Genomic DNA, 55197 nt, shown 5'->3' with positions numbered 1-55197 from the left:
CGGCAGTGTCTGGCGCAAGCCCAAGCTGCGCATCGGCTACATGCCGCAAAAACTGCACGTCGATCCGACCTTGCCGCTCTCGGTGCTGCGTTTCCTGCGCCTGGTACCGGGCGTGGACCGCACTCGCGCCCAGGCTGCGCTCAAGGAAGTGGGTGCCGAGCAGGTCATCGACAGCCCGGTCCAAAGCATCTCCGGCGGCGAAATGCAGCGCGTGCTGCTGGCCCGCGCCCTGCTGCGCGAACCCGAATTGCTGGTGCTCGATGAACCGGTGCAGGGCGTCGACGTCGCCGGCCAGGCCGAGCTCTACAGCCTGATCACCCGCCTGCGCGACCGGCATGGCTGCGGCGTGCTGATGGTGTCCCATGACCTGCACCTAGTGATGAGCACCACCGACCAGGTGGTCTGCCTCAATCGCCACGTCTGCTGCTCCGGCCACCCGGAGCAGGTCAGCGGCGACCCGGCCTTCGTCGAGCTGTTCGGCAAAAACGCCCAGAGCCTGGCGATCTACCACCACCGTCACGACCATGCCCACGACCTACATGGCGCCGTGGTCGCCGATCCGACTGCCCCTCATACCCACGTCCACGGAGATGGCTGCAAGCATGGCTGATTTTCTGCTCTACGCCCTGCTTGCAGGCTTGGCTCTGGCGCTGGTGGCGGGCCCATTGGGTTCGTTCGTGGTCTGGCGACGCATGGCCTACTTTGGCGACACCTTGTCCCACGCTGCCTTGCTCGGCGTGGCCCTGGGCTTTTTGCTGGACGTCAGCCCGACCATTGCCGTGACCGTCGGCTGCCTGCTGCTGGCGGTGCTGCTGGTGACCCTGCAACAGCGCCAGCCACTGGCCTCGGACACGCTGCTGGGGATCCTTGCGCCGAGCACCCTGTCCCTGGGCCTGGTGGTGCTGAGCTTTATGCATGAAGTGCGGATCGACCTGATGGCCTATCTGTTCGGCGACCTGCTGGCCATCAGCCCCACGGACCTCGCCTGGATTCTCGGCGGCAGCGCTGCGGTGCTGATTCTGCTGGTAGCCCTGTGGCGACCGCTGCTGGCAATTACCGTCCACGAACAGCTGGCCACTGTCGAAGGCCTGCCCGTACCAGCGCTGCGCATGACCCTGATGTTGCTGATCGCGGTGGTGATTGCTGTCGCAATGAAGATAGTCGGCGTATTGTTGATCACGTCGCTATTGATCATCCCCGCCGCCGCCGCCCAGCGTCATGCACGCTCGCCGGAACAGATGGCGGTTGGCGCCAGTTTGCTGGGGATGCTTGCCGTGTGTGGTGGCCTGGCACTGTCCTGGTTCAAGGACACCCCGGCCGGGCCGTCGATTGTGGTCACGGCCGCCGCACTGTTTCTGCTGAGTTTTGTCCTGCCCCGTCGAGGGGTGTAGACTTGCTCGCTTTTTGCGCAATTAGAGAGTCGCAGGAATGAAGCCGTTCACCTCCCGTTATCTGCTCCTTGCCGCATTTTCCCTGCTGCTGGGCGCCTGCCAAAGCACCCCGCCCGTCGCCCCCGAGGTGCCGGATGCGCGCGCGGTGGCCATTGCACAGCTGGAACAAAACCTGGCCAGCAGTGAGCTGGCCACCGCCGAGGACCAACTCGCCGCGTTGCAGGCCCAATCGCCCGACGACCCGGCACTCGAGCCGTATCAGCGCCAACTGGCCGAGGCCTATTTGCAGCGCAGCCAGATCGTCCTGCAAAAAGGCGATGTCAACGCCGCCGCTACGGCCTTGAGCCGCGCCCGGGCGTTGATGCCCAAGGCTCCCGCGCTGACCGGTGGGGTCAACAATGCCATCGCCCACGCGCGCAAAGCCGAGCTGGATAAAGCCGAAGCCGCCCTGAAAGCTGCCGAAGCCAAGCCGCCAGCCAAGGTCATCGACCCCACCGCCGAAAGCACCACGGTGGCGCTGAACCTCACGGATATCCAGGAATTGCGCCATCAACTGGATGCCATCGCCACCGATGTGGTGAATTACCAGTGTGATGTGAGCATCCAGGTGCCGCGCACCGAGGATTACCCGTGGCTGAACACGCTGCTGACTAAACGGGTGAAGCGGATTGATTCAGGGTACGACCTGAAGATTCATCGGCAGATCCTCAGGCATATTCCGGCGCAGGTTGTGTTGATTCCGCGTAAAGCCGACTGAAGCCAGTCGCGGGCAGTGCGACGATTCGACTTGCCCGCGATGGCGCCCTATCAAACTACCAATGACTTAAGCCGGAACCGCCTTGGCCCTAGGCTCGCGTTCCCAGACCCGATGCTGGGCAATCGCCGCAATAAACGCCTTCAACGCCTTGGCATCCCCGCCGACAATCAGTCCCGCATCCGCCTCCAGCTTGAGCACCTGCAGCAACTGCTTCGCCTCACCCGCCAAGGCAATCGCCTTCAAATGCTTGTACGCCTCCAGCAGGTAATGCAACGCCACACCGTCGCCGCTCAACGCCTGGATCGACTTCGCCCCACCCGGCACAAACACCGCATCGAACGCGACTGACGGCAGGCCTTCCATCGAGGCATCCACCGCCAGGCTCTTGCCATCGGCGGTGGTCACCGGCGCCGAGGTCGGCCCAAGCAACTTGGCATGGGCGCCTTCTGCGGCCAGCGCCTTTTTCAGCGCGGCAATCGCGGCACCATCCACACCATTGGCCGCCAGGATCGCCACCTTGCGCGTCTTGATATCCCCCGACAGCAGGTTGGCCTGGCTCAAGGCCGGCGAACGCTCCGGTGCGGTCTTGCGCACCGGCACGGTGCCTTTTTTCGGCGCCGGCAGGCCCAGGTTCTCGGCCACGCGCTTGGCCAGGCCCAGGTCGATATTGGCCAGGATCTCATTGACCTGACGCGCGCGGATAAACTCACGCTCGACCTTGCCCAGCTCAAAGCTGTAGGCCGCGATGATGTGCTCCTGCTCGTGCGTGCTCATGCTGTTGAAGAACAGGCGCGCCTGGGAGAAATGGTCGCTGAACGATTCACTGCGCTCACGGATCTTGTGCGCGTCGATGCGCTCCGGGTACGACTCGAAACCGCCGTCCTGTGCTGCCGGCGGGGTTTCTTTCGGCCAGCCGCCATCAATAGAGTTCGGCTCATAGGACGCGCGGCCTTTATCGACGGTGCTGCGGTGCATGGCATCGCGCTGGTTGTTATGCAGGGGCGTCAGCGGCTGGTTGATCGGCAACTGGTGAAAGTTCGGGCCACCTAGACGGCTGATCTGTGTGTCGGTGTAGGAAAACAACCGACCTTGCAGCAGCGGGTCATTGGAGAAGTCGATACCCGGCACGATATGGCCTGGGCAGAACGCGACCTGTTCAACTTCAGCGAAGAAGTTGTCCGGGTTGCGATTGAGCACCATCTTGCCCAGCGGGGTGATGGGCACCAACTCTTCCGGAATCAACTTGGTCGGGTCGAGGATATCGAAATCGAACGCGTGCTCCTTATCTTCCGGAATCACCTGTACGCCCAATTCCCACTCCGGGTAATCGCCCATCTCGATCGCATCCCACAGATCGCGACGGTGGTAGTCGGTATCTTTACCGGCCAACTTTTGCGCTTCGTCCCACACCAGGGAGCAGGTACCCGCTGTCGGGCGCCAGTGGAATTTGACGAAGTTGGATTGACCCTCGGCATTCACCAGACGGAACGTGTGCACCCCAAAACCCTGCATGCTGCGCAGGCTTTTTGGAATGGCGCGGTCGGACATCGCCCAGATCACCATGTGCGCCGATTCCGGCTGCAGCGAGACAAAATCCCAGAACGTGTCGTGAGCCGAGCCGCCGGTAGGAATTTCGTTGTGCGGCTCAGGCTTTACCGCATGCACGAAGTCAGGAAACTTGATCGCGTCCTGAATGAAAAATACCGGCATGTTGTTGCCCACCAGGTCGAAGTTGCCTTCGTCGGTGAAGAACTTCACGGCAAAGCCGCGCACGTCACGCACCGTATCGCCTGAACCACGCGGGCCCTGCACTGTGGAAAAACGCGTGAACACCGGGGTTTTACGGCCTGGGTCACGCAGGAAACCCGCCTTGGTCAGCGCCGAATGGTTTTCATAGGTCTGGAAGTAGCCATGGGCGCCAGTGCCGCGGGCGTGCACGATGCGCTCCGGGATACGTTCATGGTCAAAGTGCGTGATTTTTTCACGCATGATGAAATCTTCCAGCAGCGAAGGCCCCCGGGCGCCGGCTTTCAGGGTGTTCTGGTTATCGGAGATTTTCACCCCCTGGTTGGTGCGCAGCGCCTGGCCAGTGGCGTCGGAACGGAATTTTTCCAGGCTTTGCAGCTTGGCATTGGTGTTGCCACGGTCCAGGGTATCGGTGCCTGCAAGCTCGCTCTTGGGCGGCGTAGCGGGTTTTTTGGTACTCATCAGACAAAACTCCTCGTTTGCGTAGGCCAGAGCGGTCCCTGGCTCGTGTGAGCAAAACCCCGGGCACGGCACCCGGGAAATCGAGTTGCTTAAGTAGTGACTGACGGGATTTTTTACCGTTCCTTTTTTATGACCTTTGATCGCGTTATTGCCAAATCGCTGGTTGAATACGAAATAAATGCTAAGAAACGCTATACGGACAGGCTAAAATGCGCGCCCGGCTAACCGCTGATCCCTTTTCAATGCGCCCCACAAGGTTCGCTACGTGATCGAGTTTCATAACGTCCATAAAACCTACCGGGTCGCCGGCAAGGATATTCCCGCACTGCACCCCACCAGCCTGCGCGTCGAGAACGGCCAGGTGTTTGGCCTCATCGGCCATTCCGGCGCGGGAAAAAGTACCCTGCTGCGCCTGATCAATCGTCTGGAAGAGCCTTCGGGCGGCCAGATCAAGGTCGATGACGAAGAAGTCACCGCCCTGGATGCCAACGGCCTGCGCCGTTTCCGGCAGCAGGTCGGGATGATCTTCCAGCACTTCAACCTGCTGGCCTCCAAGACCGTCGCCGACAACGTCGCGCTGCCACTGACCCTGGCGGGCGAACTGTCGCGCCGCGAGATTGATGCGCGCGTGGCCGAGCTGCTGGACCGGGTCGGCCTCGCCGACCATGCCAAGAAGTACCCGGCGCAGTTGTCCGGCGGCCAGAAGCAGCGCGTCGGTATCGCCCGCGCCCTGGCCACCAAACCGAAAATCCTGCTGTGCGACGAAGCCACCAGTGCCCTCGACCCGCAGACCACCGCCTCGGTCCTGCAACTGCTGGCCGAGATCAACCGCGAGTTAAAGCTGACCATCGTGTTGATCACCCATGAAATGGACGTGATCCGCCGTGTCTGCGACCAGGTCGCCGTGATGGACGCCGGGGTGATTGTCGAGCAAGGCCCGGTGGCCGACGTGTTCCTGCACCCCAAGCACCCGACCACCAAGCGTTTTGTGCAGGAAGCCGAGCAGGTCGATGAAGGCGAGCAGCGTGATGTGTTCGCCCATGTGCCAGGCCGCATCGTGCGCCTGACGTTCCAGGGCGAAGCGACCTACGCGCCACTGCTGGGTACCGTCGCCCGCGAAACGGGTGTGGACTACAGCATCCTCGCCGGTCGTATCGACCACATCAAAGATACCCCTTACGGGCAACTGACCCTGGCCATCACCGGCGGTGACATGGAAGCGGCGTTCGCGCGCTTTACCGCAGCCGATGTGCATATGGAGGTCCTGCGTTAATGGACGTGCTACTGCATTACTTCGACAACGTCGACTGGGCTGATATCTGGGTTGCCACCAGCGACACCATGCTGATGCTCAGCACCTCGCTGTTTTTCACCGTCCTGGTCGGCCTGCCACTGGGCATCCTGCTGTTTCTTTTCAGCCCACGGCAGTTGCTGGAGCAGAAAACCACTTATGCCGCCCTGGCATTCGTGGTCAACGCCATCCGCTCTCTGCCGTTTATCATTCTGTTGATCGTGATGATCCCCACCACGGTGTTCCTCACCGGCACTTCGCTGGGCGTGGCCGGTGCGATTCCACCGCTGGTGGTAGGCGCTTCGACGTTCTTCGCACGGCTGGTGGAAACCGCCCTGCGCGAGGTCGATCGCGGCATCATCGAGGCGACCCAGGCCATGGGCGCCACCACACGGCAGATCATCACCAAGGCGCTGCTGCCCGAGGCAAAGCCGGGCATCATTGCTGCAATCACCGTGACCGCCATTGCCCTGGTGGGCTACACCGCCATGGCGGGTGTGGTGGGGGCCGGCGGCCTGGGCGACCTGGCGATCCGTTATGGCTACCAGCGCTTCCAGGATGACGTCATGGTCGTGACCGTGGTGATGTTGATTGTGCTGGTGCAGATTCTGCAAACCATCGGCGATAAGCTGGTGACACACTACTCTCGAAAATAAAGGCGATTGCCGGCCCCCGCCGGCAGATGCCCGAACAAGGAGCTTGTTGGATGAAAAAACTACTGGTTGCTTTCGCCGCGGTTGCCGCGTTTTCCGCCCACGCCGCCGAAACCCTGACGGTCGCCGCCACACCGGTGCCGCACGCGGAAATCCTTGAATTCGTGAAGCCGGCCCTGGCCGCGCAAGGCGTGGACCTGAAGGTCAAGGTGTTCACCGACTACGTGCAGCCGAACGTACAGGTGGCCGAGAAGCGCCTGGACGCCAACTTCTTCCAGCACCAGCCGTACCTGGATGAGTTCAACAAAGCCAAGGGCACCCACCTGGTCAGCGTCGCCGGCGTGCACCTGGAGCCACTGGGCGCGTACTCCAGCAAGTACAAGACCCTGGCCGAGCTGCCGAACGGTGCCAATGTAGTGATCCCTAACGACGCCACCAACGGCGGCCGCGCGCTGTTGCTGCTGGCCAACCAGGGCCTGATCACCTTGAAGAACCCGACCGATATCCTGTCGACCATCAAGGACATCACCGGCAACGAAAAAGGTCTGAAATTCCGCGAACTGGAAGCCGCCACCCTGCCGCGCGTGCTGACCCAGGTCGACCTGGCGCTGATCAACACCAACTACGCCCTGGAAGCCAAGCTGGACCCTTCCAAGGATGCCCTGGCGATCGAAGGCAACGACTCGCCTTACGTCAACATCCTGGTGACCCGCGAGGACAACAAGGATTCGGACGCGGTGCAGAAGCTGGTCAAAGCCCTGAAGACCCCGGAAGTGAAGAAATTCATCAACGAGAAGTACAAAGGGGCGATCCTGCCGGCGTTCTGATCGGGCTCCAACACACCGCAGTTCAGAATGTGGGAGCAGCTTTATGTGGGAGCGGGTTTGCTCGCGATGCAGGCGCCGCGGTGTATCAGTTACACCGCGGTGATGCTATCGCGAGCAAGCCCGCTCCCACATTTGTTTTGTATGGTCAGCAAAATAGCCGTTCGGCTCAGTTGCGCTGCAACAACCCCGGCAACTGCGCCACCAGCTTCTGGTTGTTCAACGGCGCACGAATAAACCCGCGCTGGGTGCCGTCCGGGCCGATCAACGCCAAGTTACCGCTATGGTCGACGGTGTAGTTCGGCTTGCTGGTATCCGCCGGAATAAACGGAATGCTCACGGCATTCGAGACCTTCTGCACCTCTTCCACATTCGCCCCGGTCAGGCCTGCAAATTGCGGATCGAAGTAGCTCAGGTATTGCTTGAGCTGAGTCGGCGTGTCGCGATGCGGGTCAACGCTGACCAGGATCACTTGCAGCTTATCCACCACGTCCTTGGGCAGCTCGCTCTTGATCTGCCGCAACTGGGCGAGGGTGGTCGGGCAAATGTCCGGGCAGAAGGTGTAGCCAAAGAACAGCACGCTCCACTTGCCCTTCAACTCATTGACCAGTACCGGCTGGCCGTCCTGGTTGGTCATGGTCACAGGCGGCAGCTGGCGGCTTTGCGGCAGCAGGATAATGCCCGCGTCGATCAATGCCGTGGGGTCGCCCTGGCCCTTGCCAGACAGCACTTTGTTGACGGTCAGGCCCATGATCAACGCCACCAGGGCCACCAGGATAAAGACAGTTTTTTGAGTTCGAGTCATAGGTTCAACAATAAGTAGTGGTCTACGAGCAGGGCGATAAATAGCAAAAACAGGTACCAGATAGAGTACTTGAAGGTATTGATCGCCGCGTGCGGCCGACTGCCACGGTACAGCACCCAGGCCCATTGCAGAAAGCGCGCGCCCAGAACCAGCGCACACCCCAGGTACAACAGCCCGCTCATATGGATCACATAGGGCATCAGGCTCACCGCCAGCAGCGCGAAGGTGTAGAGCAGGATATGCACCTTGGTGTAGTGCTCGCCGTGGGTCACCGGCAGCATCGGGATATCGGCCTTGGCGTACTCCTCCTTGCGATGGATGGCCAGGGCCCAGAAGTGCGGCGGGGTCCAGGCGAAGATAATCAGCACCAGCAACAACGGCTCGGCACTCACATGCCCGGTGACCGCCACCCAACCGAGCAACGGCGGCGCCGCGCCGGCCAGGCCGCCGATCACGATGTTCTGTGGCGTCGCCCGCTTGAGAAAACCGGTGTAGATCACCGCATAGCCCAGCAGTGAGGCCAAGGTCAGCCAGGCCGCCAGTGGGTTGGTAAACGCCAGTAACAAGCCCAGCCCGGCCACCGCCAGCGCCAGGGCAAATGTCAGCGCGGCGGCCGGCGACACCCGGCCTTCCGCCAGCGGCCGCTTATGGGTGCGCGCCATCAGCGCGTCGATGCGCCGGTCCACCACATGGTTGACCGCCGCTGCGCCGCCGGCACACAGGGCAATCCCCAGGTTGCCGAAGATCAGCACCGTCCACGGCACCCCGGCGCGGGTGGCGAGAAACATACCCACCAGCGAGGTGATCAACATCAGCACCACCACCTTGGGCTTGGTCAGCTCCAGGTAGTCGCGCCAGATCGCCTGGCTGTGACGCTCGCCAATCAAGGTCGCCATGGCATCTCTCCTTTAAGGGTAATCAGACCCGACACGTGCTTGCGCGGGCTGAAGCGCCAACCGAACGGCACTTGATGGCGGACCCGCACCAGGCTGGTACGGGCGTGGTAATTGACCAGCACCAGGGTCAGCAGCAACGCTGCACCGCCGGCGTTATGGGCGACCGCCACCGGCAGCGGCAAATGAAAGTACACATTGCTCAGGCCCAGGCCGATCTGCACGGCCAGGGCGACCAGCAGCAGGCCCGCCAGGCGGGTCATGCCCACCGCCTTGAGCTGCCAGGCCAGGCCCAGCAGCGCCACAGTCACCACCAGCGCGCCCAGGCGATGGGTCAGGTGAATCGCCGTACGCGCATCACTGTCCAGTTGCCCGCCCAGGTAGTTGGGGCCGATATGCTGGGTCAGGTGAAAGCCATTGGCAAAATCCGCCGCCGGCCACCACTCGCCATGGCAGGTCGGCAAGTCGATACAGGCCACCGCCGCATAGTTGGAACTGACCCAGCCGCCGAGGGCGATCTGCCCGATCACCAGCACCAGGCCGGCGGTGGCCCAATACTGCAAACGCCGGGGCACGATCAGCGCCGGCAACACCCCGGACAGACGCAGGGTCAACAGAAACAACAGGCTTAACGTCGCGAAGCCACCCAGCAAATGCCCAGTGACCACCTGCGGCCAGAGCTTGAGCGTCACCGTCCACATGCCAAAGGCTGCCTGGGCAAACACCACAACCAGCAGGAACAGCGGCAGCTTCAACGGCTGCCCCGGATGCCGGCGATGGGTCCAGGCGCGGGTGGCCAACAGCGCGATCAACAACCCCAGGGTGCCCGCCGCATAGCGATGGACCATCTCGTTCCAGCCTTTGTCGGCCTCCACCGGCGTGTCCGGGAAGTGCAACTCGGCATGGGCCAACTGGGCCTCGCTTTTCGGCACGCTGATAAAGCCATAGCAACCCGGCCAGTCCGGGCAACCGAGGCCGGCATGGGTCAGGCGCGTGTAGGCGCCCAGCAGCACCACAATCAGCGCCAGCAGGGTGGCAAACAGCGCGAGGCGAAATCCAGGTTTGGCCATGACGATGCCCTTATCCGATATTCGACAGTTTCAGCAGGTGGCGCAGGTCGTTCAGCAGATCCTTGCCCTTGACCCGCGCGTCATAGCGCAGCACCAGGTTGCCGTGAGGGTCAACGATCCACAGTTGCGCATCGCCCGGCGCGGCGGCGTTTTGCTTGAAGGTCGGCAGGTCCAGGGGCAAGCGCCGCAATTGCGGGTATTCGGCTTTGAGCTTGGCCTCGTACGCGGCGCTGACCGGCTGCGCACTGGCCAGGGCATGGCTGGCACGGAACGCATCACGCCCCAGGCCGATCTGCAGTTGGCGCGCGAGGTAGACCAACTGCTGGCATTCGGCGGCGCAGGCCGCGGGTGCGGTCACCAGCAATTGCCAGCGCTCCTCGTCAGCCTGTACGCCGATATCGGCGCGGGTCTGGCCGTTGCCGATCATCTCGCCATGATCACTGCGGTTATCCGGCACCCAGAACTGCCACTTGTACATCAGGGTCGCCAGCACCATCGGGCCGATCACCATCAGCAGGATCAGGATCAGTTGCCAGCGCCCCTTGCTGCGATTGGGCGCCGCTGGCGTGTCAGACATGTTGAGTGGATTCATGGCCGCTCCCATGGTGCTTCTCCCTTGCGTTGTGCCAGCCGAGGTAGAGGTAAAGGCCCAGCAGCGCCAGCGCCATGGCGAACCACTGCACGGCATACCCCACGTGTTTTTCCGGCCCCATGGCCACCACCGGCCATTGGGTTTCATAGGTCGCCGGGCCCGCTTCGGCCCGTAGTTCAAAGGCAAACCCGCTGCGCTCCAACTCGGCCCACAGCGCCTGCGGGTGCAGCGCCGTCAGCAGGCGCGGCCATTGCGCGGCTGCCGGGTCGGCGTGTAGCTGGAACGTCTCGCCGGGGGCGACATACACCCAGGCGTTGATATTCAAAGGCTGGTCGGGGGTGGTGAAAGCTGGCGGCGTGCGCCGATCCGGCCACGGCAGCCAGCCGCGATTGAGCAACAGCCACTGGCCGCTGGCCTGGTCATGAAAGGGTTGCAGCAACTCGACGCCGGCCTTGCCGTCGCGCATGCGGTTATCCAGCAGCACGCTGTGCCCGGCATCGAACTCCCCGCGCAACTGCACCCGGCGAAAGGCCGGATCAGCCACCGCCGCCAGTTGCACAACGCTGATAGGCTGCGCCGCCCGGCGCTCAGCGTAACTCTGGAGCAGCGCCTGTTTTTCCTGGCCACGGGACAACTGCCAAAAACCCAGGAACACCATCAACGGCAGCAACACCAGCACCACCAGGGTCGGTGCAATCCCGGGGCGAAAGCGTTTCATGGCGTTACCGCGAAGGTCGATGCTGCGCTGGCTATACTGAATCTCATTGCCCGCCCCTCAAAATAAAGAGCCCTGGAGCCTGACCATGCTCAAAGCCGCTATTGCCCTGATGCTGATCGCTACTGTAGTGAGCCTGTTCAGTGGCTTGTTCTTTCTGGTCAAGGACGAAGGCCACTCCAATCGCCTCGTCACCGCCTTGACCGTGCGTGTGGTGCTGGCCGTGATCACCCTGGCGCTGATCACCTGGGGGTTCTTCAGCGGCCAGCTGGTTTCCCACGCCCCCTGGTAAGTCGCTACAGCACGTAGACGAAGAAAAACAACCCGATCCACACCACGTCGACAAAGTGCCAATACCAACTGGCCGCTTCGAAACCGAACTGGTGCTCGGCATTGAAATGCCCCTTGAGGATGCGCATCAGCATCACGAACAAAATGATCGTGCCGATGGTCACGTGGGCGCCGTGAAAGCCGGTGAGCATGAAGAACGTCGCGCCATACACCCCGGACCCCAGCGTCAGGCCCAGCTCTTTATAGGCGTGGATGTATTCCTCAGCCTGGAAGCCGAGGAACGCCACCCCCAACAACACGGTAATCGCCAGCCAGATCTTCAGCGCGCCGCGATGGCCCTTGCGCAGGGCGTGGTGGGCGATGGTGATGGTCACGCTGGAGCTCACCAGCAAGATGGTGTTGACCAACGGCAGGCCCCACGGGCTGATGGTGCCTTCCGGCGCCGGGAACAGCTTGGGATCCGGGTTGTTGAGCAGCGGCCAGGCGAACTCGAAGTTGGGCCACAGCATATGGGCAATGCCCTTGGAGCCCTCACCGGCGAGCCACGGCGCCGACATATGCCGCACATAGAACAGCGCGCCAAAGAACGCGATGAAAAACATCACCTCGGAGAAGATGAACCAGGTCATGCCCCAGCGGAACGAGCGGTCCATCTGCGCGCTGTACAAGCCGGCGCGGCTTTCTTTGATCACCGCGCCAAACCAGCCAAACATCATGTAGGCCAGCAGCAGGCTGCCAACGAAAAAGATCAGCGGACCGTGGGATTCCGGGCGGGCCGCCTTAAGGTCGTTGAACCACACACCCAGGCCATACACGGTGATCAACAGCCCAAACGTGGCAATTATTGGCCATTTGCTTTGCGCTGGTACGTAGTACGTATCATGAGTCGACATGTATCCGTTCTCCTAATCGAGCCCGCAGGCACGCCTAGCCGCCGGTATGGACAGCCACGGGCGGTTGGCGCGCAGTGATATCGAACAGCGTGTACGCCAGGGTCAAATGCTTCACATCCTTGGGCATGTCGCGATCGACAATGAAGCGCACCGGCATCTCGATGCGCTCTCCCGGCTGCAGCACTTGCTGGGTGAAGCAAAAACACTCGGTCTTGTGGAAGTACATCGCCGCTTCGGCCGGGGAAATACTCGGGATCGCCTGGGCTGTCATCGGCTTGTCGGTGGGGTTGAAGGCCACGAACACCATCTCGTTGACCGCACCGGGATGGACCACGATTTCGTCGGCCCTGGAGTGGAATTCCCAGACCATATCGATGGCATTGGTCGACAGGAACTGCACCCGTATCTGGCGCGAGGGGTCGACCACCTGCGAGCCCTCGTACTGCCCGGCGGTCTTGCCGTTGATGCCAAACGCTTTGCACATCACGTCGTAGATCGGCACCAGGGCAAAGCCGAAGGCGAACATCGCCAGCACCAGGATAAGCAGGCGCGTGACCAGGCGGTTGAGAGGTACGGAGTCAGCCATGACGCCCACCTGGGCGAGCTGGCTTCGCGATGAGGCCCTCAAGCTCTGCAGGGGTCTTGAGGCCGCCATCGCGGGCAAGCCCGCTCCCACAGGGGATCGGGAGTGTTTTCATGACCGGGTTCATTTGACCTCCGGCGGCGTGGTAAAGGTGTGGTAGGGCGCCGGTGAAGGAATGCTCCACTCCAGCCCTTCGGCGCCATCCCACGGCTTGGCCGGTGCCGGCTGGCCGCCACGGATGCACTTGATCACGATAAACAGGAAGAAGATCTGCGTAGCACCGAACATAAAGGCGCCAATCGACGACACCATGTTGAAGTCGGCGAACTGCAGGTTGTAGTCCGGCACCCGCCGCGGCATGCCGGCCAGCCCCACGAAGTGCATGGGGAAGAACGCCATGTTCATCCCCACGAACGACAGCCAGAAGTGCAGCTTGCCCAGGGTTTCGTCGTACATATGGCCGGTCCATTTCGGCAGCCAGTAGTAGGCCGAGGCGAAGATCCCGAAGATTGCGCCGGGCACCAGTACGTAATGGAAATGCGCCACCACAAAGTAGGTGTCGTGGTACTGGAAGTCCGCCGGGGCAATGGCCAGCATCAACCCGGAAAAGCCGCCAATGGTGAACAGGATCACAAAGGCCACGGCAAACAGCATCGGCGTCTCAAAGGTCAGCGAGCCTTGCCACATGGTGCTGACCCAGTTGAACACCTTGACCCCGGTGGGCACCGCGATCAGCAGGGTGGCGTACATGAAGAACAACTCGCCCACCAACGGAATGCCCACCACGAACATATGGTGCGCCCACACGATAAACGACAGGAACGCGATGCTCGCCGTGGCGTAGACCATTGAGGTGTAGCCAAACAGCGGCTTGCGCGAGAAGGTCGGGATGATCGAGCTGACGGCACCGAAGGCCGGCAGGATCATGATGTACACCTCGGGATGGCCGAAGAACCAGAACACATGCTGGAACAGCACCGGGTCACCGCCGCCAGCGGCGCTGAAGAAGCTGGTGCCGAAGTGGATATCCATCAGCATCATGGTCACGCAACCGGCCAGTACCGGCATCACTGCAATCAGCAAGAAGGCGGTGATCAGCCAGGTCCAGACAAACAGCGGCATCTTCATCAGCGTCATGCCGGGTGCGCGCAGGTTGAGGATGGTCGCGACCACGTTGATCGCGCCCATGATCGAGCTGATGCCCATCAGGTGGATGGCAAAGATAAAGAACGTCACGCTTTCCGGGGCGTAAGTGGTAGAGAGCGGGGCGTAGAAGGTCCAGCCAAAGTTCGGCCCACCGCCCGGGCTGAACAACGTCGAGACCAGCAGCAGGAACGCCGCCGGCAGCAGCCAGAAGCTGAAGTTGTTCATGCGCGGCAGGGCCATGTCCGGTGCGCCGATCATCAGCGGGATCATCCAGTTGGCCAGGCCGACAAACGCCGGCATCACCGCGCCAAACACCATGATCAGGCCATGCATGGTGGTCATCTGGTTGAAGAACGCCGGCTCGACGATCTGCAGGCCCGGCTGGAACAGCTCGGCGCGGATCACCATGGCGAACGAACCACCCAGCAGGAACATGGCGAAGCTGAACCACAGGTACATGGTCCCGATATCTTTGTGGTTGGTGGTCAGCACCCAGCGCATCAAGCCCTTGGCGGGACCGTGGGCGTGGTCAGCGGCATGACCGTGGTCATCAATCACAGTGCTCATGACCGTTCTCCTGCAAGCAGATGGGCGGGGCGGTTCAGGGCATACGCAATGAAGAGGTTCATTTGCTTTCCGCCTGTTTGATGGCCAGCACGTCTTTAGGCGTGACCATGTCGCCTTTGTTGTTACCCCAGGCGTTACGCTCGTAAGTCACGACCGCTGCAATATCGACTTCCGACAGTTGCTTGCCGAAGGCCGCCATCGCTGTACCGGGCTTGCCGTGGTAGACGATGCTCAGGTGGTCTGCCGCCGGTCCAGTGGCGATCTTCGAGCCTTTGAGCGCCGGGAACATCGGCGGCAGGCCCTGGCCTTCGGCCTGGTGACAGGCTACGCAGGCGGTGTGGTAGACCTTGTCGCCACGGGCCACCAGCTCTTCGAGTGTCCACTCTTTGGAGGTCAGCTCCTTGAGCTTGGCAGCTTCCTCCTTGCGCTCGCCGAGCCAGGTGGCGTAGTCGGCCTTGGACTTGACCTCGACCACGATGGGCATGAAACCGTGGTCTTTGCCGCACAGCTCCGCGCACTGGCCACGGTAGATGCCGGGCTTCTCGACCCGGGTCCAGGCCTCGTTGACGAAGCCGGGGATGGCATCGCGCTTGACCGCAAACGCCGGCACCCACCAGGAGTGGATCACGTCGGCGGCAGTCACCAAGAAGCGCACCTTGGCGCCCACCGGCAGCACCAGCGGCTGGTCGACTTCCAGCAGGTAGTGTTCGCCCTTGGTGGCCTGGTTATGGATCTGCTCGGCGGGGGTGGCCAGGTTGCTGAAGAACTCGACGTCCTGGCCCAGGTATTTGTAGTGCCACTTCCACTGATAGCCGGTGACCTGGATATCGATATCCGACTCACTGCTGTCGTAGATGTTGATCAGGGTCTTGGTCGCCGGAATGGCCATGGCGACGAGGATCAGCAAGGGCACCACGGTCCAGAGAATTTCCACCGTCGTACTTTCGTGGAACTTGGCCGCCACCTGGCCCGTGGAACGTCGATGCATAATCATCGACCAGAACATGGCGCCAAACACGATGATGCCGATCACCACACAGATCCAGAAGATGGTCATGTGCAGGTCGAATACGGCGTGACTGACTTCCGTGGCCCCTGGTGCCATATTCACCGTCCAGGCGGCCTGCGCCTGGCTGAATACTGACCACAAGAGTAAGCCCATCCAAACATGTGGATGTCGCGTCATTGCGGGTTCCCCTTATCGTTCTTGTTATCCCGCCGGTTTGCACCTGCGGCCAAGGGGGCGGCTTCCAAACTGCTTACATCCGCCAAGCCTTGCCTGCCTAATGCAGTCGGGCGTCATCAGCTAATTGCGTACATCCCCGAGTATAGACAGCGACTGCGACCCCGCAATGTGAGGGGGCAAATCAGTGAAAAGAGACGAACGGCGCTGGCCAGCCCGCAGATTGAAGGCCTATCCGACGAACGATGGCGATTCGATATAACAGCGATGCATAACCATGAAATAATTATGACAAATGCATCTTAGGGGCTCGTATAAACGAGCTACCTTATGCAATCCCCTTTCCTACGCCCGTATTACTGGAGCTTTCATGAACACCGCCGCATTGCGCGAGCAGATTTCCCGTGCCCATCAACACGAAGCATCCACCGGCCTGTTGGCTAAACAACTGGACGCACAGTTACCGCACCTGCACTCGGCCATTTCCCTGGCCGAGGGTGATCGTAACGCGGTGATGACACGTTTCGTCAGCGCCTACATCGCCCAGGTCCCGGACCTGCTGGATGCCGCCAACGACGTGGCCCGGGAAGCCGGAATTGAAAGCCAGATCAAGCCGGTGCTGAAAATTGCCGAGCACTTCTTTCTGCAGCCACCCGCGATCCTGGCCGCCCATGAAGGCCTGAACGGCCTGCTGGACGAGGCCTACCTGGCCCATCGGCTGGTGGAAGAAGTCAACGATCTGTATATCAAGCATTTCGGCCAGCCCTTGATTCCGGCGGACACCACCGTTGCCAATGTGATTGCCCACCAGTTGATCGGCGAAGATTTCGCCAATCAGCTGGACGAAGCCGTGCACCTGGCGGTGGATGAAATGCTCAATGAAGAGAGTTTCGCCCTGGAGTCCGTCGAGGCCTATCGCGAGCAGCTCAAGAGCCCGGCAACGGAAGCCGCGTGGAAACGCTGGCCGTGCCTGTCGCGCCAGTTGGGTGTGGAGTTGGAGCTGGATCAGCCGGCCTGAGTTTTCCTGCCAGGCATAGAACAAATGTGGGAGCGGGCAAGTCGAATCGTCGCACCGCCGCGCCCACATTTTTTTATCCGGTTTCGTCAGCCCACTGACGGGGCCGAACCAATCCGCGTCGTGGTACGTATCCGCCCTTCCAATCGACGCTTCAACCCCCGCGCCTCGATCACCAACTTCGAACCCTTCGCCGCATTGGCCCGCCCCCATTCCTCCAGCAACTCCAGACACGAATGGTCCACGTAGCTCAGGTTATTGAGCGGCACATGCACGGTGGTCCCCGCCGGCACGATCGCCAGCACCTGGGTCAATGCAGGCACCTTGAGAAAGGTCGCCGCCCCCACCAGTCGCAACTCCATTTCACCGTCCTCGGGCAGGTCGACCAGGCTGACTTTCAAGCGTGATGCCTTCCACGCCAGTTTCACCAGGGTCAGGCCGAAGCCCACCAGCACGCCCGTCAGCAAGTCGGTAAAGATGATCGCCAGGGCCGTGGCCGCGTAGGTGAACATCGGCATCCGGCCATAGCGCCCCAGGCCACGGAAAGCCTTGAGATCCACCAGCTTGATCCCGGTGTACACCAGCACACCCGCCAGGCTCGCCACCGGAATGCTCTGCAGCAAGCTCGACAGCAGCAACACAAAGGCCAGCAGCCAGAGACCGTGGAACATCGCCGACAAACGCGTGGTCGCTCCCGCCTGGACGTTGGCCGAGCTGCGCACAATCACACCGGTCATGGGCAATGCGCCTACCAGACCGCACAGCATGTTGCCTACACCCTGGGCGGATAATTCCTTGTCGAAGTCCGAGCGTTGGCCGTTATGCATGCGGTCCACTGCTGCCGCCGAGAGCAGAGTTTCGGCACTGGCAATAAAGGCCACCGCGAAGGCCGCGATCAACAGGTTGGGGTCGGCCAGGTTCAACAGGTCGCTGGGGCGCAGCCAATCAATTGCGTCGGCAAGGTTTTCTGGCACCTCAACGCGCTTGACCTGCAGGGCCAGCGCCAGGCTGGTCGCGGTCGCCAGGCCCACGCCGAGCAATGCCCCCGGCACAAAACGCAGTTTTTGCGGGCGAAACCGGTCCCACAACCACATCACCAGCATGGTCGCCAGGCCCAGCAGACCGGCTTGCCAACCGAGCCCGCCACCCAGGCTGGGAATGGCCTGGGCCACTGCGGCGGGAAAGCCGGCGAGGTTATCCAGCCCGGAGGGTTTGGGCGCCCCATCGAGCATCACGTGGACCTGCGACAGGACAATCAACACTCCGATCCCCGCCAGCATGCCGTAGACCACCGCCGGCGCCGTCACCCGGAACCAGCAGCCCAGGCGCAGGCGCCCGGCCACCAGTTGCAGGAAGCCGGCCAACAACAGGATCGGCCCGAGCATCAGCATGCCGTGCTGGCGCACCAGTTCGAACACCAACACCGCCAAGCCGGCCGCCGGCCCGCTGACTTGCAGGGGCGAGCCGGCCAGCCAGCCCACCACCAGGCCACCAATGATCCCGGTAAGCAGGCCCTTGGCCGGGGGCATGCCCGAGGCAATGGCGATCCCCATGCACAAGGGCAAGGCCACCAGAAACACCACCACCGAAGCCAACAGCTCCCGTGGCAGCACTGTTTTTAATTGAGCTGCACGCATGATGACTCTCCCGAGGCATTCGCCGGGCGTGGCAAGGCCTGGCTGCATCCATGGCAGCCATCGCATTACCCGGCAGGGGATTGTTTTAGAAGCGCGCTTTGGGCGTCGCCGAAGGGATCGGTCCGGAACCGCTCAACGGCCGGAATGTGGCCTGATCCGCGTCGTAGGCTTTGATTTCACTGGTCTCGATGTTGTAGATCCAGCCATGGATAAACAAATGACCGTTGGCCATGCGCGAAGCCACGGAGGGGTGGGTGCGCAAGTGTTGCAACTGGGCGATGACGTTTTCTTCGGTCAGCACCTGCATGCTTTCGCCTTCGTTGGCGCAATCACAGTTGTCCTGGACCATGGTCTTGGCGACCTCGGCGTGGCGCAGCCAGGCTTTGACCGTGGGCATTTTTTCCAGGCTCTGGGGGTTGAGCACTGCCCGCATGGCGCCACAATCGGAGTGGCCGCAGACAATAATGTGCTGCACGCCAAGCGCCAGCACCGCGTACTCGATGGCCGTGGACACACCGCCGTTCATCTGCCCATAGGGCGGCACGACGTTACCTACGTTACGGGTCACGAACAGATCGCCCGGGGAGCTCTGGGTGATCAGTTCCGGAACAATGCGCGAGTCGGCACAGGTGATAAACATCGCCCGTGGGCTCTGGGCCGTGGCGAGCTTCTTGAAGAGCTCTTCCTGCTGGGGGAAGACCTCATTATGGAAATGCAAAAAACCATCAACAATGTGCTGCAGCGCTGCATCGGCGGACTCCGCCTCGTGAGGGGCTGAAGCCGACGCAGCCAACGGCTGTTTATCCTTGTCACTCATGATTCATCCTCGTGGTTGGGGCAGGAGAGTCTTCTAGTTCAGGTCGACGCGCGATCACCGGGAAACAACACATGGAAACCACCCAGCCAGTGCCGCCGACCCACCAGTCACTTGATGAACAAGGTACCTGCCGAAACTTAACTCAAACTGAATCAACCGCTCTATCTCGCGGGTTTCAGTGATATCAAAACGCGACCACCCTGGCCGGGCAACACGCGCTTTTGTATCAGTCTACAACAAAGCCAGCTGCCTGCCGGGCGGACAGAATGCACTGCAATCAAGATTGAACCCTTCCCGACGATTGAGCCCCAAGCGCTTGATCGCCTTGGCAAATCGTTGCGCCAGCAAATCGGCAAACGGCCCCTCACCGCGCATGCGCACACCGAAGCGGCTGTCATAGACTTCCCCGCCACGTACCTGGCGGACCAGGCTCATCACATGGGCCGCTCGCTGCGGATAATGGGCCGCCAGCCATTCCTCGAACAGCGGCGCTACTTCAAGGGGCAGGCGCAGCATCATATAGGCCGCACTCTGCGCCCCGGCGGCATGGGCTTCGGCCAGCAGGCTTTCCAGTTCACTGTCGTTGATCATCGGAATCATTGGCGAACACAGCACACCCACCGGGATACCCGCCTCGCGCATTACCCGGATCGCCCGCAGCCGCGCCTTGGGCGCCGCCGCGCGGGGCTCGAGGATGCGCTTGAGTTCATCGTCCAGGCTGGTGAGGCTGATCATCACCGCCACCAGCCGCTGGCGGGCCAGCTCCGTGAGCAGGTCAAGGTCACGCAGGATCAACGACCCCTTGGTCACGATAGTCACCGGGTGGCGATAGCGCAGCAGCACCTCCAGGGTTTGCCGGGTGATCTGGTATTCACGTTCGATCGGTTGATACGGGTCCGTATTGGAGCCCAAATTGATCGGCGCGCACACATAGCCGGGCTTGGACAATTGTTGCTCCAGCACCTGGGCGGCGTTGCTCTTGGCGATCAGCTTGGTTTCAAAGTCCAGGCCCGGGGACATGTCCCAATAGGCATGGCTGGGCCGCGCATAACAATAGATACAACCGTGCTCACACCCCCTGTAAGGGTTGATGGAGCGGTCGAACGGCAGGTCCGGCGAGGTGTTGCGGGTGATGATGGTCTTCGCCGTCTCGATGCGCACTTCGGTGCCCTGGGTCGGCGGTACTTCCTGATACCAACCGTCGTCCTCGGCCACACTGACCGTGGGCGCAAAGCGATTGTGCAGGTTGGTGGCGGTGCCTCGCCCGCGCGGCGGCAGAGGAGTGGACATACAAGCGCCTCGATACTGTTTTTATATACAGTATCGAGGCGCAGCGTCTCTGACCAGTGCCGTTGGGCGGCAAAGGCTGAATCAGTGACTCGTCACTTGCCCCAGATCGTCGCCCGAGGTGGTGTGTTTATCGCTTTTGCGCAGGTCGGCCACGTCGCCAGCCTTCACCGGCGCCCCCTGGTTACCCCAGCTGCCACGGATAAAACTCACCACATCCGCCACTTCCTGATCCGACAGACGCCAGGCAAAGGCTGGCATGGTGAAGGTGGAAGGCGCGGCGTGAGTGGCCGGCAGGGTTCCGCCATTCAACACAATGTTGATCAACGATGTGGCATCCGCCGTCTGCAACACCGGATTGCCCGCCAGCGCCGGGAACACCCGGGTATAGCCATGACCATCGGTACGATGGCAGGCCGCGCAGTTGTCGATGTACACCGCCGCGCCCGGCTGGCTGTCATCGCCCTTCCACAGCGCCTCGGCCACCTGCTTGTCGTATTGGTGCGGCTGATCCTTGGGGTCGACTGCCGGCAGGCTCTTGAGGTAACGGGCGATAGCGGTCAGGTCGTCTTCAGACATGTACTGCATGCTGTGGACTACAACGTCGCTCATGCCGCCAAACACCGCACTGCGATCACTGCGGCCGGTCTTGAGAAACTGCACCAGCTGTTCTTCGCTCCAACTGCCCAGGCCATCCTTGTGGTCACCGCGCAGGCTTTTGGCGATCCAGCCTTCCAGCGGCGCACTGCCCGACAGGAACGCAGAACCTTCAGACGCGCTCAGGGCCTTTTCCTGCATGGTCAGAGCGCGCGGGGTGTGGCAGGCGCCACAGTGGCCGAGACCTTCCACCAGGTAGGCGCCACGGCTGATTACCGGGTCGGCATCGGCCGGGGCCTGGTAGTCCGCCACCTCGGGCGCGAACATCCAGCGCCACGCGGCCAGGGGCCAGCGCATGCTCAAGGGCCAGGGAATGTCGCTGTCCTGGTTCGGCTGGGCGACCGGCTCCACCCCTTTCATGAAGTACGCATACAGCGCCTGCATATCGGTTTCGCTGACGCGAGCGTAAGACGGGTAGGGCATCGCCGGGTAAAGGGTACTACCGCTTTTGGCGACGCCATGGCGCACGGCCTTGTCGAAGTCTTCAAAGCTGTAGTCCCCCAGGCCGGTTTTGTCCGGGGTGATGTTGGTGGAGTAGATCACGCCGATCGGGGTTTCCATCGGCAGGCCACCGGCAAACGGCTTGCCGCCCTTGGCGGTGTGGCAGGCCACGCAGTCACCGGCGCGGGCCAGGTATTCGCCTTGTTTGATCAGATCAGTTTCAGCCGCGCTCACCGAGCAACTGCTGAACAGGGCCAGGGTCGCGATAACAAATGCTTTCATGGTCGTCGCTCCTTATGCCTGAACCAGCGGGCCGGGGTTTTTCAGGTACTGCTCGCGAATCGCCCGGGCCGACCAATAGGTCAGCGCCGCCACCAGGCCCGTAGGGTTGTAGCCCAGGCCTTGTGGGAAAGCAGATGCACCTGGGACAAACACGTTGTGCACATCCCAGCACTGCAGGTAGCGGTTCAACGCGCTGGTCTTCGGGTCGGTCCCCATGATCGCGCCACCGTTGAGGTGGGTGGTCTGGTAGGACGCGGTGTTGAAGTGATCGCCGACCTTCTTGCCGAGCACGGCAATCGCCTTGGGGTTCATCGCTTCGGCGATCTTGCCCATTTTTTCGACCATGAAGCGGTTCATCTTGATGTCATTTTCCTGCCAGTCGAAGGTCATGCGCAGCAGCGGCAGGCCGTAGGCATCACGGTAAACCGGGTCCAGATCGAGGTAGTTGCCCCGGTAGGATTGATGGGCGCCGTGGGCGTCCATCGACACCTGGTGGGTGTAGTAATCGGCGGTGGCGCGCTTCCACGCACTGCCCCAGGCCGGCGTGCCCGGCGGGTTGGAGGTGCCGGCAATCGGCCGGCTGCCCGCCTGGTTGACCCACATCGGCGAGCCGCCGACAAAGCCATGGGGACCATGGTCGAAGTTATCGGCGTTGAAATCGTCCACCGCCACGCCATTGCCGCCAGCGCCGATGAAGTTGTTGGTATGCACGTCTTTGTCGAAGTAGGCCTTGATGGTGGCCATGTTCTGGTAGGCGAAGTTCTTGCCCACCACCCCTTCGCCCGTGATCGGGTCGTAGGGCTTGCCGATGCCCGAGAGCAGCATCAGGCGCACGTTATGGAACTGGAAGGCGCCAAGAATCACCAGGTCCGCCGGTTGCTCGATCTCCCGGCCCTGGGCGTCGATATAGGTCACGCCAGTGGCTTTGCGCTTGGTGCTGTCGAGATTGACCTTGAGCACGTGGGAATTTGGCCGCAGCTCAAAGTTCGGCACCTGGCGCAGGGCCGGCAGGATGTTCACGTTGGGCGATGCCTTGGAGTACATGTAGCAGACATACCCGCTGCAAAAACCACAGAAGTTGCACGGCCCCATCTGCGCGCCATAGGGGTTGGTGTAGGGCCCCGAGGTATTGGCCGAAGGTAGGTTGTAGGGCTTATAGCCCACATCGGCGGCAGCTTTCTGGAACAGCTGCGCCGAGTAGGTGTTTTTCTGCGACTCCAGTGGGAAATGGCTGGAGCGATCCGGCGCATAAGGGTTGCCGCCCTTGCCTTCACCCACCAGTTGGCCTTTGACGGTCCAGGCCTGGCCGGAGGTGCCGAAGACTTTTTCGGCGTAGTCAAAGAACGGTTCCAGCTCTTCGTAGCTGACGCCGAAGTCCTGGATGGTCATGTCCTTGGGGATGAAATTTTTGCCGTAGCGCTCTTCGTAGTGGCTGCGCATGCGCAATTCGATGGGGTCCACCCGGAAATGCACACCCGACCAGTGCAGGCCCGCGCCGCCTACGCCGTTACCCGGCAGGAAGGCGCCCAACTGACGGTTGGGCAGGGCAATGTCATTCACGCTATGGCGAATGGTCACGGTTTCCTTGGAGATGTCCTGGAACAGCTTTTTGCGCACGCTGTAGGTCAGTTCGTCGATCACCTGTGGGTAATTACCGTCCGGGTAGGTGTCCTGCATCGGGCCGCGCTCCAGCGCTACCACGTGCAAGCCGGCTTCGGTCAGTTCCTTGGCCATGATCGCGCCTGTCCAGCCGAAGCCGACGATAACCGCATCCACTTTCTTCATGATGGTCGCCACGTTTATGCCCTCTCGCCGCGGATGGAAACAGCCGGGAAGGGGTATTGCTCGTTGCGTTCAACCCAATCCATGAAATCGGCGCGGGCGCCGGGGAAGCCGATCATGGTCCAGCCGACCATGCCTTTGTTGCCGCCGTGGATCGGGTCGCAGAAGAACCCTTCCTTGGTGTTTTGCAGCAACAAATTGAAGAAAATCTTCGGCGGGACCGCCGCGAAATGCTCGCCGGTTTCGGCACCGCCCGCCTCCAGGCGACGCAGCAAATCATCCTGGGTAGCGCTGTCTTGCCCAGCAAATGTTTTACCGTTGAACGCTTTCGACCAGGAATCCGTGGCGGCAATACCCAGGCGATAGATCTCCCTGGGCACCAGTTTGCTCTGCCAGCCCATCTCGGGCGGGGCGTCGGCATTGAACGGGCCTTGCATAAACCACAGGGCGCCACTGGCGTAGGGGGTGTTCATCTGCCGGTCGATATATTCCGGCGCGCCGGCTTCCAAAGCGCCTGGGCCTTGGGCATCAGCAGGGATCAAACGCGCGACGGCGGCGTTGATAAAGGCCCACTCCTCAGCGGTGAAGTAGCTCGGCTCGTAGGCCTTTTCGCTGGCGGGCGCACTGGCCGGGCTGGCCTGGGCAGGTTCGGGCGTGGCCATCAGCATCGAGCCGCCAAGGCCAGTGCTGGCAACCGTGACCACCGGGATCAAGGTCAAGGATTTGCGCAAAAAGTCACGCCGGGGGTTGTCTCGATCTTGATCAGACATGGTGGCACCTCATCATGTGGTCACGGGTTTGAGCAGTCGCTTCATGGAGCGGCTTGTCGTTTTGAATGTAATCAATGGTTACAAATGATAGCAGGCTAAGGAATGAGAGAACCGTTTCAGCCAGGAAAATCGAGAAATGCGCGCAAAAAAATGTGGGAGCTGGCTCATGTAGGAGCTGGCTTGCCTGCGATGCAGACGCCTCGGTGTATCAGTGACACCGAGGTGATGCTATCGCAGGCAAGCCAGCTCCTACACAAGCCTGTTCCCACAGGTTGGACGGAGTAAGGCCCGTCAGTCTTTTTTCAGCTTCGGATTAGGGAAGAACTGCACCGCCTGCACCTTGGGGTCCGCCGGCGCTTTCAACGCCGAGGTATTGACCCGCGTGCCCAATTCCTTGGGCACCGACAAACCCTGGTCGTTGAGCGTGTCGGTATAGCCGCAGGCCACGCATTCGCGATGGGGCACGTTGTCTTCGGTCCACATCTTCAACTTGTCCGGCTCGCTGCACGCCGGGCACACGGCCCCGGCGATAAATTGCTTTTTGGTGATCACAGGCCCGTCACTCATGCTGCTGCGTCCTCACTCAGGCCGCTGTGGCGCAAGAGTGCGTCAATCGACGGTGCGCGTCCGCGGAAGTCGACGAACAACACCATCGGCGCCTGGGAACCGCCACGGGCCAGGATCGCCTCGCGGAACGCCCGGCCAGTCTCGGCATTGAGCACGCCGTCTTCTTCGAACTTGGAGAAGGCATCCGCCGACAACACTTCGGCCCACTTGTAGCTGTAGTACCCCGCCGCGTAACCGCCGGCGAAGATATGCGCGAAGCTGTTGGGGAAGCGGTTGTAGGCCGGAGGACGCATCACCGACACTTCGTCGCGCACGCCTTCGAGCACCTGCGCCACGCTGCGGCCATCGCCGTGGGTAGCGTGCAGCTCAAAGTCGAACAGCGAGAATTCCAGTTGGCGCACCATCATCAGGCCGGACTGGAAGTTCTTCGCCGCGAGCATTTTTTGCAGCAGGTCCTGGGGCAATGCTTCGCCACTTTCATAGTGACCGGAAATCAGCGCCAGGCCTTCCGGCTCCCAGCACCAGTTCTCCATAAACTGGCTCGGCAACTCCACCGCATCCCAGGCCACACCGTTGATACCGGACACGCCCGCGTGTTCGACGCGGGTCAGCAGGTGGTGCAGGCCGTGACCGAATTCGTGGAACAGGGTGGTGACTTCATCGTGGGTCAGCAGGGCAGGCTTGCCGCTGTCGGCCGGGGTGAAGTTGCACACCAGGTTGGCCACCGGGCTTTGCAGCGCACCCTCGGCGGTACGCCGACGATCACGGGCGCCGTCCATCCAGGCACCGCCACGCTTGTTGGCGCGGGCATACAGATCGAAGAAGAAGCGGCCGACGTGCTGGCCGTTTTCCTTGATTTCGAACAGGCGGACATCCGGGTGCCAGGTATCGAAGCCTTTTTGCTCGGCGATCTCGATGCCGTACAGGCGCTGGACGATGGCAAACAGCCCGCCCAGCACTTTGTCGATCGGGAAGTAGGCACGCAGGGCTTCCTGGGACACGCTGTAGCGCTGTTCACGCAGTTTTTCACCGTAGAAACCGCTGTCCCAGCTTTGCAGGTCGGCGCAGCCTTGTTCGGCAGCGTAGGCCTTGAGCTGCTGCAGGTCCTGGGTGGCAAATGGCTTGCTGCGCTTGGCCAGGTCACGCAGGAAACTCAGTACCTGGTCGCTGGATTCGGCCATTTTGGTGGCCAGGCTCAGTTCGGAGAAAGAGGCGAAGCCAAGCAGTTGGGCCAATTCCTGACGCAGGTCGAGGATCTGTTCCATCACCGGGCCGTTATCGTTCTGACCGGCATTCGGGCCCTGGTCCGACGCGCGGGTGCAGTAGGCCGCGTAGATTTCTTCACGTAGGGCGCGGTCGTGGGCGTAGGTCATCACCGCGTAGTAGCTGGGGAATTCCAGGCTGATCAGCCAGCCGTCGAGGCCTTTGGCCTGGGCCGCAGCAGCCATTTGCGCTTTGGCTGAGTCGGTCAGGCCGGCCAGGGTGGCTTCGTCGGTGACGTGCTTGGTCCAGGCCTGGGTGGCGTCGAGCAATTGGTTGGAGAACTTGCTGCCCAGTTCGGAGAGTTTGCTCTGCACCTCGGCATAGCGCTTCTGCTGCTCAGGCGGCAGGTCGATACCCGACAGGCGGAAGTCGCGCAGCGCGTGCTCCAGAATGGTTTTTTGCGCCACGTCGAAACCGGCCGCTTCCGGGCTGTTGGCCAGGGCTTCGAAGGCCTGGAACAGCTCGCGGTTCTGGCCCATCTCGGTGGAATAGGCGCTCAATGCCGGCAGGCAGGCCTCATAGGCTTCGCGCAGTTCGGCGCTGTTGCACACGGCATTGAGGTGGCTGACCGGGCTCCAGGCCGCGCCCAGGCGGTCGTTGAGTTCATCCATGGCCAGGACCAGGCCAGCCCAGGTCGGATTTTTTCCCTGGCTTTGCAGGATGCCTTCGATGGCGACGCGGTTGTCGGCCAGGATCTGTTCGATGGCCGGTTGGACGTGCTCGGCACGGATCGCCGAGAACGGCGGCAGGTCGTAGGACTGCAAAAGAGGGTTGTTCGCGCTCACGGTTGGCACCTTGGCTGAAGAAACAGGTAAGACAAAGATGGGGCCATCTTAATTACAATCAACGTCCACCGCAGCTATCAACCAAACAGAGAGAGGCTATCGTGACCCTTCGCACCTATCAGAATCACACGCCAACCCTCGGCGCCGGGGCTTTCGTCGATGCTTCGGCGGTGGTGATCGGCGATGTCGAAATCGGCGCCGGCAGCTCGGTCTGGCCGCTGACGGTGATTCGCGGCGACATGCACCGTATCCGCATCGGCGCGCGCACCAGCGTGCAGGATGGCTGCGTGCTGCACATTACCCACGCCGGGCCGTTCAATCCTGACGGTTTCCCGCTGCTGATCGGTGACGACGTGACCATCGCCCACAAGGTCATGCTGCATGGCTGCACCGTCGGCAGTCGCATCCTGATCGGCATGGGCAGCATTGTGATGGACGGCGCGGTGGTTGAAGACGATGTGATCATCGGTGCCGGCAGCCTGGTGCCGCCGGGCAAGAAACTTGAAAGCGGTTTTTTGTATGTGGGCAGCCCGGTTAAACAAATTCGCGCGCTTTCTGACAAGGAACGCGCCTTTTTCACCTATAGCGCCGCGAACTACGTGAAGCTCAAGGACCTGCACCTGGCAGAGGGATTCGACCAATGACCCTGGATTACCAGACGGTTCTATTTGACCTGGACGGCACCCTGACCGACCCACGGGAAGGCATCACCCGCTCGATCCAATACGCCTTGGCCAAGCTGGGCATTGATGAGCCGGACCTGACCAAGCTCGAACACTTTATCGGCCCGCCGTTGCTGCAGGCCTTTATGCAGTTCTACGATTTCGACGAGGCCCGGGCGTGGCAGGCGGTGAATTTCTATCGCGAACGCTTCAAGGTCACCGGGCTCTATGAAAACCGGGTGTTCGACGGGGTCATGCCATTGCTGGAAACGTTGAATGGCCAGGGGCGCCAGCTGTATGTGGCCACCTCCAAGCCGTGGGAATTTGCCCGGGAGATCGCCCGGCATTTCGATTTCGCCAAGCACTTCAAGGTGATCTACGGCAGTGAGCTGGACGGCACGCGCACCAACAAGGTCGAACTGATCGCCCACTTGATGCACGAGGAAGGGCTGGACCCGGCCAGTACCTTGATGATCGGCGACCGTAAGCACGACCTGATCGGCGCACGTAGCAATGGCCTGGATGCAGCGGCGGTGGGGTATGGGTTTGGCAGTTTTGCAGAATTGAGTGCCGAAGCGCCGCGCTGGCATTTTGAGACGCTGGACGAGATGCATCAGGCATTTTTGCGGCGGGATTGAGACCGCTATCGCGGGCAAGCCCGCTCCCACATTGGCGGTGTTCACACATCAACATGTGGCAGCTGGCTTGCCTGCGATGGGGCCCTAAAGGTCACGCCCCTCCAACTGCCGCAACGCCAATTTGCGCTGCTCCACCGGCAAGCGCCCCAACTGCTCCACGGCACCGTAGAACCTCAGCCAATCCCCACCCTCGCGGCGGAACAACGCCGCAAACGCCGGCACCCACTGGTCATACAGCCCAAACGGCAACAACCGCGCATTGTTCATCGGCTGATTGATCCAGGCGTCATAACGCTTGTCGCCGCCCCACTGGCTGTCGCGCATCTGCCGATAATCACTGCGCAAGCGCTCGAACTCGGCGGCCTTGGCCTGGCGCATGGCATCGGCGGCCAACGGCTGCGCATACAGGCGCTCCAGGCGGCTGCGGGTGTCGAGGATCAACTGGATAAACTGGTCGCGCTGCTTCAAGGTCGATTCGCTCGCAGGCGCCAGGCCACGGGCCGCGCGCCATTGCCGGGTGCCTTCCTGCTCGACGAAGGTGGCAAACGACTCATTGAACTCGGTGTCGTCCTTCACATAAAAGCGCTGGTGCGCCAGCTCGTGAAAAATTACCGTGGCCAGGCGCTCTTCACCCCAGCGCATCATCGAACTCATGATCGGGTCATCGAACCAGCCGAGGGTGGAATAGGCCTCGACCCCGCCAATCGACACATCCATGCCACGCAGTTGCAACAACGCCGCCTCGCCCCGCGCCGCACCCTGAGTGTAATAACCACGGTAGGCCACACATCCGGCAATCGGGAAGCAATGGTTCTGGGGTAACAAGGAAAATTCTGATGTAGCGAAGACATTCCAGACGACATACGGCCGGCCGATATCGGCATACAGGCGATAGCTCTGATTGTCAGGCAGGTGCAACTGTTGGCTGGCGAAGGTGCGCGCCTTCTGGGAGTGCGCCAAATGCTCACGCAACACTTGCGGGCGCGTCGGATCGGCAATCACTTCGGCCACCGGCTGCCGCGCCTGCAGTAACTGCCATTGGCCGCTGGCCAGTTGGCTGTAGTAGCTGACACTGGAGCAACCGCCGAGCCACAGGCACGTCAGCCCCGCCAAGAAACGCCACACCATGTCAAACCGCTCCAGAGTCATTGGCCCGCCAGACTAACTGGCCGGCAGGGGTTATGCTCATACCATTCCTACGGTTGAGTGCCCACTATGCGTCAGCTCCTGCTTCCCTTGGCGGCGATTTTTCTCAGCGCCTGTGCCTCCGCGCCAATCCCGCCCGCCGACCCGCAACAGGCCTGGGTCGATTTCGCCACGCCGACGCCGGGCGCCAAGCTGGTCATGGCGCAACGCCTGGACGGCAAGGCCCTGGAAGACGGGCGCTACTTCCAGGTGCCAGCGGGCAGCCATGAGTTGATGGTGCGTTTTGATTTTGAAGTGTATGCCGGGGCGGGCCTGGGTGGCGGGCTGAACCAGCCCCAGGAGCGCACCTGTTTTATCACCCTGCAATACGACCAGTTCCAGGCCGGCCAACGCTACCGCCTGGAAGGGCGTTCGCTGGGCTTTACCCCGAACATCCGGCTGTATGACGCCCAGCGTCAGTTGCTGGCCGAGGAACGCAGCGTCAACTGCATTCCCTGATCAGTCATCGTTGCGCTGGTAGATGATGCGCTTGGTGCCGTTTTCGCAGGAGCCGACGATCATGGCTTCGTCATGATTTTTGGCTTCTTCGGCGGTGATGATTTCCAGGGTGTAGGACGGGATTGCCTTGGCCTGTAGGCCGACTTCAATCTCTTTCCTGAGCTCTTCACAGTCTTTCGGCGCGGCCATTGCCGATGTGGCCAAAACACCGCAGATAATCGCCAAGGCAAAACGTTTCATGTGTGAAGCTCCCTAAATGCGCTGCGCACGGGTGTGCGCCAAAGGCTGCATGGGTATGAGACCACATTTGCGAAACGCGAGTTCTGATTTAACGCAGAACAAAATGTGGGGGGCGAGCAAGCCCGCTCCCACATTGGACCTGCGCAGGGTCAGCTGACGAGGGTGCCATCCAGGGTGATGGTGGCATTCAGCACCTTGGACACCGGGCATCCTTCCTTGGCCTTCTTGCTCAGTTCATCGAACTGCGTCTGACTCGCGCCGGGAATCTTGGCCTTGAGGATCAGGTGAACCGCTGTGATCGCAAAACCACCGTCCACCTGGTCCAGGGTCACTTCGGCCTGGGTGTCGATACTGTCGGCCTTGAGCCCGGCATCACCGAGAATCATGGAAAAGGCCATGGAGAAACAACCGGCATGGGCCGCGCCGATCAGTTCTTCAGGGTTAGTGCCCTTGCCGCCTTCGAAACGTGCCTTGAAGCCGTAGGGGGCTTCGCGCAGTACGCCGGTTTCGGTCGAGATAGAGCCCAGACCGGTTTTCAGGTCGCCTTCCCAGTGTGCGGAGGCTTTTTTTACGATACTCATAGCGATCTCCCAAGCAGTGGTTGTGCATCAGTAAGGTTCTGAGGATAGAACCTCTGGCAAAGTTCACCCCGTCGGAAAAACCAAGTGGATTAGTAGGAAATTTCATGCCCACTATTGAATCTCGGGTATATGCCCACATTGCATAGAACATGCACATGAAGCGGCAGGTTTTGGTTCGTCACAAGCCTGCGCCCCTATGGAGAAGCAGGCTTATGAAACCACTGTCCGATGTAAAGTTCTCGACCCTCGACCTGGTACCGGTGCGCGCCAATGGCAGCCCGGCGCAGTCGCTGCGCAATTCCCTGGACCTGGCCCAGCACGTGGAAAAGCTCGGCTACACCCGTTTCTGGGTAGCCGAGCACCACAATATGGATGGCATCGCCAGCTCCGCGACTTCGGTGCTGCTGGGCTACCTGGCCGGCGGCACCTCGACCATCCGGGTCGGCGCAGGCGGCGTGATGCTGCCCAACCATGCGCCACTGGTGATCGCTGAACAGTTCGGCACCCTGGAGAGCCTCTACCCCGGCCGGATCGACCTGGGCCTGGGCCGCGCACCCGGCTCCGACCAGATGACCGCCCGCGCCTTGCGCCGCGAGCGCTCCGGCAGCGCCGATGACTTCCCGGAAGATGTGGCCGAGTTGATGGCCTACCTGGGCCCGCGTACCCCCGACCAACGGGTGATCGCCATGCCGGGCACCGGCACCAACGTCCCGATCTGGCTGCTCGGCTCCAGCCTGTTCAGCGCCCAACTGGCCGGCGAGCGCGGTTTGCCCTACGCCTTCGCCTCCCATTTCGCACCGCGCATGATGCATGAGGCGATTCGCGTCTATCGCAATCACTTCAAGCCTTCGGCGGTGCTCGACAAGCCTTATGTAATGCTCGGTGTGCCGCTGGTGGCCGCCGATACCGATGAACAGGCCGATTACCTGGCCACGTCGGTCTACCAACGGATCCTCGCGCTGATGCGTGGGCAAAGCCTGGTCCAGCGCCCGCCAGTCGACAGCATGGACGGCCTGTGGCTGCCCCATGAGAAAGACGCGGTAGGTAGTTTTCTAGGCCTGGCAATGGTGGGGAGCCCGGCGAAGATTCGCGCCAAGCTGGAGGTGTTGATCGAGCAGACCGGTGCCGATGAGCTGATCTTTACCTGCGACCTGTACGAGCATGCTGATCGGATTCATTCCTACGAGCTGCTGGCACAAGTGATGAAGGGCTAAACCCCTGTGGGCGTTGTCGAGCCTTGGCGAGGCTCGACAACGCCCACAGTTGGTTGCTACCACGGGATCACCCGCGGTTGTAGACGATTTCCTTGGTACCACCTTCGCAACTGCCGACCACTTCGCCGTTGGTTGCGCTGCCTTTATCGACAATTTCCAGGGTGTACCCGGAAGCGCCATTGGCCTGGATCTTGGCGTCGATTTCGCTTTTCAGCTCGCCACAAGGTTTGCCAGCCGCCAGGGCTGTACCTGCCAGGCTCAACAAACCTACCGCTAACAGAAACTTTTTCATCCGTTACTTTCCTTGCGCTGATCAAAAAATGTACGCCGACACGCAGGGTATCGGCGCCCAAAGGGTGTAGCGCAGGTTATGGCAATCGGCCAGCGTGCAAGTTCAACCGTGCCGATCAACTATTGGCAATGCGGAAGCCCACCTTGAGGGTCACCTGGAAGTGCGCGGCCTTGCCGTCCTTGATGTGGCCACGGGTTTCGGTGACCTCAAACCACTCCAGGTGCTTGATGCTCTTGTTGGCCTCGGCCAAGGCATTGTTGATGGCGTCCTCGATGCTGGTTGGGGACGAGCCCACCAGTTCGACTTTTTTGTAGGTGTGATGATCAGTCATGAGTGCTCTCCTGGGTCGATGAATACAGCCTAGCAGTGATTCTTCGTACTGCTTCTGGCGACTCTTCTCACCTGAAAGTTCAGATTTACTGCACTTTCTGAAACCCCCGCAGTCGGAATCAACACACGTCACTCATTCACTCCAGGAGAGCCCACATGGCCAACACCTCTTTACGCAAAGCGTCATTGGAAAGCATGGAAGCCGAGATTTCGAGCCTGCTCAAATCCCTTGAGAGCCTCAAGGACGATGCATCCGACGAGTCGCGCAAAACCCTCAAGGCCCTGAAAAGCAATGCCGAGAATGCCCTCAAGCACTCCCGCCATCTGATCAGCGATGCCTACGAAGAAAGCAAAGTGAAAATCCGCGAAACCGGGGTTGCCACCCGTGACTATGCCCAAGAGCATCCTTGGACCACCGCCGGCGTTGCCGTTGGCGCATTGGGCCTGCTGGCGGCCTACCTGCTGTGCAAACGCGGTGACTAAACCGGTTGGCGCGCAAGCTCAGCCTTGAGCCATTGCGCCAACTGCCGGGCGCGCCCATCCGCGGCGCGCTTGGGTAGCCACAACGCCAGTTGCGCCGGGGTTTGACTAAAACCCCACGGCGCAACCAGGCGACCGGCACGCACGTCCTCCGCCACCAGCGGTTGCGGTGCGATCGCCACCCCCAGGCCCGCTACGGCCGCCTCCAGCAAATAATACAAATGTTCAAAACCCTGGCCATACTTAAGCGCGCTGGCGTCGATGCCATGGTGCTGCGCCCAATTGGGCCAGGCTTGTGGGCGCGAGGTGGTGTGCAACAGGGCTTCGCCCAGCAGGGCCTGGGCGGGCGCCTGGCGCAGGGCCTGGTAATGGGCAAAGTGCGGGCTCATCACCGGGCCGATCCGCTCGCTGACCAACTCGTACACCTGCATATCGGCCGGCCACGGCGGCTCGGCAAACACCAGCAAGGCATCCAAGCCCGGCCGCCTGGGGTCAAGATCGCCTTCGCCCGCTGATAGATGCAGGCGCAAATCCGGCAAATCCGCATTCAAGCGCCCCAGCCGTGGAATAAACCAGCGCGCCAGCAAACTGCCAGAACAGCCGAGGACAAACGGCGCATCAGCGCTGCTCTGGGTCAGTTCCCCGCACACATCCCGCAGGCGCTCGAACGCCTCGAAGCTGGCATCGCGCAGCCGCACCCCGGCATCTGTGAGTTTAATGCCACGCCCATCCTTGACGAAAAGACTCACCCCAAGGTGTTCTTCCAACACTTTCAGTTGTCGGCTGACGGCACCGTGGGTCACATGCAATTGCTCGGCAGCCTGGCTGACGCTGTTGAGGCGGGCAGTGGCTTCGAACGCACGCAGGGCGTTAAGGGGTGGAAGGTCTCGGCTCATCTGTGAGTTTTCCTGACAGGTTGCGGCGATCTTATCGGTTTTCACGGTACAGCGTCAGGGGTAGAGTGGCCGTCATTGCCTCTCCCACCTCTTCACCCTGGAGCGCACCATGACTCAGTCCCAGACCGATTTACGCAACGGCCCTGATGCCAACGGCCTGTTTGGCGCGTTCGGCGGCCGCTACGTGGCGGAAACCCTGATGCCGTTGATCCTCGACCTGGCCCGCGAATACGAAGCGGCCAAAGTCGATCCGGCCTTCAACGAAGAACTGGCCTACTTCCAGCGCGACTACGTCGGACGCCCAAGCCCGCTGTATTTCGCCGAGCGCCTGACCGAGTTCTGCGGCGGCGCCAAGATCTACCTCAAGCGTGAAGAGCTGAACCACACCGGCGCGCACAAGATCAACAACTGCATCGGCCAGATCCTGCTGGCGCGGCGCATGGGCAAAAAACGCATCATCGCCGAGACCGGCGCCGGCATGCACGGCGTGGCCACCGCCACCGTCGCCGCGCGGTTTGGCCTGCAATGCGTGATCTACATGGGCACCACCGATATCGAGCGCCAGCAGGCCAACGTGTTTCGCATGAAGCTGCTGGGTGCCGAAGTGATCCCAGTGGTCGCCGGCACCGGTACCCTCAAGGACGCGATGAACGAAGCCCTGCGCGACTGGGTAACCAACGTCGACAGCACCTTCTACCTGATCGGCACCGTGGCCGGCCCGCACCCGTACCCTGCGATGGTGCGCGACTTCCAGGCGGTGATCGGCAAGGAAACCCGCACCCAGTTGCAAGCCCAGGAAGGCCGCCTGCCGGACAGCCTGGTGGCGTGCATCGGCGGTGGCTCGAATGCCATGGGCCTGTTCCACCCGTTCCTCGATGACACCAGCGTGGAGATCATTGGTGTTGAAGCCGCCGGCTACGGCATCGAAACCGGCAAGCACGCGGCCAGCCTCAATGGCGGCGTACCGGGCGTGCTGCACGGCAACCGTACCTTCCTGTTACAGGACGACGACGGCCAGATCATCGACGCCCACTCGATCTCTGCGGGCCTCGATTACCCCGGCATCGGCCCTGAGCACGCATGGTTGCACGACATTGGCCGCGTCCAGTACACCTCGGTAACCGACGACGAAGCCCTCGACGCCTTCCACAAATGCTGCCGCCTGGAAGGGATTATTCCGGCACTGGAAAGCGCCCACGCCCTGGCCGAAGTGTTCAAGCGCGCCCCGACCCTGCCCAAGGATCACCTGATGGTGGTCAACCTGTCAGGCCGTGGCGACAAGGACATGCAGACCGTTATGCACCATATGGAAACCGCCAAGCAGGAGAAACACTGATGAGCCGCCTGCAAACCCGCTTTGCGCAACTCAAGGAACAAAACCGCGCCGCCCTGGTGACCTTCGTTACCGCTGGCGACCCGGGGTATGACACCTCCCTGGCGATCCTCAAGGGCTTGCCGGCAGCCGGCGCCGATGTGATCGAACTGGGCATGCCTTTCACCGACCCCATGGCCGATGGCCCGGCGATCCAACTGGCCAATATCCGTGCGTTGGGCGCCAAGCAGAACCTGGCGAAAACCCTGCAGATGGTGCGCGAGTTCCGCAAGGGCAACACTGATACACCGCTGGTGCTGATGGGCTACTTCAACCCGATCCACATGTACGGCGTGCCACGGTTTATCAGTGACGCAAAAGAGGCCGGCGTCGATGGCCTGATCGTGGTCGATATGCCACCGGAACATAACAGCGAACTGTGCGACCCGGCCCAGGCCGCGGGCATCGACTTTATCCGCCTGACCACGCCAACCACTGACGATGTGCGCCTGCCCACCGTGCTCAACGGCAGCTCCGGGTTTGTGTACTACGTGTCGGTGGCCGGTGTGACCGGTGCCGGTGCCGCTACCCTGGAGCACGTGGAAGAAGCCGTCGGCCGCCTGCGCCGGCATACCGACCTGCCGATCAGCATCGGCTTCGGCATCCGCACCCCGGAACAAGCCGCCGCCATCGCCCGCCTGGCGGACGGTGTGGTGGTGGGGTCGGCGCTGATCGACCACATCGCCAACGCCAGCAACGACCAGCAAGCGATTGACGGGGTGTTGAGCCTGTGTGCAGCGCTGTCGGAAGGTGTGCGTAACGCTCGCAAGTAAGATTCTTGCTCTGGGCAAGCGGGCTGTTGTGGCGAGGGAGCTTGCTCCCGTTGGACTGCGTAGCAGTCCCATTTTAGGGCCGCTTCGCGCCCCAACGGGAGCAAGCTCCCTCGCCACAGGCCCCTAGCGGATAGGTATCTATTCCTTGAGCTCGATCCGCTCGACCTTGCCCACCAGCAATATGTAGGACAGCGCCCCCAGCAGCGCCAGCACCGCAATGTAGGTAATCGCCGGCGCAAACGAATCGCCCGTGGCCAGAAAGCCAATGACGATCGGCGTGGTAATCGCCGCCAGGTTGCCGATGAAATTGAACACTCCCCCAGTCAGCCCCAACAGCCGCGCCGGCGCCAGGGTCGAGACCAGCGACCAGGTGATCGACGCCAGGCCGTTGCCGAAAAACGCCACCGCCAGGAACGCAATCACCAGTGGCGTCGAATCGACGAAGTTGGCGCCAATGATTGCCGTGGAAATCAGCAGGCCGCTGATGATCGGCAACTTGCGCGCAAACCCCACCGAGGTGCCACGGCGGATCAGCCAGTCGGAAAACAGCCCGGAACACAACACCCCGACAAAGGCCGCGAGGAAGGGTAGCGAGGCGAGCAGGCCGGACTTGATGAAGTCCATGCCGCGATATTTCACCAGGTAGGTCGGGAACCATGTCAGGAAAAACCACAGGGTCGAGTTCAGGCAGAACTGGCCCAGGTAGATGCCCCACAGCTTGCGCTTGCTCAGCACGATCCCCAGGTCGACCCAACTGAAGGGCGCCTTGCGCTTGGCAGTTTGTGCGTCCAGGTCCACCAGGCCGCCGCCTGCGCGGATCAGCTCGATTTCTGCGCTATTGACCCCCTTGAAGTCCCGCGGCTCGCGGTACACCGCGTACCACACCAGCGCCCAGAGGATGCCCACCGCGCCGGTGCTGATAAACACCATGTGCCAGCCATAGTGGTGCTGCAACCAGGCCAGCACCGGGGTGAGGAACGCCAGCCCGACGAACTGCCCGGACGTGTAGAAACCAATGGCCGTGGCACGCTCACGCTCGGGAAACCAACTGGTGACGACCCGGCTGTTGATCGGATAAGCCGGCGCTTCCAGGGCACCCACCGCCATGCGCAACACGAACAACGCGATAAAGCTCGCAGCAAAGCCCAGCATCACCGTGGCAATCGACCATAACAGCAGGGCGGCGGTGTACAGAATGCGCGGCGGCACCCGGTCCACCAGCCAGCCGCCGGGGATTTGCATGGCGGCATAGGTCCAGCCGAACGCCGAAAAAATCAGCCCGACATGCACCGGGTCGATGCCCAGCTCACTGGTCAGGGCTGGCGCGGCAATCGACAGGTTGCTGCGGTCCAGGTAGTTGATCACCACCGTGATAAACAGCAGGACCATGATGAAGTAACGCTTGCGGCTGGGCGTGACTAAAGACGCCTGCCCGGTGAGGGTTTCAGGGTGCATGGGGGAGCCTCTTATTATGTTTATTGAGGTCGATTAACGGCTACCGGGTTGAAAGTGGGAGATTCTATGGTTTTGGGGAAGCCCCCCAAACCGCTTTTGACTGGTATTCGCTCAGGTTTTTCATGAGCGAAAAGGCGATGCGCGCCAGCTTGCGGCCAATGATGACCAGGGCTTGAGTCGTTTTCAGGCCCCTGGCCAGATAACCCTCGTATAAAGGTTTCCAGGCTTCTGACCTGATACCTGCTGACGCCGCGTTATGCAGCAATCTGCGTATCTCTGAATCTCCCTTCTTGCTCAATGAGCGGCGTCCGCTCATTTGCCCGGAATCGGATACTCTCAAGTCCATTCCCAAGAACGCGATGTAAGCGTCAGCACTTTCAAATTCTCCTCGCTGAAACGCCATTACCAGGGCAACCGCTGTCAGAAAACCAATGCCCTCGACGGCTTGGCAGCGCTTGACCTGATGCAAAAGCCCCGCCTCAGTAACAGCATCTAATATCCTTTTCTCAATGAGCCCCTCATGCCTATCAAGACACGCTGAAATGCTCTTGGACGAGGCCTTGAGTGATGGCTCGCCCGCCCAGCTCTGATTCAGTGCAACACGCATTTTCACCAGCGCTGCGCGTCGACGCAGCAAGCTTTGAAGCTTGGTATAAATCTTCGGCGGCGGATTCCAGGCGCGTAAATCAGCCTGTTCATTCTTCAAGTAGCGAGCCAGCAACTGCGCATCACTGAAGTCTGTTTTAGCGCGACCACCTGTGCCTTTGCGGTAATGGCTAAGGCGATATCCATCAATCACGTAAACGATATGGCCCATCGAATGAGCCAAATTGACGGTATCCACGTGATAGATATTGGTGGCTTCAATTGCGATGGCGCTGCCCGCAGGCAAAGACTTCAGCCATGCCTTCAGCTCGTTTTTCTTGTTCGATACGATCTTTGTTTCAGCAGTTTCACTTTGATAAACAACTACTTCGGCTTTAGCGACATCCACTCCAATGATTGATTGCGAGACAGTCATTGCCATGAGAAAAGCTCCGGGTTAGGGTTTACAGGCTTGTCGGGGCTTCACCGTTGCGCTGGCTTGCTTCTATCGTCGGTCATGGCCGATGCATTCCTTATCGGCGCTTTGGTGAAGGGGTGGGACGAAGTCTCCCACGGTCTGTACTGGCTAGAGTCAGATGCTGGCTTTTAGTCCCACCACCCCTACAAGTCTAACCATACAAGCTGGCTTGCCTGCGATGGCGGCGGAACATTTAAGATTGCTATCGCAGGCAAGCCAGCTCCCACACTGACCACGTGCCATCAGGTGAAAATCACCACTCGGCAAAACTGCCATCGGCATGCCGCCAGATCGGGTTGCGCCAGCGGTGACCAATGGCCGCGCGCTCGATCACGTATTCCTCGTTGATCTCAATCCCCAGGCCCGGCCCGTTGGGGATCTTCACGAAGCCTTGGTCGTAATCGAAAACTCCCGGATCGCGCACGTAGTCGAGCAGGTCATTGCTCTCGTTGTAGTGAATGCCCAGGCTTTGCTCCTGGATAAACGCGTTGTAACAAACCGCGTCCAGTTGCAGGCACGCCGCCAGGGCAATCGGCCCCAGCGGGCAGTGCAGGGCCAGGGCCACGTCGTAGGCTTCGGCCATGTTGGCGATCTTGCGGGTTTCGGTGATGCCGCCGGCATGGGACGCATCCGGCTGGATGATGTCGACGTAGCCTTCGCTGAGCACGCGCTTGAAATCCCAGCGTGAGAACAGCCGCTCACCCAAGGCAATCGGGGTGCTGGTCAGGGGCGCCAGCTCCTTGAGCGCTTCGTAGTTTTCGCTGAGCACCGGTTCTTCGATAAACATCAACTTGTACGGGTCCAGCTCTTTCATCAGCACCTTGGCCATGGGCTTGTGCACGCGGCCATGGAAGTCCACGCCGATGCCGACATTCGGGCCGACCGCATCGCGCACGGCGGCGACGTTGGCCAGGGCCTGGTCGACCTTGTCGAAGGTGTCGAGAAACTGCAGCTCCTCGGTGCCATTCATCTTCACCGCCGTAAACCCACGGGCCACGGCTTCCTTGGCCGCACGGGCGGTGTCAGCCGGACGGTCGCCGCCGATCCACGAATAGACACGGATCTTGTCCCGCACCTGGCCGCCCAGCAGGTCGCTGACCGACACCCCGAGGGCCTTGCCCTTGATGTCCCACAAGGCCTGGTCGATGCCGGCCAGGGCGCTCATATGAATCGCACCGCCCCGGTAGAAGCCGCCGCGATACAGCACGGTCCAGATATCTTCGATATTGCGTGGGTCTTTGCCGATCAAATAGTCGGACAGCTCCTCGACCGCGGCCGCCACGGTGTGGGCGCGGCCTTCAACCACGGGCTCGCCCCAACCGGTCACGCCCTGGTCGGTTTCCACTTTGAGGAAGCACCAGCGCGGCGGCACGATAAAGGTGGTCAGTTTGGTGATTTTCATCTGCTTATCTCTCTTGTCGGATGCAGCGCCTGGGCGCCAGGCACACTCAGTTCAAGGCGTTCCAGGCAGCGACATACGCCTGGGCACGACTCGCCACCTGCTCGACACTCATGCCGGGCTTGAACAGCCCGGAGCCCAGGCCAAAGCCCTTGACCCCGGCGTCGACGAACACTTGCATGTTGTCCGGGGTAATCCCGCCCACCGGCAGTAGGACCGTGCCGGCCGGCAGCACCGCCAGCCAGGCCTTGACCACCGCCGGGCCCATTTGCTCGGCCGGGAACAGCTTCAGCACATCGGCACCTTCGGCCAGGGCGGCGAAAGCTTCGGTGGGCGTCGCGACCCCGGGCGACAGGTACAGGCCAGCGGCTTTTGCGGCGCGCAGCACCTTGGCATCACTGTGGGGCATGACGATCACCTGGCCACCCGCCGCCTTCACCCGCTCCACCTGCTCGGGCGTCAGCACGGTGCCGGCACCGATCAGGCAATCGGCGGGCAACGTCTCACGCAGGGTGCGGATGCTGGTGTAGGGATCGGGCGAGTTGAGTGGCACTTCGATCACCCGGAACCCGGCCTGGTACAGCACCTGGCCGACAGCTGCGGCCTCATCCGGGCGCAGGCCCCGCAGGATCGCGATCAAACCGTTTTGAGTGAGTGCTTGCTTGAGCATGTCAGGCCTCGATTGCAGGTTGAATGAGCCCGGCGGCCAGTGCCAGTTGCCACAGGCCGCGCTGAGTTGCTTCTTGCGCGAGGCTGACGTGGCTGAAACCACACAGGGCGAGGGCGCGCTGGTAACGGGCGCAGAGGGCGTTGGCGCCGACCAGGATGATCGGCGGGGTGCGTGCACGGTCGGGCAAGCCGGCCAGTTCATGGCCGATCAGCAGGCCGGACAGGTAGTCGGGTTGCTGCTCAGGGGTCAGTTCAGCGGTCAACCCGAGGGTGCGCGCGCTGAACAGGGTCGACAGCACCCCACGCTGACCATCCGCTGAAAGCGCCACGTGCACGCCTCGATCAAACGCTTGGGCCTGGAACTGCCCGGCGCTCTTTTGCGTACGCCCCAGAATGCTGTGCGTGCTCAGCACCGCGAACAGTTCACCGGTCATGAAGGTGTCAAAGTGGGTGATGCGGCCTTCGACCACCTCGACCCATTTGGAATGGCTGCCGGGCAGGCCGATCAATAACTCAGCGCAGGCTGGCAGGCTTTGCAGCACGCCGAGCACCTGGGTTTCTTCGCCGCGCATCACGTTGGGCAAGCCAACCTGCTCGATCACGCCGGGCACGATATGCACATCGACACCGCGCAGGCTGCGTACCTTGTGCAGGGCCTGGCCGAGGCTGGCGACGTCGACCGGCGTCTTGCGATAGGCCGCTTCGCCCCAGCCCTGGGCGCTGCCGACCATGCCGCAGGCAATCACCGGCAGATCGGGCTGGGCAGCCAGCCAGTCGCCACAGGCGTCATCAAACGCCAGTTCAAACCCATCGCAGCAGTGAACGCCGGCAATCAACCGTGGTTCGCTGGGCAAATGCATGATCCCCGACGCCAGCGAGCGCTGTTCGAGGACCTGGCCACCGGGGCCGAGCTTATAAGCACGAAGGGAACTGGTACCCCAATCGAGCGCGATCAATTGCGCCGGCATCGTTTCACCTGGAATGTGACAGATGGCCGACTATAAACCTAAGGCTTGAAATATCTCAATATATAAATATCAATCCCATATAGTGGAACAAGATAAAGAAAATCCCCACGCCCCCGTACTTTTCATCGCACAGGAACGCGAGGATTCAGCTGACAGCAACTGGTTAAAAAATCGACAGATCCAACGGGCGCATGGCCCCCATCCAGATCGCGTAGTCGGTGTGGTCCTTCAGGTCATCGCCGGTATCCGGGTGCAGAAACACCACCAACCCATTGCGATTGAGCGCCAGCCACGGCAGCGCCACGCCGATGTACTGCGGGTCGAACGCCAGCTGGCAGCTCCAATCCGGGTGCGGGCCCACCGGGCGCTCATGCATGCGCCCCATGCGCAGCGGGAAGATGGCCGCCGCGTCTTCACACAGCGTGCGCGCCTGGTCGATCGTACTGGCGTCGAAGTAGATATGGGCGTGGTAGCCCTTGATACGTTGCATGAGAGGCTCCGGACTCGTTGATCGGCCGATCCTAGACCGCAATCGACGGCAGGGCCAGCCCGGCCAGGGGCTGCGCGCTGCTGGCCTGCTCCGCCGCCAGCCACTCGACAAACCGTTCGATCAACTGCCCGCGGCGCTTGCGCTGGGGCAACACCACGTAATATCCAAAGCGCGAGATCACCGTGTCGCCAATCGGCCGGCACAGCCACTTCTGCTCCAGCAGGTTATCCACCAGATGGCGCCAGCCGATGGCCACACCCTGGCCGGCAATCGCCGCCTGGATCAGCAGGGTGTAATTGTCGAAACGCAGGGGCCCCGGGGTTGGTGCGGCGGTGATCCCCAGTTCGCGAAACACCCCGTTCCAGTCGAACCACTGGCTGTTGTTTTCCTGGCGCAGGTGCAACAGCGGCAGTTCCTGCAGGCTTTGTAACGACAGTGGTGCAGTGCGGCCCCTGAGCAGTTGCGGGCTGCACACCGGGAACACTTCCTCGTTGAACAACCACTGGCTGTGGCCCTGGCGAAAACGCCCATCGCCAAACAACACCGCCACATCGATATCACTGCGCAAGGTCGCGTGGTTGCGCTCGCTGGTGACCAGGCTCACATCCACCTGTGGGTTGGCTTCGTGAAAGCGATGCAGACGTGGCATCAGCCAATAGGCAGCGAAGGCGAAGTCAGTCGCCACTTGCAACACTTCGTGCTGGTCCTGCTCTGTGATCGCGCCCAGGCCCGTATCAATGCTCTGCAACCCGGCCTGAACATGTTCGAACAGCAGCATGCCCGCGTCCGTCAGTTCGATGCCACGGTAGATGCGATCAAACAGGCGCACCGCCAGTTGTTCTTCCAGGCGCTTGATCTGCTGGCTGACAGCCGGCTGGGTGGTGCCCAGCTCCATGGCCGCCGCGGTGAAGCTGCGATGACGGGCGGCGGCTTCAAAGGCCCGCAACAGATCCAGCGACAGGTTACCCAGGGCTTTATACATAAGCGGTACTTATCCTAGACATTGCTTTTCATGGGCTTTACCACGGTTTCCATGGCCTGCATGCTCAATCGCATAAACACTGACTATGGAATGCCGAGAGACCATGAAGCGCAAGAACATTCTTTTCATCATGGCCGATCAAATGGCCGCGCCGTTGCTTCCGTTCTACGGTCCTTCGCCGATCAAACTGCCCAACCTGAGCCGCCTCGCCGCCCAGGGCGTGGTGTTCGACGCTGCATACTGCAACAGCCCGCTGTGCGCGCCGTCGCGCTTTACCCTGGTCAGCGGCCAGTTGCCGAGCAAGATCGGCGCCTACGACAACGCGGCGGATTTCCCCGCCGACGTCCCGACTTACGCCCACTACCTGCGCCGCCTCGGCTATCGCACGGCGCTGTCGGGCAAGATGCATTTCTGCGGGCCCGACCAGTTGCACGGCTATGAAGAGCGCCTCACCAGCGATATCTACCCCGCCGACTACGGCTGGGCGGTGAACTGGGATGAGCCCGACGTGCGCCCTACCTGGTATCACAATATGTCGTCGGTGCTGCAAGCCGGCCCGTGTGTGCGTACCAACCAGCTGGATTTCGACGAAGAGGTGGTGTTCAAGGCCCAGCAGTACCTGTTCGACCATATTCGCGAGGACGGCGACCAGCCGTTCTGCCTCACGGTGTCCATGACCCACCCCCACGACCCGTACACCATTCCCAAACCGTTCTGGGATCTGTACGACGGCAGTGACATCCCTATGCCTACAACCCCGGCCCAGACCGAGCTGGACCCCCATTCCCAGCGCCTGCTCAAGGTCTACGACCTGTGGGACAAACCGCTGCCTGTGGATAAGATCCGCGATGCACGGCGCGCCTACTTCGGTGCCTGCAGCTACATCGACAGCAATGTCGGCAAACTCCTGCAAACCCTGCAGGACACTGGCCTGGCCGAGGACACCATCATTGTGTTCTCCGGCGACCACGGCGACATGCTCGGCGAGCGTGGGCTCTGGTACAAAATGCACTGGTTTGAAATGGCCGCGCGGGTCCCGCTGCTGGTCTGTGCGCCGGGGCAATTCCAGGCCGGGCGGGTGAGTGCGGCGGTGTCCACTGCCGACCTGTTGCCGACCCTGGTGGAGCTGGCCGGCGGTGAACTCGACGCCAACCTGCCCCTGGATGGCCGCTCGCTGGTCCCGCACTTGCGAGGGCAGGGCGGGCATGACGAGGTGTTCGGCGAATACATGGCCGAAGGCACCATCGGCCCACTGATGATGATTCGCCGGGGCGCCTACAAATTCATCTACAGCGAGGACGATCCTTGCCTGCTGTTCGATGTACACAACGACCCCCGTGAGCAGGAAGAACTCAGCCAGTCGCCGGCCCACCGTGCGCTGTTCGACGCCTTCCTGGTCGAGGCGCGAGCCAAATGGGACATGCCCGCGATCCACCAGCAAGTGCTCGCCAGCCAGCGCCGCCGGCGCCTGGTATACGAGGCGCTGACGCTGGGCAAACTCAAGAGCTGGGATCACCAGCCGCTGGTAGACGCCAGCCAGCAGTACATGCGCAACCATATCGACCTCGACGATCTGGAGCGCAAGGCACGTTATCCACAACCCTGCCAAAACCAATAAATCCAGTGAGGGGAAGGCCATGCAAAAGTTATCCACAGCCGTGAGTGCCGTACTGTTATTGAGTGCTAGCCAGGTGTACGCCGACGCCCGTTGCGAGACGGTAAAAATGGCCGACCCCGGCTGGAGCGACATTGCCGCCACCAACGCCATCACTGGTTTTTTACTGAGCGGCATGGGTTACAAGGCCAAGGTCGATACCCTGGCGGTGCCGATCACCTTTGGCGGGCTCAAGGACGGCCAGGTGGATGTGTTTATGGGGAACTGGATGCCGGCGCAGCAGGGCTTCTACGACAAGTTCGTGGCCAATGGCGACGTGGTGCAACTGGCGAAAAACCTCGAGGGCACCGAGTTCACCCTCGCGGTGCCGGACTATGTGTGGGAGGCCGGCGTGCGTGACTTTGCCGACCTGAATAAATTCGCCGACAAGTTCGACAAGAAGATCTACGGCATCGGCTCCGGCGCGCCGGCCAACCTGTCGCTGCAAGAGATCATCAAGAAAAACGACTTCGACCTCGGCCAGTGGAAGCTGATCGAATCCAGTGAGCAGGCGATGCTCGCCGAGGTGTCCAGGGCGGTGAAGCGCGAGCGTTTCGTCACCTTCCTCGGCTGGACGCCCCACCCGATGAACGTGCAGTTGAAGATGCGCTACCTCAAGGGCGGCGAAAAATACTTCGGCGACACCGGCAGCGTGTACACCCTGACTCGCAAGGGTTATGCACAAGCCTGCCCGAATGTGGCGAAACTGCTGGCCAACCTGACGTTTACCCAGGACATGGAAAACAGCATCATGGCCGAGGTGGCGAACAACAAGGTCAGTAATGCCGACGCGGCGAAGGCATGGATCAAGGCCAATCCGGCGGTGCTGGAGCAGTGGCTGGAGGGGGTCAAAACCCTGGATGGCCAGGAGGCATTGGCGGCGGTCAAGGCCAGGCTTTAACAGGGCCCGCACAAGACAGCGCCCACAGGGCAGTGTTTGTGCTGATACCCTGACTCAAACTTTTTTGACCTGAGCTGCCCAATGCCCCGGCCCCATACACTCTTCCCCTTCCTGCGCTGGCTGCCGCGCCAGACCCGCGCCAGCATTGGCCGGGATGCGCTGGTCGGCCTCAGCGGCGCGGTGCTGGCCTTGCCGCAATCCATCGCCTACGCCCTGATCGCCGGCCTGCCCCCCGAATACGGCTTGTATGCGGCAATCATCCCGGTGCTGATCGCCTGCCTGTGGGGTTCGTCCTGGCATTTGATCTGCGGTCCGACGGCGGCGATTTCCATCGTGCTCTACGCCAGCATCAGCCCGCTGGCGGTGCCGGGCTCGCAGGACTACATCACCCTGATTCTGTTACTGACCTTGCTTGCCGGTGTATTCCAATGGCTATTGGGCATATTGCGCTTTGGTGCGCTGGTCAATTTCGTCTCCCATTCCGTCGTCCTCGGCTTCACCCTCGGCGCGGCAGTGGTCATTGCCCTGGGCCAGTTGCCGAACCTGCTGGGGCTCGACCTGCCCAGCCAGGCCACGGCCATCAACAGCCTGCTGGCGCTGATCGACCACGGCGGCGAGTGGGATCGCCCGTCACTGGCCCTTGGCCTGGGCACCTTGCTGGTGGGCGTGCTGCTTAAATACTGCGTACCGCGCTGGCCGAGCTTGTTGATTGCCCTGGTCCTGGGCAGCCTGGCGACGTGGGTGTGGCCGGCGATGTTCGGGCATGTGGCGCGGGTCAGCTCATTTGTTGGCCAACTGCCGCCGTTCAGCCCGTTGCCGCTGGACCTGGACATGATCCTGCGCCTGCTACCCAGTGCCGTGGCGGTGGGCATGCTGGGGTTGGTGACCAGCCTGTCGATTGCCCGCTCGCTGTCTGCGCGCTCGCAACAACTGCTCGACGCCAATCAGGAAGTACGTGCCCAGGGGTTATCCAATATCGTCGGCGGATTTTTCTCCGGCTACCTGTCGGCCGGTTCCTTCACCCGCTCGGGCCTGAGTTACGAGGCGGGCGCCTGTTCGCCGCTGGCGGGGGTGTTTTCGGCGTTATGGGTGGCACTGTTTGCGCTGTTTGGCGCGGCGTTGATTGCGCATATCCCCATCCCGAGCATGGCCGCCAGCATTCTGCTGATCTGCTGGGGCCTGGTGGACCATCGTGGCATCCGCGCACTGTGGCGGGTCAGCCGTGCCGAGTGTGTGGTGATGGGCCTGACCTGCCTGGCTACCTTGCTGCTGGAGCTGCAAACGGCGATCTATGCCGGGGTGCTGGCATCGTTGTTCTTCTACCTCAAGCGCACCTCGCAGCCACGGGTCCAGCAATGGCGCGATGGGGAAGACGATGTGCTGCGGGTCGGTGGCTCGATCTTCTTTGGCGCCAGCCATTACCTGCAAGTGCGCTTGCAGCGCCTGCAAGGCCAGCGGGTGGTGATCGAGGCGCAGCAGATCAACTTTATCGACTATTCCGGGGTGGAGATGCTGCACCAGGAGGCGCGGCGATTGCGGGGCCTGGGGCGCAGCCTGACGTTGCGCCGGGCGCGGCCGCAAGTGGTGGAGGAGTTGAGGAAGCTGGAGGGGGCCGACAAGTGCCCGATCCTTTTCGAAGACTGACACGGTCAAAAACTGTAGGAGCTGGCTGGCCAGCTCCTACATTAGAATCAGTTAGCCGCCAGTTGTTTGCGCAGTTCAGCCAGCACCGGCGCCGAATCCGGCCGCACCCCGCGCCACAGGTAGAAGGCTTCCGCCGCCTGCTCCACCAGCATGCCCAAGCCATCCATTGCCACCGCCGCACCGTGTTCAGTGGCCCAGCGGCAGAATGCGGTCGGCTCCTTGGCGTACATCATGTCGTAGCAAAAGGTCTTGCCCGGTTCGACCAGGCTGCCGGCAATCGGCGGTACATCGCCTGACAGGCTGGCCGAAGTGGCGTTGATGATCAGGTCCACCGGTTCACTCAGCCAATCGAAACCGCTGGCAGACACCGGCCCCAGGTCATCGAACAGTTCGGCCAGCCGCTCGGCTTTTTCCACGGTGCGGTTGGCGATAACCAGCGAGGCCGGCTGTTGCGCCAGCAGTGGTTCCAGGGCGCCGCGTACCGCGCCGCCCGCACCGAGCAGCAGGATGCGCTTGCCCGCCAGGCTCAGGCCGGCGTTGACGGTCAAGTCGCGCACCAGGCCGGCGCCATCGGTGTTGTCGCCCAACAGACTGCCATCGGCCAGCTTGCTCAGGGTATTCACCGCGCCTGCGCGCTGCGCACGCTCGGTCAGGGCGTTGGCCAGGCGGTAGGCCTCTTCCTTGAATGGCACGGTGACGTTGGCACCGCGCCCTTGCAGGAAAAATTCACGGGCACAGCCGGTGAAATCCTCGAGCGGCGCCAGCAGCGTGTTGTAGTCCAGCGCCTCGCCGGTCTGCTCGGCAAACAGGCGATGAATCAGCGGCGACTTGCTGTGGCCGATGGGGTTGCCGAACACCACATAACGATCCATCAGCTGGCCGCCTTGGGCGCAGCAAGGCCGAGCCAGTCACGGTCTTGCAGGAAGTAGTCGGTCAGGCGTGCTTCTTCGCTGCCGGCAATAGCCTTCCAGTCATAGCTCCAGCGCACTTGCGGTGGCAGCGACATCAGGATCGACTCGGTACGCCCGCCCGATTGCAGGCCGAACAGCGTGCCACGGTCGTAGACCAGGTTGAATTCCACGTAGCGCCCACGGCGGAATTCCTGGAACTGGCGCTGCTGCTCGGTGTAGGCCATCGCCTGGCGACGCTGGACGATCGGCAGGTAAGCGTCGATGTAGGCGTCGCCAATGGCGCGGATAAAGGCGAAGCAGGTGTCGAAGTCCCACTCGTTCAAGTCATCGAAGAACAGGCCGCCAATGCCCCGGGGCTCGTTGCGGTGCTTGATGTGGAAGTAGCTGTCGCACCAGGCCTTGTAGCGCGGGTAAACGTCCGCGCCAAATGGCGCACAGGCCTGCTCGGCCACGCGGTGCCAGTGGATGCAGTCTTCTTCGTTGGCGTAGTAGGGCGTCAGGTCGAAGCCGCCACCGAACCACCACACCGGCTCTTCGCCTTCTTTCTCGGCGATGAAAAATCGCACGTTGGCGTGGGACGTCGGCACATGGGGGTTATGCGGGTGGATCACCAGGGATACGCCGAGGGCCTCAAAACCACGACCGGCGAGCTCCGGGCGGTGGGCACTGGCGGACGGTGGCAGGCCGCTGCCGAACACGTGGGAAAAGTTGACGCCGCCTTTTTCGATCACGCTCCCGTTCTCGATCACCCGCGTGCGGCCACCGCCGCCGGCTGGGCGCGTCCAGGCGTCTTCGATAAAGCGCGTATCGGCCTCGAAGGTTTCCAGGGCGCTGCAAATGCGGTCTTGCAGGTCGAGCAGGTAGGCTTTTACAGCCTCGGTGCGGGTAGTCATGGCATCACCTTGAATCGGGCAAAGCTACGCGAGGCCATTGGGCGTCGGCGGCAAAGGGCGCACAGGATACCACCGCGCCGGGCGCTGCCACAGTTGACGAAGATCAAGCATAAGAGTCCGATAGGAGCCTTTGGCGAAACAGACTTGAGGAGAGAGCAGATGGCCAAACGTATCCAGTTCAGCGCCCATGGCGGCCCCGAAGTACTTGAGTATGTGGACTACACGCCAGCGGAACCAGGCCCACAGCAGGTCCGGGTGCGGAACAAGGCCATTGGCCTGAACTTCATCGACACCTATTACCGCAGCGGCTTGTACGCACCGCCGGCCCTGCCCTCGGGCCTGGGCGCAGAAGGCGCTGGCGTGGTGGATGCGGTGGGCAGCGAAGTCAGCCAGTTCAAGGTCGGCGACCGCGTGGCCTACGGCAGCGGCCCGCTGGGTGCATACAGCGAGCTGCATGTGTTGCCGGCGGCCAACCTGGTGCACCTGCCGGACGCCATCAGCTTCGAGCAAGCCGCCGGCGCCATGCTCAAGGGCCTGACCGTGCAGTACCTGCTGCGCCAGACCTATGAGTTGAAAGGCGGCGAAACCATCCTGTTCCACGCCGCTGCCGGTGGCGTCGGCTCCCTGGCTTGCCAATGGGCCAAGGCCCTGGGCGTGAAGCTGATCGGGACGGTCAGTTCTCCGGAAAAAGCCGCCCTGGCCAAATCCCTCGGCGCCTGGGAAACCATCGACTACAGCCAGGAAAATGTCCCACAGCGGGTGCTGGAACTGACCGACGGCAAGAAGTGCCCGGTGGTGTACGACGGCGTCGGCAAGGACACCTGGCTCGCCTCGCTGGACAGCGTCGCGCCCCGTGGCCTGCTGGTGAGTTTCGGCAATGCGTCGGGCGCGGTGGAGGGGGTGAACCTGGGTATTCTGGCCGCCAAAGGCTCGCTGTATGTCACCCGGCCAACACTGGCGACCTACGCCAATACGCCACAGAACCTGCAGGCCATGGCTGACGATCTGTTTGGCATGATCGAAAGCGGCAAGGTGCGCATTGATATCAACCAGCGGTATTCCCTGGCGGACGCGGCGAAGGCGCAGGTGGAGTTGTCGGGGCGGCGGACGACGGGGTCGACCATTTTGTTGCCATAGGATCTCGATGGTTTGGCAGACCGCTATCGCGGGCAAGTCCGCTCCCACATTCGAGCGCATTCCCATGCTGGAAATCGGTCGAATGTGGGAGCGAGCTTGCTCGCGATAGCCACGCCTGGGTCTCAGGACGGGCGCCGAACCTCGCCCGTCGCCAGATCCCGAATCAAACTAGGGTTCTTGCGCCCACCCAGGCGCCCACCCAGCACCAGGTCTACCTGCCCCCGGAAATACTGCTCTACCCGGATCCGCGTGCGCGCCGCCGGCCGGCCCTGGGGGTTGGCCGAGGTGGAGATCAGTGGCCCCACCAGCGAACACAAATCCCGCACCAGCGGGTGATCAGTGACCCGCAACGCTACCGTGTCGTGCTTACCGGTAATCCATTCAGGCAGCAGGTCCTGGTGGGGGACCAGCCAGGTGTTGGGCCCCGGCCAGGTACTGGCCATGCGGTCGATCCAGGTGTCCGGGAAGTCTTCGAATAGAAAATCGAATTGCCGGATATTGTCGGCGACCAGGATCAAGCCCTTATCCACCGAGCGGCCCTTGATCGCCAGCAGGCGATCTACCGCTTCTTCGTTCCACGGGTCGCAGCCCAGGCCCCACACAGCCTCGGTCGGATAGGCAATCACCGCGCCAGCGCGAACTTCTCGTGCGGCTTGTTGCACACGCCACCTGTTGACCATTACTCACTCTCCGGACTAAAGCTCTGCGCAGTTTACCGATCTTCGTAACAAAACCTAACTGCGCGCGAGCCAGCGGCCGCTTTCACAGATCACCCGGCCCTCCAGCTCCAGTTCGGTAAGGCTCACCAACACCTGGGACAGGCTTTGCCCGCTGGCAATGGCCAAACTTTCACTGGTCTGGGGCGCCGCGTGCAGCAGCGCCACCAGCGGGTGGGTCACGGCCACCGGCGCGGGCCGCGACAACGCCTGCCAGCCGCGCAACCCTTCAAGAATGTGTTCGATGGTTTCCACCAACACCGCACCGTCACGGATCAACTGATGGCAGCCCCGGGCCCCCGGATGATGAATCGAGCCCGGTATCGCATACACCTCGCGCCCCTGCTCGGCGGCCAGCCGCGCAGTAATCAGCGAGCCACTGGCCACGCTGGCTTCCACCACCAGCACGCCCAGGGACAGACCACTGATAATGCGGTTGCGTCGTGGGAAGTTTCCAGCCTGGGGGCCGGCGTCCAGCGGAAACTCGGAAACCACCGCGCTGCCCTGAGCAATCATTGCCTCGGCGAGCCGGCGGTGGCGCTGTGGATAAAAATTTTCCAGGCCGGTGCCCAGCACCCCGATAGTCTGCCCTCCGACATCTAATGCCGCCTGATGGGCGGCCCCATCAATTCCCAGGGCCAACCCACTGGTGATGACAAAACCGGCGCTCGCCAGGCTGCGGGAAAAGGCTGCCGCCGTATCCATTCCAGGGCGCGAAGCGCGTCGGCTGCCGACCATGGCCAACTGCGGTTTTTCCAGGATAGCGGGCGTGCCGGCCACGAATAATAACGGCGGCGCATCGTCCAGTTCGGCCAGCAAGGCTGGGTAGTCGGGCTGGTCCCACATCAACAAATGCTGGGCCGGGCGCTCTAGCCAGGCCAATGCGGCGCTGGCGCCATCACGCACTTGCGCACTGCGCCGGGCTTCGGCGCAGGCCGCCGGCAACCCCAGGGAGCGCCAGGCACTGGCTGGCGCGCCGATGGCTTTTGAGGCGCAGCCAAAGGCCTCGATCAATGTTTTAAAACGCCTTGGCCCCAACTCCGGCATACGGTGCAAACGCAGGCGGGCTTCGAGCTCGGCAGGGGAAATATCCGGGGTATGAATGACTGACATATGATCATCCTTGATCAGGAACAAGCTGTGGATAACTCTGTTGGTAACTTCTTTAGCAGGCTAATTATTGCAACTGGTTATTGCCGCCCAACCGGGCCGCCTGTTTTGAAGACGAGTAGCGATTTCCTCATGGGGGCAATCTCCTTTATTATGTGGGTTCGCGTGAAATGCCTGGCCTTCGCGGCCTGCGAGCGTTTCACACCGGCCGTGCGGGTGTCCCGACGCCGATTTGCCTTTACCTCACATGTGCAGCAATTACGCTTATGGCTATTTTGAACATCCTCGAATTTCCGGACTCGCGCCTGCGCACTATCGCCAAACCGGTGGCCGTAGTGGACGACAAGGTTCGTCAGTTGGTCGATGACATGTTTGAAACAATGTATGAAGCACCGGGCATCGGCCTCGCCGCGACCCAGGTCAACGTGCACCTGCGCGTGGTGGTCATGGACCTGTCCGAAGACCGCAGCGAACCGAGGGTGTACATCAACCCGGAGTTCGAGCCGCTGACCGACGAGATGGGCGAATACCAGGAAGGCTGCCTGTCGGTGCCGGAGTTCTACGAGAACGTCGAGCGCCCGCTGCGCGTCAAGATCAAGGCCCTGGACCGCGATGGCAAACCCTTCGAGCTGATTGCCGAAGGCCTGTTGGCGGTGTGCATCCAGCATGAGTGCGACCACCTCAACGGCAAGCTGTTTGTCGATTACCTGTCCACGCTCAAACGCGACCGGATCAAGAAGAAACTGGAAAAGAAGCATCGCCAGCAAGCTTGATTCCCTTCTTTCAAAGGCTTGCTCCGGCAAGCCTTTTTCTTTTGTGAGACGTTTCCCATGACCGAGCCACTGCGCATCGTTTTTGCCGGCACCCCTGAATTTGCCGCCGAACACCTCAAGGCCCTGCTTGCCAGCCCTTATGAAATCGTCGCGGTGTACACCCAGCCGGATCGCCCGGCCGGCCGTGGGCAAAAACTGATGCCCAGCCCGGTCAAGCAGCTTGCCCTGGAACACGGCATTGTCGTGCTGCAACCGCCAACCCTGCGCAATGCCGAGGCCCAGGCTGAACTGGCCGCGCTGCAGCCGGACCTGCTGGTGGTGGTGGCCTACGGCCTGATCCTCCCCCAGGCGGTGCTGGATATCCCGCGCCTGGGCTGCATCAACAGCCATGCCTCGCTGCTGCCGCGCTGGCGCGGTGCGGCGCCGATCCAGCGCGCGGTGCAAGCCGGTGACGCCGAAAGCGGCGTGACCGTGATGCGCATGGAAGCCGGCCTGGACACCGGGCCGATGCTGCTCAAGGTCACCACGCCCATCACCGCACAGGACACCGGCGGCAGCCTGCACGACCGCCTGGCGGAGATGGGCCCGCCTGCGGTGGTAGAGGCGATTGCCGGTCTCGCTGCTGGCACCTTGCAGGGTGAAGCGCAGGACGACAGCCTCGCCACCTACGCCCACAAGCTGAACAAGGACGAAGCACGCATCGACTGGAGCCGCCCGGCCGTGGAGCTGGAGCGCCTGGTACGCGCCTTCAACCCGTGGCCGATCTGCCACAGCACCCTCAATGGCGAAGCCTTGAAAGTCCTCGCCGCCACCCTGGCCGAAGGCAGCGGCGCCCCCGGTGAAATCATCGGCGCCAGCAAGGAAGGCCTGCTGGTGGCCTGCGGCGAACAGGCACTGTGTCTGACCCGTCTGCAATTGCCCGGTGGCAAGGCGCTGAACTTCAGTGATTTGTTCAACAGCCGTCGTGAGAAATTTGCCCCCGGCATCATCCTCGGAGTGGACGCTTGATGAACCCGCGTTTGGCCGCCGCCAAGGCCCTGGCCGCCGTGCTCAATGGCAAGGCCTCCCTGAACAGCTCGTTGCCGGTGCAACTGGATAAAGTCGAAGACCGTGATCGCGGCTTCACCCAGGACTTGGCCTTTGGCACCGCCCGCTGGCAGCCGCGTCTGTCGGCGCTGGCGGCCAAGCTGCTGCAAAAGCCGTTCAAGGCCGCCGATGCCGACGTCGAGGCGTTGCTGCTGGTGGGGCTGTACCAATTGCTCTACAGCCGGGTGCCGGCCCACGCCGCCATCGGCGAAACCGTAGGCTGCGCCGACAAGCTGAAAAAGCCCTGGGCCAAGGCCTTGCTCAATGCCGTGCTGCGCCGCGCCCAGCGCGAAAGCGAGGGGTTGCTGGCCGAGCTCGAACACGACCCGGTAGTGCGCACTGCGCACCCGCGCTGGCTGCAAAAATCCCTCAAGGCGTTCTGGCCAGAGCAGTGGGAAGCCATCTGCGCCGCCAACAATGCCCACCCGCCAATGATTCTGCGGGTCAATCGTCGCCATCACAGCCGCGATGCCTATCTCCAATTACTGGCAGAGGCCGGCATCAATGCCAGCGCCTGTGTGTACAGCCAGGACGGCATCGTGCTGGAGACCGCAGGCGATGTGCGCAGCCTGCCAGGCTTTGCCGAAGGCTGGATCAGTGTGCAGGACGAAGCCGCGCAACTGGCCGCCGACCTGCTTGACCTGGCGCCGGGCCAACGGGTGCTGGACGCCTGCTGCGCGCCGGGCGGCAAGACCTGTCACATCATGGAAGTCGAGCCCGGCCTGGCCGGCGTCGTCGCCGTCGACCTGGAAGCCAAGCGCCTGGTACGCGTGCGCGAAAATCTTGCGCGCCTGGGCCTGGACGCCGAGCTGATTGCCGCCGATGGGCGCGACACCGCCACCTGGTGGGATGGCAAGCCGTTCCAGCGCATCCTGCTGGACGCGCCATGTTCCGCCACCGGTGTGATCCGCCGCCATCCGGATATCAAGCTGACCCGCCAACCCGACGACATCGCCGCCCTGGCTGTGCTGCAAGGCGAGTTGCTGGACGCGTTGTGGCCGACGCTGGAGGTCGGTGGCATCCTGCTCTACGCCACCTGCTCGACGTTGCCGACCGAAA

The 55197-nt window shown here is 61.8% G+C and carries 58 protein-coding genes (2 of these 58 cut by a window edge); 23 read left to right on the top strand and 35 right to left on the bottom strand.

What is annotated here, in order from left to right:
- The 3 genes in view from znuC to HU773_RS01325 are tightly spaced (at most 37 nt apart) and all read left to right on the top strand, a layout consistent with a single transcriptional unit that may run on beyond the window.
- A protein-coding gene (gene znuC / locus HU773_RS01335) for a zinc ABC transporter ATP-binding protein ZnuC (RefSeq protein ID WP_057444838.1) crosses the window boundary here: on the top strand, positions 1 to 610 show its 3' portion. Its footprint begins 176 nt before the window's first position; the window shows 610 of its 786 coding nt (coding positions 177-786); the start codon falls outside the window, past its left edge; its stop codon occupies positions 608 to 610.
- Positions 603 to 1391 carry a zinc ABC transporter permease subunit ZnuB gene (gene znuB / locus HU773_RS01330; protein WP_029290341.1) on the top strand — a complete coding sequence of 263 codons (789 nt, stop codon included), beginning with the start codon at positions 603 to 605 and terminating at the stop codon, positions 1389 to 1391. The genes znuC and znuB overlap by 8 nt, the downstream gene beginning before the upstream one ends.
- A gap of 37 nt (positions 1392 to 1428) precedes the next feature.
- Complete coding sequence (locus HU773_RS01325) at positions 1429 to 2148, top strand: PA5502 family lipoprotein (RefSeq protein WP_057439252.1); 720 nt, start codon at positions 1429 to 1431, stop codon at positions 2146 to 2148.
- Between the two features lie 66 nt (positions 2149 to 2214).
- Here HU773_RS01325 and katE read toward each other — a convergent pair whose 3' ends face one another.
- On the bottom strand, positions 2215 to 4386 hold the full coding sequence (gene katE / locus HU773_RS01320) for a catalase HPII (RefSeq protein ID WP_258571572.1): 2172 nt from the start codon (positions 4384 to 4386) through the stop codon (positions 2215 to 2217).
- 235 nt (positions 4387 to 4621) lie between these two features.
- On the opposite strand from katE, the gene HU773_RS01315 reads away from it, so the two are divergent.
- From HU773_RS01315 to HU773_RS01305, 3 genes are read left to right on the top strand one after another with little or no spacing between them, the layout of a single operon-like run.
- Entirely contained in the window at positions 4622 to 5629 is a 1008-nt protein-coding gene (locus HU773_RS01315; RefSeq protein ID WP_057439253.1) for a methionine ABC transporter ATP-binding protein, read from the top strand.
- On the top strand, positions 5629 to 6303 hold the full coding sequence (locus HU773_RS01310; RefSeq protein WP_029290333.1) for a methionine ABC transporter permease: 675 nt from the start codon (positions 5629 to 5631) through the stop codon (positions 6301 to 6303). The genes HU773_RS01315 and HU773_RS01310 overlap by 1 nt, the downstream gene beginning before the upstream one ends.
- A 50-nt stretch (positions 6304 to 6353) precedes the next feature.
- Positions 6354 to 7127 carry a MetQ/NlpA family ABC transporter substrate-binding protein gene (locus HU773_RS01305; protein ID WP_057444837.1) on the top strand — a complete coding sequence of 258 codons (774 nt, stop codon included), beginning with the start codon at positions 6354 to 6356 and terminating at the stop codon, positions 7125 to 7127.
- 166 nt (positions 7128 to 7293) lie between these two features.
- Here HU773_RS01305 and HU773_RS01300 read toward each other — a convergent pair whose 3' ends face one another.
- Genes HU773_RS01300 through HU773_RS01280 form a run of 5 tightly spaced genes read right to left on the bottom strand, consistent with a single transcriptional unit; the run spans position 7294 to position 11202 of the window.
- Entirely contained in the window at positions 7294 to 7929 is a 636-nt protein-coding gene (locus tag HU773_RS01300) for an SCO family protein (RefSeq protein WP_057439255.1), read from the bottom strand.
- The gene (cyoE, locus tag HU773_RS01295; RefSeq protein ID WP_057444836.1) at positions 7926 to 8825 is read right to left on the bottom strand and encodes a heme o synthase; all 900 of its coding nucleotides are present in this window, start codon (positions 8823 to 8825) and stop codon (positions 7926 to 7928) included. Before cyoE ends, HU773_RS01300 begins: the two co-directional genes overlap by 4 nt.
- Complete coding sequence (locus tag HU773_RS01290; protein WP_128593083.1) at positions 8813 to 9892, bottom strand: COX15/CtaA family protein; 1080 nt, start codon at positions 9890 to 9892, stop codon at positions 8813 to 8815. Before HU773_RS01290 ends, cyoE begins: the two co-directional genes overlap by 13 nt.
- Before the next feature lie 10 nt (positions 9893 to 9902).
- Complete coding sequence (locus HU773_RS01285; protein WP_057957925.1) at positions 9903 to 10496, bottom strand: PA_0111/PP_0108 family redox-active disulfide protein; 594 nt, start codon at positions 10494 to 10496, stop codon at positions 9903 to 9905.
- The gene (locus tag HU773_RS01280) at positions 10462 to 11202 is read right to left on the bottom strand and encodes an SURF1 family protein (RefSeq protein ID WP_186625924.1); all 741 of its coding nucleotides are present in this window, start codon (positions 11200 to 11202) and stop codon (positions 10462 to 10464) included. Before HU773_RS01280 ends, HU773_RS01285 begins: the two co-directional genes overlap by 35 nt.
- An 85-nt stretch (positions 11203 to 11287) precedes the next feature.
- Here HU773_RS01280 and HU773_RS01275 point away from each other — a divergent pair, with 85 nt between their 5' ends.
- A complete protein-coding gene (locus HU773_RS01275; protein WP_017528731.1) occupies positions 11288 to 11491 on the top strand; it encodes a twin transmembrane helix small protein in 204 nt (67 codons plus the stop codon).
- Positions 11492 to 11495: 4 nt separating this feature from the next.
- Here HU773_RS01275 and HU773_RS01270 read toward each other — a convergent pair whose 3' ends face one another.
- From HU773_RS01270 to coxB, 4 genes are all read right to left on the bottom strand, one after another.
- Positions 11496 to 12383, bottom strand: coding sequence for a cytochrome c oxidase subunit 3 (locus HU773_RS01270; RefSeq protein WP_057957900.1), 888 nt, complete (start codon positions 12381 to 12383; stop codon positions 11496 to 11498).
- Positions 12384 to 12417: 34 nt separating this feature from the next.
- The gene (locus tag HU773_RS01265; RefSeq protein WP_057439257.1) at positions 12418 to 12969 is read right to left on the bottom strand and encodes a cytochrome c oxidase assembly protein; all 552 of its coding nucleotides are present in this window, start codon (positions 12967 to 12969) and stop codon (positions 12418 to 12420) included.
- Positions 12970 to 13089: 120 nt separating this feature from the next.
- Positions 13090 to 14679: a cytochrome c oxidase subunit I gene (gene ctaD, locus HU773_RS01260; protein WP_057439258.1), complete on the bottom strand. Its 1590-nt coding sequence runs from the start codon at positions 14677 to 14679 to the stop codon at positions 13090 to 13092.
- A gap of 58 nt (positions 14680 to 14737) precedes the next feature.
- Complete coding sequence (gene coxB / locus HU773_RS01255) at positions 14738 to 15865, bottom strand: cytochrome c oxidase subunit II (protein ID WP_115127091.1); 1128 nt, start codon at positions 15863 to 15865, stop codon at positions 14738 to 14740.
- 367 nt (positions 15866 to 16232) lie between these two features.
- On the opposite strand from coxB, the gene HU773_RS01250 reads away from it, so the two are divergent.
- Positions 16233 to 16880: a hypothetical protein gene (locus HU773_RS01250; RefSeq protein WP_057957897.1), complete on the top strand. Its 648-nt coding sequence runs from the start codon at positions 16233 to 16235 to the stop codon at positions 16878 to 16880.
- Positions 16881 to 16966: 86 nt separating this feature from the next.
- Here the strand turns inward: HU773_RS01250 and HU773_RS01245 are convergent, their stop codons facing one another.
- From HU773_RS01245 to prlC, 8 genes are all read right to left on the bottom strand, one after another.
- Positions 16967 to 18514, bottom strand: coding sequence for a SulP family inorganic anion transporter (locus HU773_RS01245; RefSeq protein WP_186625923.1), 1548 nt, complete (start codon positions 18512 to 18514; stop codon positions 16967 to 16969).
- Positions 18515 to 18599: 85 nt separating this feature from the next.
- The gene (locus HU773_RS01240) at positions 18600 to 19331 is read right to left on the bottom strand and encodes a carbonic anhydrase (protein ID WP_057957895.1); all 732 of its coding nucleotides are present in this window, start codon (positions 19329 to 19331) and stop codon (positions 18600 to 18602) included.
- Between the two features lie 231 nt (positions 19332 to 19562).
- Positions 19563 to 20621, bottom strand: coding sequence for a PA0069 family radical SAM protein (locus HU773_RS01235; RefSeq protein WP_057957894.1), 1059 nt, complete (start codon positions 20619 to 20621; stop codon positions 19563 to 19565).
- An 81-nt stretch (positions 20622 to 20702) separates the two neighbouring features.
- A complete protein-coding gene (locus tag HU773_RS01230) occupies positions 20703 to 21998 on the bottom strand; it encodes a cytochrome c (RefSeq protein WP_186625922.1) in 1296 nt (431 codons plus the stop codon).
- A gap of 12 nt (positions 21999 to 22010) precedes the next feature.
- Positions 22011 to 23795, bottom strand: a complete 1785-nt coding sequence (locus HU773_RS01225; protein WP_115127087.1) for a GMC family oxidoreductase — start codon at positions 23793 to 23795, stop codon at positions 22011 to 22013.
- A gap of 2 nt (positions 23796 to 23797) precedes the next feature.
- On the bottom strand, positions 23798 to 24550 hold the full coding sequence (locus HU773_RS01220; protein WP_169960462.1) for a gluconate 2-dehydrogenase subunit 3 family protein: 753 nt from the start codon (positions 24548 to 24550) through the stop codon (positions 23798 to 23800).
- Between the two features lie 291 nt (positions 24551 to 24841).
- Positions 24842 to 25117 carry a YheV family putative zinc ribbon protein gene (locus HU773_RS01215; RefSeq protein ID WP_057439263.1) on the bottom strand — a complete coding sequence of 92 codons (276 nt, stop codon included), beginning with the start codon at positions 25115 to 25117 and terminating at the stop codon, positions 24842 to 24844.
- Positions 25114 to 27165 carry an oligopeptidase A gene (gene prlC, locus HU773_RS01210; protein WP_120731134.1) on the bottom strand — a complete coding sequence of 684 codons (2052 nt, stop codon included), beginning with the start codon at positions 27163 to 27165 and terminating at the stop codon, positions 25114 to 25116. The genes HU773_RS01215 and prlC overlap by 4 nt, the downstream gene beginning before the upstream one ends.
- A gap of 101 nt (positions 27166 to 27266) precedes the next feature.
- Between prlC and HU773_RS01205 the strand changes: the two genes are divergently transcribed.
- The gene (locus tag HU773_RS01205) at positions 27267 to 27809 is read left to right on the top strand and encodes a gamma carbonic anhydrase family protein (protein WP_120731132.1); all 543 of its coding nucleotides are present in this window, start codon (positions 27267 to 27269) and stop codon (positions 27807 to 27809) included.
- On the top strand, positions 27806 to 28465 hold the full coding sequence (locus tag HU773_RS01200) for an HAD family hydrolase (protein WP_186625921.1): 660 nt from the start codon (positions 27806 to 27808) through the stop codon (positions 28463 to 28465). The genes HU773_RS01205 and HU773_RS01200 overlap by 4 nt, the downstream gene beginning before the upstream one ends.
- Before the next feature lie 84 nt (positions 28466 to 28549).
- On the opposite strand, the gene HU773_RS01195 is transcribed toward HU773_RS01200, so the two are convergent.
- Entirely contained in the window at positions 28550 to 29593 is a 1044-nt protein-coding gene (locus HU773_RS01195; protein ID WP_120731127.1) for an aminopeptidase, read from the bottom strand.
- Between the two features lie 87 nt (positions 29594 to 29680).
- On the opposite strand from HU773_RS01195, the gene HU773_RS01190 reads away from it, so the two are divergent.
- A complete protein-coding gene (locus HU773_RS01190; RefSeq protein WP_128593090.1) occupies positions 29681 to 30109 on the top strand; it encodes a PA0061/PA0062 family lipoprotein in 429 nt (142 codons plus the stop codon).
- Here HU773_RS01190 and HU773_RS01185 read toward each other — a convergent pair whose 3' ends face one another.
- Both HU773_RS01185 and HU773_RS01180 read right to left on the bottom strand, forming a co-directional pair.
- Positions 30110 to 30349 (bottom strand): DUF1161 domain-containing protein, encoded by a 240-nt coding sequence (locus tag HU773_RS01185; RefSeq protein ID WP_057439267.1) that lies wholly within the window; start codon positions 30347 to 30349, stop codon positions 30110 to 30112.
- A gap of 149 nt (positions 30350 to 30498) precedes the next feature.
- Positions 30499 to 30930 (bottom strand): OsmC family protein, encoded by a 432-nt coding sequence (locus tag HU773_RS01180; RefSeq protein ID WP_186625920.1) that lies wholly within the window; start codon positions 30928 to 30930, stop codon positions 30499 to 30501.
- Positions 30931 to 31142: 212 nt separating this feature from the next.
- On the opposite strand from HU773_RS01180, the gene HU773_RS01175 reads away from it, so the two are divergent.
- Positions 31143 to 32144 carry an LLM class flavin-dependent oxidoreductase gene (locus HU773_RS01175; protein ID WP_057439268.1) on the top strand — a complete coding sequence of 334 codons (1002 nt, stop codon included), beginning with the start codon at positions 31143 to 31145 and terminating at the stop codon, positions 32142 to 32144.
- A 67-nt stretch (positions 32145 to 32211) separates the two neighbouring features.
- Here HU773_RS01175 and HU773_RS01170 read toward each other — a convergent pair whose 3' ends face one another.
- Positions 32212 to 32436: a DUF1161 domain-containing protein gene (locus tag HU773_RS01170; protein WP_057439269.1), complete on the bottom strand. Its 225-nt coding sequence runs from the start codon at positions 32434 to 32436 to the stop codon at positions 32212 to 32214.
- Positions 32437 to 32551: 115 nt separating this feature from the next.
- On the bottom strand, positions 32552 to 32767 hold the full coding sequence (locus HU773_RS01165; RefSeq protein WP_057439270.1) for a dodecin: 216 nt from the start codon (positions 32765 to 32767) through the stop codon (positions 32552 to 32554).
- Positions 32768 to 32922: 155 nt separating this feature from the next.
- On the opposite strand from HU773_RS01165, the gene HU773_RS01160 reads away from it, so the two are divergent.
- Positions 32923 to 33249, top strand: a complete 327-nt coding sequence (locus HU773_RS01160; protein WP_003170746.1) for an ElaB/YgaM/YqjD family protein — start codon at positions 32923 to 32925, stop codon at positions 33247 to 33249.
- Here the strand turns inward: HU773_RS01160 and HU773_RS01155 are convergent.
- Positions 33246 to 34142, bottom strand: coding sequence for a LysR family transcriptional regulator (locus tag HU773_RS01155; protein ID WP_057439271.1), 897 nt, complete (start codon positions 34140 to 34142; stop codon positions 33246 to 33248). The two genes, HU773_RS01160 and HU773_RS01155, sit on opposite strands and share 4 nt — an antisense overlap.
- A gap of 109 nt (positions 34143 to 34251) precedes the next feature.
- On the opposite strand from HU773_RS01155, the gene trpB reads away from it, so the two are divergent.
- Together trpB and trpA are read left to right on the top strand one after the other, a co-directional pair.
- Positions 34252 to 35478 carry a tryptophan synthase subunit beta gene (trpB, locus tag HU773_RS01150; RefSeq protein ID WP_057957888.1) on the top strand — a complete coding sequence of 409 codons (1227 nt, stop codon included), beginning with the start codon at positions 34252 to 34254 and terminating at the stop codon, positions 35476 to 35478.
- Entirely contained in the window at positions 35478 to 36287 is an 810-nt protein-coding gene (gene trpA, locus HU773_RS01145) for a tryptophan synthase subunit alpha (RefSeq protein WP_057439273.1), read from the top strand. The genes trpB and trpA overlap by 1 nt, the downstream gene beginning before the upstream one ends.
- A gap of 138 nt (positions 36288 to 36425) precedes the next feature.
- Here trpA and HU773_RS01140 read toward each other — a convergent pair whose 3' ends face one another.
- From HU773_RS01140 to HU773_RS01110, 7 genes are all read right to left on the bottom strand, one after another.
- A complete protein-coding gene (locus HU773_RS01140; protein ID WP_057957887.1) occupies positions 36426 to 37742 on the bottom strand; it encodes an MFS transporter in 1317 nt (438 codons plus the stop codon).
- Between the two features lie 64 nt (positions 37743 to 37806).
- On the bottom strand, positions 37807 to 38769 hold the full coding sequence (locus tag HU773_RS01135) for an IS110 family RNA-guided transposase (RefSeq protein ID WP_217883911.1): 963 nt from the start codon (positions 38767 to 38769) through the stop codon (positions 37807 to 37809).
- Between the two features lie 289 nt (positions 38770 to 39058).
- Positions 39059 to 40207, bottom strand: coding sequence for a galactonate dehydratase (gene dgoD, locus HU773_RS01130; protein WP_032857121.1), 1149 nt, complete (start codon positions 40205 to 40207; stop codon positions 39059 to 39061).
- A gap of 46 nt (positions 40208 to 40253) precedes the next feature.
- Entirely contained in the window at positions 40254 to 40874 is a 621-nt protein-coding gene (locus tag HU773_RS01125; RefSeq protein WP_057957886.1) for a 2-dehydro-3-deoxy-6-phosphogalactonate aldolase, read from the bottom strand.
- A 1-nt stretch (position 40875) separates the two neighbouring features.
- Positions 40876 to 41841, bottom strand: a complete 966-nt coding sequence (locus HU773_RS01120) for a 2-dehydro-3-deoxygalactonokinase (RefSeq protein WP_057957885.1) — start codon at positions 41839 to 41841, stop codon at positions 40876 to 40878.
- Positions 41842 to 42004: 163 nt separating this feature from the next.
- A complete protein-coding gene (locus tag HU773_RS01115) occupies positions 42005 to 42331 on the bottom strand; it encodes a DOPA 4,5-dioxygenase family protein (protein ID WP_057444830.1) in 327 nt (108 codons plus the stop codon).
- Between the two features lie 31 nt (positions 42332 to 42362).
- Positions 42363 to 43313 carry a choline sulfate utilization transcriptional regulator gene (locus tag HU773_RS01110; protein ID WP_057439276.1) on the bottom strand — a complete coding sequence of 317 codons (951 nt, stop codon included), beginning with the start codon at positions 43311 to 43313 and terminating at the stop codon, positions 42363 to 42365.
- A gap of 103 nt (positions 43314 to 43416) precedes the next feature.
- Here HU773_RS01110 and betC point away from each other — a divergent pair, with 103 nt between their 5' ends.
- The 3 genes from betC (at position 43417) to HU773_RS01095 (ending at position 47512) form a co-directional block, all read left to right on the top strand.
- On the top strand, positions 43417 to 44931 hold the full coding sequence (betC, locus tag HU773_RS01105) for a choline-sulfatase (protein WP_057957884.1): 1515 nt from the start codon (positions 43417 to 43419) through the stop codon (positions 44929 to 44931).
- A gap of 19 nt (positions 44932 to 44950) precedes the next feature.
- Positions 44951 to 45868, top strand: a complete 918-nt coding sequence (gene choX / locus HU773_RS01100; protein WP_186625704.1) for a choline ABC transporter substrate-binding protein — start codon at positions 44951 to 44953, stop codon at positions 45866 to 45868.
- Positions 45869 to 45949: 81 nt separating this feature from the next.
- Positions 45950 to 47512, top strand: a complete 1563-nt coding sequence (locus tag HU773_RS01095) for a SulP family inorganic anion transporter (protein ID WP_057957882.1) — start codon at positions 45950 to 45952, stop codon at positions 47510 to 47512.
- A gap of 47 nt (positions 47513 to 47559) precedes the next feature.
- Here the strand turns inward: HU773_RS01095 and aroE are convergent, their stop codons facing one another.
- Both aroE and hemF read right to left on the bottom strand, forming a co-directional pair.
- The gene (aroE, locus tag HU773_RS01090; protein ID WP_186625702.1) at positions 47560 to 48384 is read right to left on the bottom strand and encodes a shikimate dehydrogenase; all 825 of its coding nucleotides are present in this window, start codon (positions 48382 to 48384) and stop codon (positions 47560 to 47562) included.
- Positions 48384 to 49316, bottom strand: a complete 933-nt coding sequence (gene hemF / locus HU773_RS01085; RefSeq protein WP_057957881.1) for an oxygen-dependent coproporphyrinogen oxidase — start codon at positions 49314 to 49316, stop codon at positions 48384 to 48386. The genes aroE and hemF overlap by 1 nt, the downstream gene beginning before the upstream one ends.
- A 159-nt stretch (positions 49317 to 49475) precedes the next feature.
- On the opposite strand from hemF, the gene HU773_RS01080 reads away from it, so the two are divergent.
- The gene (locus tag HU773_RS01080) at positions 49476 to 50453 is read left to right on the top strand and encodes an NADPH:quinone reductase (protein ID WP_057439281.1); all 978 of its coding nucleotides are present in this window, start codon (positions 49476 to 49478) and stop codon (positions 50451 to 50453) included.
- Between the two features lie 122 nt (positions 50454 to 50575).
- On the opposite strand, the gene tsaC is transcribed toward HU773_RS01080, so the two are convergent.
- Entirely contained in the window at positions 50576 to 51133 is a 558-nt protein-coding gene (gene tsaC, locus HU773_RS01075; protein ID WP_057957880.1) for an L-threonylcarbamoyladenylate synthase type 1 TsaC, read from the bottom strand.
- A gap of 54 nt (positions 51134 to 51187) precedes the next feature.
- Positions 51188 to 52282 (bottom strand): DNA-processing protein DprA, encoded by a 1095-nt coding sequence (dprA, locus tag HU773_RS01070; protein WP_120731115.1) that lies wholly within the window; start codon positions 52280 to 52282, stop codon positions 51188 to 51190.
- Between dprA and HU773_RS01065 the strand changes: the two genes are divergently transcribed.
- The 4 genes in view from HU773_RS01065 to rsmB are tightly spaced (at most 57 nt apart) and all read left to right on the top strand, a layout consistent with a single transcriptional unit that may run on beyond the window.
- Positions 52283 to 52558, top strand: a complete 276-nt coding sequence (locus HU773_RS01065) for a hypothetical protein (protein ID WP_128593095.1) — start codon at positions 52283 to 52285, stop codon at positions 52556 to 52558.
- Positions 52546 to 53052, top strand: a complete 507-nt coding sequence (def, locus tag HU773_RS01060; RefSeq protein ID WP_005783383.1) for a peptide deformylase — start codon at positions 52546 to 52548, stop codon at positions 53050 to 53052. The genes HU773_RS01065 and def overlap by 13 nt, the downstream gene beginning before the upstream one ends.
- A gap of 57 nt (positions 53053 to 53109) precedes the next feature.
- On the top strand, positions 53110 to 54060 hold the full coding sequence (gene fmt, locus HU773_RS01055; RefSeq protein WP_115127075.1) for a methionyl-tRNA formyltransferase: 951 nt from the start codon (positions 53110 to 53112) through the stop codon (positions 54058 to 54060).
- Positions 54060 to 55197 carry the 5' portion of a 16S rRNA (cytosine(967)-C(5))-methyltransferase RsmB gene (gene rsmB / locus HU773_RS01050; RefSeq protein ID WP_169989912.1) on the top strand. Its footprint extends 173 nt past the window's final position, so the window shows 1138 of its 1311 coding nt (coding positions 1-1138); the start codon lies at positions 54060 to 54062; its stop codon lies off the right edge, out of view. Before fmt ends, rsmB begins: the two co-directional genes overlap by 1 nt.

Origin of the sequence: Pseudomonas shahriarae, assembly GCF_014268455.2 — a bacterium.
Taxonomy (GTDB): domain Bacteria; phylum Pseudomonadota; class Gammaproteobacteria; order Pseudomonadales; family Pseudomonadaceae; genus Aquipseudomonas; species Aquipseudomonas shahriarae.
The sequence above is the reverse complement of the archived record's forward strand: the minus strand, read 5'-3'. Positions and strand labels throughout refer to the sequence as shown.

Excerpts from the sequence above, each read along its gene's own strand:
- HU773_RS01285 (WP_057957925.1), bottom strand. The coding sequence starts at position 10,496 with ATGGGAGCGGCCATGAATCCACTCAACATGTCTGACACGCCAGCGGCG.
- HU773_RS01230 (WP_186625922.1), bottom strand. The coding sequence starts at position 21,998 with ATGAAAGCATTTGTTATCGCGACCCTGGCCCTGTTCAGCAGTTGCTCG.
- dgoD (WP_032857121.1), bottom strand. The coding sequence starts at position 40,207 with ATGAAAATCACCAAACTGACCACCTTTATCGTGCCGCCGCGCTGGTGC.
- HU773_RS01165 (WP_057439270.1), bottom strand. The coding sequence starts at position 32,767 with ATGACTGATCATCACACCTACAAAAAAGTCGAACTGGTGGGCTCGTCC.
- hemF (WP_057957881.1), bottom strand. The coding sequence starts at position 49,316 with ATGACTACCCGCACCGAGGCTGTAAAAGCCTACCTGCTCGACCTGCAA.
- HU773_RS01190 (WP_128593090.1), top strand. The coding sequence starts at position 29,681 with ATGCGTCAGCTCCTGCTTCCCTTGGCGGCGATTTTTCTCAGCGCCTGT.
- HU773_RS01325 (WP_057439252.1), top strand. The coding sequence starts at position 1,429 with ATGAAGCCGTTCACCTCCCGTTATCTGCTCCTTGCCGCATTTTCCCTG.
- dprA (WP_120731115.1), bottom strand. The coding sequence starts at position 52,282 with ATGTCAGTCATTCATACCCCGGATATTTCCCCTGCCGAGCTCGAAGCC.
- HU773_RS01140 (WP_057957887.1), bottom strand. The coding sequence starts at position 37,742 with ATGCACCCTGAAACCCTCACCGGGCAGGCGTCTTTAGTCACGCCCAGC.
- HU773_RS01220 (WP_169960462.1), bottom strand. The coding sequence starts at position 24,550 with ATGTCTGATCAAGATCGAGACAACCCCCGGCGTGACTTTTTGCGCAAA.
- HU773_RS01120 (WP_057957885.1), bottom strand. The coding sequence starts at position 41,841 with ATGCCGGCGCAATTGATCGCGCTCGATTGGGGTACCAGTTCCCTTCGT.
- HU773_RS01065 (WP_128593095.1), top strand. The coding sequence starts at position 52,283 with ATGATCATCCTTGATCAGGAACAAGCTGTGGATAACTCTGTTGGTAAC.
- HU773_RS01185 (WP_057439267.1), bottom strand. The coding sequence starts at position 30,349 with ATGAAACGTTTTGCCTTGGCGATTATCTGCGGTGTTTTGGCCACATCG.
- HU773_RS01195 (WP_120731127.1), bottom strand. The coding sequence starts at position 29,593 with ATGGTGTGGCGTTTCTTGGCGGGGCTGACGTGCCTGTGGCTCGGCGGT.
- def (WP_005783383.1), top strand. The coding sequence starts at position 52,546 with ATGGCTATTTTGAACATCCTCGAATTTCCGGACTCGCGCCTGCGCACT.
- aroE (WP_186625702.1), bottom strand. The coding sequence starts at position 48,384 with ATGGATCGTTATGTGGTGTTCGGCAACCCCATCGGCCACAGCAAGTCG.
- HU773_RS01180 (WP_186625920.1), bottom strand. The coding sequence starts at position 30,930 with ATGAGTATCGTAAAAAAAGCCTCCGCACACTGGGAAGGCGACCTGAAA.
- cyoE (WP_057444836.1), bottom strand. The coding sequence starts at position 8,825 with ATGGCGACCTTGATTGGCGAGCGTCACAGCCAGGCGATCTGGCGCGAC.
- HU773_RS01155 (WP_057439271.1), bottom strand. The coding sequence starts at position 34,142 with ATGAGCCGAGACCTTCCACCCCTTAACGCCCTGCGTGCGTTCGAAGCC.
- HU773_RS01265 (WP_057439257.1), bottom strand. The coding sequence starts at position 12,969 with ATGGCTGACTCCGTACCTCTCAACCGCCTGGTCACGCGCCTGCTTATC.
- trpB (WP_057957888.1), top strand. The coding sequence starts at position 34,252 with ATGACTCAGTCCCAGACCGATTTACGCAACGGCCCTGATGCCAACGGC.
- HU773_RS01280 (WP_186625924.1), bottom strand. The coding sequence starts at position 11,202 with ATGAAACGCTTTCGCCCCGGGATTGCACCGACCCTGGTGGTGCTGGTG.
- tsaC (WP_057957880.1), bottom strand. The coding sequence starts at position 51,133 with ATGGTCAACAGGTGGCGTGTGCAACAAGCCGCACGAGAAGTTCGCGCT.
- fmt (WP_115127075.1), top strand. The coding sequence starts at position 53,110 with ATGACCGAGCCACTGCGCATCGTTTTTGCCGGCACCCCTGAATTTGCC.
- HU773_RS01300 (WP_057439255.1), bottom strand. The coding sequence starts at position 7,929 with ATGACTCGAACTCAAAAAACTGTCTTTATCCTGGTGGCCCTGGTGGCG.
- HU773_RS01080 (WP_057439281.1), top strand. The coding sequence starts at position 49,476 with ATGGCCAAACGTATCCAGTTCAGCGCCCATGGCGGCCCCGAAGTACTT.
- znuB (WP_029290341.1), top strand. The coding sequence starts at position 603 with ATGGCTGATTTTCTGCTCTACGCCCTGCTTGCAGGCTTGGCTCTGGCG.
- HU773_RS01245 (WP_186625923.1), bottom strand. The coding sequence starts at position 18,514 with ATGCGTGCAGCTCAATTAAAAACAGTGCTGCCACGGGAGCTGTTGGCT.
- HU773_RS01215 (WP_057439263.1), bottom strand. The coding sequence starts at position 25,117 with ATGAGTGACGGGCCTGTGATCACCAAAAAGCAATTTATCGCCGGGGCC.
- HU773_RS01200 (WP_186625921.1), top strand. The coding sequence starts at position 27,806 with ATGACCCTGGATTACCAGACGGTTCTATTTGACCTGGACGGCACCCTG.
- HU773_RS01235 (WP_057957894.1), bottom strand. The coding sequence starts at position 20,621 with ATGTCCACTCCTCTGCCGCCGCGCGGGCGAGGCACCGCCACCAACCTG.
- ctaD (WP_057439258.1), bottom strand. The coding sequence starts at position 14,679 with ATGAGCACTGTGATTGATGACCACGGTCATGCCGCTGACCACGCCCAC.
- HU773_RS01110 (WP_057439276.1), bottom strand. The coding sequence starts at position 43,313 with ATGTATAAAGCCCTGGGTAACCTGTCGCTGGATCTGTTGCGGGCCTTT.
- HU773_RS01250 (WP_057957897.1), top strand. The coding sequence starts at position 16,233 with ATGAACACCGCCGCATTGCGCGAGCAGATTTCCCGTGCCCATCAACAC.
- HU773_RS01095 (WP_057957882.1), top strand. The coding sequence starts at position 45,950 with ATGCCCCGGCCCCATACACTCTTCCCCTTCCTGCGCTGGCTGCCGCGC.
- choX (WP_186625704.1), top strand. The coding sequence starts at position 44,951 with ATGCAAAAGTTATCCACAGCCGTGAGTGCCGTACTGTTATTGAGTGCT.
- HU773_RS01175 (WP_057439268.1), top strand. The coding sequence starts at position 31,143 with ATGAAACCACTGTCCGATGTAAAGTTCTCGACCCTCGACCTGGTACCG.
- HU773_RS01310 (WP_029290333.1), top strand. The coding sequence starts at position 5,629 with ATGGACGTGCTACTGCATTACTTCGACAACGTCGACTGGGCTGATATC.
- HU773_RS01290 (WP_128593083.1), bottom strand. The coding sequence starts at position 9,892 with ATGGCCAAACCTGGATTTCGCCTCGCGCTGTTTGCCACCCTGCTGGCG.
- betC (WP_057957884.1), top strand. The coding sequence starts at position 43,417 with ATGAAGCGCAAGAACATTCTTTTCATCATGGCCGATCAAATGGCCGCG.
- HU773_RS01240 (WP_057957895.1), bottom strand. The coding sequence starts at position 19,331 with ATGAGTGACAAGGATAAACAGCCGTTGGCTGCGTCGGCTTCAGCCCCT.
- HU773_RS01160 (WP_003170746.1), top strand. The coding sequence starts at position 32,923 with ATGGCCAACACCTCTTTACGCAAAGCGTCATTGGAAAGCATGGAAGCC.
- HU773_RS01275 (WP_017528731.1), top strand. The coding sequence starts at position 11,288 with ATGCTCAAAGCCGCTATTGCCCTGATGCTGATCGCTACTGTAGTGAGC.
- HU773_RS01115 (WP_057444830.1), bottom strand. The coding sequence starts at position 42,331 with ATGCAACGTATCAAGGGCTACCACGCCCATATCTACTTCGACGCCAGT.
- HU773_RS01135 (WP_217883911.1), bottom strand. The coding sequence starts at position 38,769 with ATGGCAATGACTGTCTCGCAATCAATCATTGGAGTGGATGTCGCTAAA.
- HU773_RS01270 (WP_057957900.1), bottom strand. The coding sequence starts at position 12,383 with ATGTCGACTCATGATACGTACTACGTACCAGCGCAAAGCAAATGGCCA.
- HU773_RS01170 (WP_057439269.1), bottom strand. The coding sequence starts at position 32,436 with ATGAAAAAGTTTCTGTTAGCGGTAGGTTTGTTGAGCCTGGCAGGTACA.
- coxB (WP_115127091.1), bottom strand. The coding sequence starts at position 15,865 with ATGACGCGACATCCACATGTTTGGATGGGCTTACTCTTGTGGTCAGTA.
- HU773_RS01125 (WP_057957886.1), bottom strand. The coding sequence starts at position 40,874 with ATGCTCAAGCAAGCACTCACTCAAAACGGTTTGATCGCGATCCTGCGG.
- trpA (WP_057439273.1), top strand. The coding sequence starts at position 35,478 with ATGAGCCGCCTGCAAACCCGCTTTGCGCAACTCAAGGAACAAAACCGC.
- HU773_RS01305 (WP_057444837.1), top strand. The coding sequence starts at position 6,354 with ATGAAAAAACTACTGGTTGCTTTCGCCGCGGTTGCCGCGTTTTCCGCC.